The following is a 57,083-nucleotide window of genomic DNA, read 5'->3' as shown; positions in this document are numbered from 1 at the left end:
TTCCTCGGGCAGAACCTGGTCAGTCAGGTCTATTATCGCGATGAATCCCTGACCTTTTATCCTTTCCCGACGCTCAGCAAAGGCCAGGTCAGCAGCTTCTCGTCTTCAAAGCAGGATACCGATCAGTACGGCGCGAAAATCACCCTGAATAGCCAGCCGCTGGACGGCTGGGACCTGACCTGGGGAGTCGACGCCGACCATGAAACCTTCAACGCCAATCAGATGTTCTTCGATTTGGGCCAGTCGATGTCTTCCGGCGGCCTGAACAATCAGGCCATCTTCACCACCGGCCGTTACCCGGGCTACAGCATCACCAACCTGGCGCCGTTCCTGCAGTCCAGCTATGACCTGAACGATATCTTCACTATCAGCGGCGGCGTGCGTTATCAGTGGACGGAAAACCGGGTCGATGATTTTGTCGGCTATGCCCAGCAGCAGGATGTCGCCAGCGGCAAGGTTAGCTCGGCGGATGCCATTCCGGGCGGAAAAACCGATTACGATAACTTCCTGTTTAATGCCGGGATTGTGGCGCATCTCACCGACCGTCAGCAGACCTGGTTTAACTTCTCCCAGGGCGTTGAGCTGCCGGATCCGGGCAAATACTACGGCATCGGTAAATACGGCGCGGCGGTCAATGGCCATCTTCCGCTGCTCTCAAGCGTCAACGTTGGCGATTCGCCGCTGCAGGGGATTAAAGTTAACTCCTACGAACTGGGCTGGCGCTACACCGGCGATAATTTGCGTACCCAGCTGGCGGCTTACTACTCGACCTCCGATAAAACCATCGTCGTTAACCGTACCGATATGACCATCGATGTGCAGTCCGATAAGCGCCGTATTTATGGCGTAGAGGGCGCGGTGGATTACTACTTCCCGAACAGCGACTGGAGCGCCGGGGCTAACTTTAACGTTTTGAAATCACAGGTGAAGAGCGATGGCAGCTGGCAGAAGTGGGACGTCACTCTCGCCTCGCCGTCAAAGGCCACCGCCTGGGTTGGCTGGGCGCCGGAACCGTGGTCGCTGCGGGTGCAGAGCCAGCAGGTGTTTGATATAAGCGATGCCAGCGGCAATAAGCTCGATGGCTACAATACCGTCGACTTTATCGGCAGCTACGCGCTCCCTGTCGGCAAGCTGACCTTCAGCATCGAGAACCTGCTCAATGAAGATTACGTCACCGTATGGGGCCAGCGCGCGCCGCTGCTTTACAGCCCGACCTACGGCAGCAGTTCTCTATACGAGTACAAAGGTCGCGGCCGTACCTTCGGCCTGAACTACGCTCTGAGCTTCTGATAAAAAAAGCCCCTCGGCCAGAGAGCCTGAGGGGCTAATAAAGATATACATCTTTTTTACGCTTTGTTAGTCAGAATCAGCTGGCCATTGCTGTCCAGCGGGATTTGCGTACCGGGGTCGCGATCCATACGGATTTTGCCCTGCTGATCGCCGATTTTGTAAGTGACGTCATAGCCGAGCATTTTCTCTGATTTGTCGTACACCGTTTTACAGCGCTGCTGCGTCGTGGTGTAGGTATCCCCTTCCTGCATAGAGCCCTGAATCTGGTTACCGGCATAGCCGCCGCCCAGCGCGCCCACGACGGTGGCAACGTCGCGGCCGCGTCCGCCGCCGAACTGATGACCAATAACCCCACCGGCCACCGCGCCTAAGACGGAACCGGCGATGCGGTTTTCATCCTGCACCGGTCGACGATGGGTTACGGTGACGTTACGACACTCCTGACGCGGGGTTTTGACGCTCTCTTTTATCGGCGTACTGGACACTACCTGGGCATACTGCGGGCCGCGGTCTAACACGTTAAGACCGGCAACGGCTGCGACGCCCAGCGCGGCAGCCACGCCAATTCCTATACCCGCCAACATTGATTTATTCACGGGACTTCCTCCTTCGTTGCTATTGCCTGTAATTTTGCAACCCAGCCATCAGGCTTGCAAATAAGAAAGCGGATGAAAAGTGCGTGAACGTACGGCAAATCAATGGGATTCGGAGGAATCCGAGAGGGTTTTCCGGGAAGGACAGGAGGATATTCTGTCGATTGTTCTCATCATTCGACAGGAAAACGGGCGGTCAAAACCTTCTGGCTTTACCGCCCATAGACATTAATGCAGCTTCAGGCGCGGACGAATAATGCGGTTGATACGTCCAACCAGCATCATCAGGCCGGTTTTAAAGTAACCGTGCAGCGCAATCTGGTGCATGCGATACAGAGAGATATAGACGAAACGCGCAATACGCCCTTCGATCATCATTGAACCGCGCATCAGGTTGCCCATCAGACTGCCAACGGTGGAATAGTTAGAGAGCGACACCAGCGAGCCGTGATCTTTATAGGTATAAGCTTTCAGCGGTTTACCTTTCATCTGCGCCACAATATTGTACAGAGCGCAGGTCGCCATCTGGTGCGCGGCCTGAGCGCGCGGCGGGACAAAACCGCCTTCCGGGCGGGCGCAGGACGCGCAGTCGCCGATAGCGTAGATATCCGTGTCGCGAGTCGTTTGCAGGGTCGGCTCAACTACCAGCTGGTTGATACGGTTGGTTTCCAGACCGCCAATCTCTTTCATAAAGTCCGGCGCTTTAATCCCCGCCGCCCAGACCATCAGGTCAGCGTGGATAAATTCGCCTTCTTTCGTATGCAGGCCGTTAGCATCGGCGCTGGTGACCATGGTTTTGGTCAGTACGCGAACGCCAAGCTTGGTCAGCTCGCTGTGCGCGGCGCCGGAAATGCGCGGCGGCAGCGCGGGCAGAATGCGCTCGCCGGCTTCAACCAGCGTGACGTTCAGGGCTTCATTGGTCAGCCCTTTATAGCCGTAGCTGTGCAGCTGCTTCACCGCGTTATGCAGTTCGGCCGACAGCTCGACACCGGTCGCGCCACCGCCAACGATAGCGATATTCACCTTGCCGTTCGCCCCGAGATTCGCCGAATACTTGAGGAACAGGTCCAGCATTTCCTGGTGGAAACGACGCGCCTGATGCGGATTGTCGAGGAAAATGCAGTTCTCTTTCACGCCTGGCGTGTTGAAGTCGTTCGAGGTACTTCCCAGCGCCATCACCAGCGTGTCGTAAGGCAGCTTACGCTCGGGCACCAGCAGCTCGCCCTTCTCGTTATGCAGCTCGGCAAGGGTGATCGTTTTGGTTTCGCGGTTAATATCCACCACCGACCCCAGCTGGAACTGGAAGTCGTGGTTACGGGCGTGAGCAAGGTAGCTCAGCGCGTCTACACCTTCATCAAGTGAACCGGTCGCCACTTCATGCAGCAGCGGTTTCCACAGGTGGCTGTGGTTACGATCGACCAGCGTAATTTTGGCCTTTTTATTACGGCCCAGCTTTTTCCCCAACTGGGTAGCCAGCTCCAGCCCACCGGCACCACCACCCACAATCACTATTTTTTTCAATGGTGTAGTCACGCGACCCCCTAAAATTATTAACCAATTGTTAATTAAAAGTTATACATATAACCTTTAGTTAACAACAGGTTACGGCAGTGAAACCATTCAGCGGGATCGAGAATAACATGAACGGTGCATTGGTCATACCAAAATTGATATGCATCAAGTTTTACTGCATATTTTTTGAGCGTGAAATCGCAAAATCGATAAAAAAAGCCCGCGATGTTGGCACATCGCGGGCCGGGAGGAGATCAGCCGAGGGTTTTAAAGGCCTTTATTCGCTGCAGATGCGGGGAGATGTTTTTAAATTTGTGGGTCTGCTCTTCATCCCAGATTATCTCATAGTAATGGTGCAGCAGCTCCGCCGAACGCTGGCTATTCAGCGCTTCGTCCTGGCGTGACAGCACCACCAGGCAACGGTCGCGGTTTTTTTCGCGGAAATTGTTAACGCACTTGGTAGCGATATCCGCATACTCTTCCGGCCGATCAATCTTCCCTTCCATGTTTTCATTGGGAAACAGGTTTGGATTAAAAATGGCCTGGCGGATATCGCAAAGAAAGCCAATTCGCTCCGCCCAGAAACCGCCGAGACCCACGCCGCAAATCAGCGGCCGATCGTCGGCGCTCAGCTGCAGCATCTTATCGACCTCTTTTAATAAGTGCTGCATATCATGTTTGGGATGCCGCGTGCTGTAGCTAATCAACCGAACATCGGGGTCAATAAACTGAAGCTGAAGCACCTTCTCATGGTTACCGGGGCTGTTTGAGTCAAAACCATGTAAATAGATAATCATCGCATCCTCACCAGACAACAACGCCTTTCAGGTTTATTACGCGGATTTCGCCTCTTGCCAGCGCGCGTGAAGCTGCTCAAGCTGCGCGCTGATCGTCTTCCAGCGGGCGGAATCCCTTAACGCCTGACGGCTAAAGGAACCTTTATGATACAATTTCGTAACACGCTCTGCTTTGATCGGCGACAGGTTATCCAGCACGCTGACCGCACCCTTACGATTATTGCAGACGAGGATCATATCGCAACCCGCATCCAGCGATGCCTGGCCGCGCTCGGCGTAGCTGCCCATAATCGCCGCCCCTTCCATCGAGAGATCGTCAGAGAAGATGACCCCATCGAAGCCCAGCTCGCCGCGCAGGACCGTTTTTAACCAATACGCGGAGCCGCTGGCCGGGCGCGGGTCGACGTCGCTGTAGATAACGTGGGCGGGCATAATGGCGTCCAGCCGCTGCTCGCCGATCAGCGTACGGAAGATGGACATATCTCTGGCGCGAATTTCCGCTTCCGCGCGCGGATCGCGCGGCGTCTCTTTATGGGAATCGGCCGTCACCGCTCCGTGTCCCGGAAAGTGCTTACCGGTGGTTTTCATGCCCGCAGCGTGCATGCCGTCAATAAAATGACGAGCTATCGCCAGGGCTTTGTCAGGATCGTCGTGATAAGAACGCTCGCCAATAGCGGCGCTGATATGCCCAACGTCCAGCACCGGCGCAAAGCTGATATCAATATCCATGGCGATCATTTCGCTGGCCATCAGCCAGCCGGCCTCTGCGGCCAGCTTACCGCCCTCCTCCATGCCGAGCAGCGCAGCGAAGGACTGCGCTGCGGGAAGACGGGTAAAACCCTCACGGAAACGCTGCACGCGCCCGCCTTCCTGGTCTACCGCCACCACCAGATGGTTGCGCGAAGCCTCGCGGATCTGGCGAACCAACTCGCGCAGCTGCGCCGGATCGTGATAGTTGCGGGTAAACAAGATCAGCCCGCCAACCAAAGGATGCGCCAGAATCTCACGCTCTTCCGCATCCAGTTCAAAACCTTCGACATCCAACATTACCGGACCCACACCCACCTCTCTTATCCTTTTACTTTTTGTCTAACTGGCGCCATATCTCATCCGCCAGCGCAATAAACTGCCGGTCGCCGGTTTGCTGCCAGCGCCGCTCGTACCAGCCCGCCATCAGCAGCCGCACCCACGGACGCCAGCGCTGAATTTGCCGCCAGAGCTGATGCTCATCGATGCTCGCCTGTCTCGCGTATTCTGCGGCTAGCCGACGATGCGCGGCGGGATCGATCCACACCGCCGCCAGCTCCAGCGCGATATCGCCATCGCCCGCATATTCCCAGTCAATCAGCCGCAGCCCCGCCTCGCCGTGAACGATGTTGCCCGCATGGACATCCATATGTAACGGGGCGAGGCGCAGCGGCCGAGGCTCGCCGCGACGCAGCAGGCGTTTATGCCAGCGCAGCCACCTTGGCGTACGCCGCGCGGGGCTGCACTGTTGCCAGTACAGCTCAAGCAGCGGCCGCAGCGCGATACGCCAGCCAAAGCGCGGCTGCCGGTGCAGATGATACAGTAACCCTGCGAGCGCCGGACACTCCGGTAACGCGTTGACCACGTCGCCAGTGCAGTATTCCACCACCATCCAGGCGGGAGAATAAAAAACCGGCGCGGGCGCTAAGGAATCGGGAAGGCGTGACAGGACATGATACTGACGGCGAAAATCGCAGGCTGGCGCATGCGGATCGTGCGGCTGGCGCAGCACCCGCCTTTGCCGACCATCGCTGAGAATGCAGCTGCCGCCACTCAGCCCGTTTTGGGACAGCGCGGCGACAGGCCTATAGCGCGGGAAAAAGCGCGACAGAACCTCGTCGCGCGTAAGCTTATTGTTGCTGAACTGCACCTTTACCTGACCAGATAATTTCGCCGGTCTGTACCAGCATCAGCTGCATTTTCAGCTCAGGTGAATTGACGTTGCCGGTCGCGTTGGAATAGAGCACATATTGTGCGCCAACGGTACGCGCAATGCCCATCGCTTTGCTGCGGCTGCCAAGGCTATCCTGCGGCGACAGGCCGAGCTGCTGTTTGGCTACGCCCAGCTGCTGCTGCGAGACCAGGGTGAATTTTCCGTTGCCTTCCAGCGCGTTGCGCAGCGCCGTGGTGGCCTCACCGGCATTCAGGGTGCCGTTGGTGCGGTTATTGACGCTGTCGACCAGCAAAATACTCCCCGCATTCACGCCGCTGGCCTGCAGCATCTGCCCGATCATCGGCTGCACCGCGGAACTCCAGTCAAAGTGACGTACGCGCGGCGCGGGCTGAGCTGGCTGCTCGCCGTGTTCAATCGGCCCCGGCTGCGTAGGGATCGCGGGAATAGTCGGCACAGTCGGCTGCGGCTGAACCGGCTGCTGCGGCTTCGGCTGCGCTTCCTCAACGGGAGCGGGTTCCTGACGTTGCCCCACGCATCCGGCAAGGAATATCGCCAGTGCGGTAACTAATGCATAGCGACATAGTTTAATCATTACGATTACCTCTTACAGATAAAGATAAAGTCGGGCTTTGTGCGCCCCCAGAATATTGGCGCTGCCATACAGCGTAACGGAAGAGTGCGCCGGAACCGTTATACTGCGCGCCGGATCCAGCGGATGCATTTCCAGCCCCCTGGCGTCATACCAGAAAAAGCGATAATGCACGGTCACCGGCACCTGGCGTTCATTAAACAATCTGGTGGTCGCCGTCGCTTGAATCTCGGATGCGGTCACCGTCGGTACTTCAGCGCTAATTCCCGCCGCCAGTACGTTTGATTCCATCACCAGACTTTGCCGATCGCTGACCGGAATTTCCGGATGCGAACCGCACCCGGCCAGTAACGTCACGGCCAGAAGTGCGCCGAAATGGGCTGCGCGCATGGATGTTAACCTTTATGAGCCAGCATCGGGCCTAATGGACGACCGCCCAGCAGGTGCATATGGATATGGTAGACCTCCTGGCCCCCGTGGCGATTGCAGTTGACGATCAGGCGATAGCCATCGTCGGCAAGCCCCTCGTCGCGGGCGATTTTCGCCGCAACGGTCATCATGCGTCCCAGGGCAAGCTCATGCTCTGCGGTCACATCGTTGACGGTGGGAATCAGGATATTGGGAACGATTAGAATATGGGTTGGCGCCTGCGGAGAGATGTCGCGAAAAGCGGTAACGAGCTCATCCTGATAAACCACATCCGACGGGATCTCCCGGCGAATGATTTTGCTGAAAATCGTTTCTTCTGCCATGACTGATTCCTTAATAATTTTTATACCGTGCTCTGGCCTGCCTCTGCAGGTAAACGCGGATGCACAGGATTCCCCTAAGAGTATGAGCGAGTTACTCCCCCTCTTTCAACCTGAATGCGTTTTTTCTTACGCGACTAAGCGCTTAGCTGCTGACGGATTAAGCGTTTCTCAGCGGCATGCGGTGCCGCGCTCGCGAAAGCGGCCTGCGGACCGCTATTTTTACCCTTGTTTACACATTAAATATTAATGCGTATATTTCTCATTTGTATTCACAATAAAAGCAGTGCGCTGACAATCGACCGGGGCCATAGCGCCGCAGCGAATAACAACTATTGAATGATCAAGGGTTTATGATGTCTCTCTCCACCAATTCCCGGGATGGGCGAACCGCGCCGTCCCTGCTTGCTGTAGGCATAGCGCTGGCGCTGTTTCCAAACCTTAGCCAGGCAGCCGGCGCCGCCGAAGACACTATCATTGTAGAAGGTTCCTCAGATAGCGCGTCGGATACACAAGAACAGGACTACAGTGTCAGAACCACCTCAGCCGGGACCAAAATGGAGATGGCCCAGCGCGATATTCCGCAGTCGGTCAGCATCATCACCGGGCAGCGGATGCAGGATCAACAGCTACAAACCCTGGGCGATGTGATGGAGCATACCATGGGGATCAGCGGCAGCCAGGCGGATTCCGACCGCACCAGTTACTACTCCCGCGGTTTTGAGATAGACAACTATATGGTCGATGGCATTCCGACCTGGTTTGAATCCCGCTGGAATCTGGGCGACGCGCTTTCCGATATGGCTCTCTTCGAACGGGTTGAGGTCGTGCGCGGCGCTAACGGCCTGCTGACCGGTACCGGCAATCCTGCTGCGTCGATCAATATGATCCGCAAGCACGCGACTAGCCGGGAGTTCAAGGGAGAGGTCTCGGCGGAGTATGGCAGCTGGGATAAGCAGCGCTACGTTGCGGATATGCAAAGCCCGCTGACTGACGATGGCAGCGTAAGGGCGCGCATTATCGCGGGTTATCAAAACAATGACTCGTGGCTGGATCGCTACAACAGCGAAAAAACGTTCTTCTCCGGCATTCTTGATGCCGATCTCGGTACATCGACCGCTTTATCCGCCGGCTACGAGTATCAGCGTATCGACGTGAATAGCCCGACATGGGGCGGTCTGCCGCGCTGGAATACCGATGGCAGCAGCAACCGCTATGACCGCGCCCGCAGCACCGCCCCGGATTGGGCCTATAACGATAAAGAGATCAACAAAGTCTTCGTCACGCTGAAACAGCGCTTTGCCGAGACCTGGCAGGCGACGATGAATGCCACCCATTCCGAGGTCAAATTCGACAGCAAAATGATGTACGTGGACGCGTACGTCAATAAAGCGACCGGAATGCTGGTGGGTCCTTATAGCAGCTACGGTCCGGGCTATGATTACGTCGGCGGTACCGGCTGGAACAGCGGCAAGCGTAAGGTCGACGCCGTTGACCTGTTCGCCGACGGCGGCTACGACCTGTTTGGTCGCCAGCACAACCTGATGATCGGCGCCAGCTACAGCAAGCAAAATAACCGCTATTTCAGCGCCTGGGCCAACGTGTTCCCCGATGAGATTGGCAGCTTCAATAACTTTAATAGCAGTAGTTTCCCGGAGACCAGTTGGGGCCCGCAGAGCCTGGCACAGGACGATACCACGCGAATGAAATCGGTATATGCCGCGACGCGTTTTTCCCTGCTTGACACGCTGCATCTGATCGTTGGCGTCCGCTATAACAACTGGAGTATCGAGACGCTGACCTACAACATGGAGAAAAACCATACCACCCCCTACGCCGGGCTGGTTTACGACATCAACGACAACTGGTCGGCCTACACCAGCTATACCTCCGTGTTCCAGCCGCAGAACAAGCGCGATAGTTCCGGTAAATACCTGACCCCGATTACCGGAAACAACTATGAAGTGGGCCTGAAGTCCGACTGGATGGACAGCCGTTTAACGACGACTCTCGCCCTCTTCCGTATTGAGCAGGATAATCTTGGCCAGGCGACCGGCGGGCAAATCCCGGGCAGCAACGGCGAAGCCGCCTATAAAACCGTCGACGGTACCGTGAGCAAAGGGGTGGAGTTTGAAATCAACGGCGCGCTCACCGATAACTGGCAGATGACCTTCGGGGCGACGCGTTTTGTCGCTGAAGACAATGAAGGCAATGCGGTGAACCCTAACCTGCCGCGTACCAGCGTCAAGCTGTTTACCCGCTACCGTCTGCCGGTAATGCCTGAGCTGACCATCGGTGGCGGCGTAAACTGGCAGAACCGGGTATATAAAGATACCGCTACGCCGTACGGCACCTTCCGTGCGGAACAGGGCAGCTATGCGCTGGTGGATATGTTCACTCGCTACCAGGTCACTAAAAATTTTGCTGTGCAGGGTAACGTCAATAACCTGTTCGACAAAACCTACGACACCAACATCGATGGTTCAATTGTCTACGGCGAACCGCGCAACTTCAGCATAACGGCCAGCTATCAATTCTGATAAGCAGTCAACGTCACGGGAGCCGCCGGGCTCCCTTTTTGATGCCGGATGCCCATTAAAAAAGGCAGCCAGTTGGCTGCCTTAGTCTCCCCATATCACAACTTAGTTGCTGCGGATGTATTCATCCATTTCAGTTTTCAGGTTATCGGATTTGGTACCGAAAATAGCCTGAACGCCTGAACCTGCAACAACCACGCCTGCGGCACCCAGTTTTTTCAGGCCAGCCTGATCAACTTTCGCCACATCCGCCACGCTGACGCGCAGACGGGTGATACATGCGTCAAGGTTAGTAATGTTCTCTTTACCGCCGAAAGCGGCAATCAGTGCCGGAGCCATTTCGCTGGTGGCGCCAGCTTTGCTGTCTTCGGTTGCATCTTCACGACCCGGGGTTTTCAGATCCAGCGCTTTGATCAGCACGCGGAACACCACGTAGTAAACGATCGCATAGCAGATGCCGACTATCGGGAACAGCCACAGTTTGCTGCTGTTGCCGGACAGAACGATAAAGTCGATCAGACCGTGAGAGAACGAAGTACCGTCACGCATACCCAGCAGGATACAGATCGGGAAGGCCAGGCCTGCCAGAATCGCATGGATAATGTACAGGATCGGCGCAACGAACATGAAGGAGAACTCGATCGGCTCGGTGATACCGGTCAGGAACGAGGTCAGCGCTGCGGAGATCATGATACCGCCCACTTTCGCGCGGTTTTCTGGTTTTGCAGAGTGCCAGATAGCGATAGCAGCAGCCGGCAGACCGTACATTTTGAACAGGAAGCCGCCGGACAGTTTGCCCGCAGTCGGGTCACCTGCCATATAGCGCGGGATATCGCCGTGGAATACCTGACCTGCCGCGTTGGTGTATTCACCAATCTGCATCTGGAAAGGAACGTTCCAGATGTGGTGCAGACCAAACGGCACCAGGCAGCGCTCAATGAAGCCATAGATACCGAACGCGACAACCGGGTTCTGGTAGGCGGCCCACTGGGAGAAAGTCTGGATTGCGGTACCGATCGGCGGCCAGATAAAGGACAGGATCACGCCAGTGAAGATCGCTGCCAGGCCGGAGATGATTGGCACAAAACGCTTGCCCGCAAAGAAGCCCAGATACTCAGGCAGCTTGATGCGGTAGAAGCGGTTGAACATGTACGCTGCGATGGCACCGGAGATAATACCGCCGAGTACGCCGGTATCCGCCAGGTGTTTAGCCGCAATCTCTTCAGCAGGTAAATGCAGGACCAGAGGTGCAACCACGGACATGGTTTTTACCATGATGCCGTAAGCGACGACCGATGCCAGAGCGGATACGCCGTCGTTGTTGGTGAAGCCAAGTGCGACACCGATAGCAAAGATCAGCGGCATGTTAGCGAAGACCGAACCGCCCGCTTCCGCCATGACGTGGGAAACTACGGCTGGCAGCCAGCTGAAGTTTGCGGAACCGACGCCCAGCAGGATACCTGCGATAGGCAGTACGGATACCGGCAGCATCAGCGATTTACCGACCTTCTGCAGGTTAGCAAATGCATTCTTAAACATAATTGAGAGTGCTCCTGAGTATTTGGTGCTTTTTTACGTTTTCACGCATTGGCTCGGGGGGAGAACCGCGCCGTGGACAGGACATCTAAGCGCCCTTTATTTATTACACAGAGTAAAATAATTACCGGGATGATTGTTTGACGGCTATCACGTTTCAATCAGACATCCATTAAAAACTTACATTGGTTTACATAACTCGTGTCTGAATGTTGCCAAAAAACCTTCACCGCCCCATTTGTGGCGGTGAACTTTACTCGCTTTGGCTATTAATTACGAGCCTTAAAATAATAAGCAATATCAGAGAGGTTGCAGCCGGGAGGGGTCGATATGAAAAAGCGTAGCGAAATTTTCCGTGGTCTGTTGCGCCAGCTGCTCCAGCGATACGCCCTTAAGCACCGCCATATACTCGGCGACGTCCCTGACCATGGCCGGCTGGTTCTCTTTACCGCGATGCGGTACCGGCGCCAGATACGGCGAATCGGTCTCTACCAGCAGGCGATCGAGAGGGACATAGCGCGCAGCATCGCGAAGCTGCTCCGCATTTCGGAACGTCACAATGCCGGAAAACGAGATGTAGAACCCCATATCCAGCAGCTTACCCGCGGTCTCCCTATCCTCAGTGAAACAGTGTAGTACGCCACCGCAATCCGTCACTTTTTCTTCGCGTAAAATTTCCAGCGTATCGGCGCGGGCATCGCGGGTATGCACGATAACCGGTTTATTCAGCTCCCGACCTATACGGATATGGTCGCGAAAGGACGCCTGCTGACGCGCTTTCGTTTCCGGCGTGTAGAAATAATCGAGCCCGGTTTCGCCCATCGCGACCACGCCGTCGTCTGCGGCGAGCTGGCGCAGCTCTTCAACGTCATACTCTTCATCCTGGTTTAACGGATGCACGCCGCAGGAGAAAACGACGTCGCGACGCTGGCCCACCAGTTCGCGCATACCGCGGTATCCCGGCAGCGTCGTGGCAACCGCCAGGCAAAATTTCACATCGCGCGCGGCGGCCTTTGCCAGCACATCGTCCACATCTTTATGCAGCGCTTGATAATCCAGGCCATCGAGATGGCAATGGGAGTCGACTAAAAACATGATGTCTCTCTCAGAGATGGGATACGGGAAGGACCGCCCCGGGTTGCAGGTAATGTTCCCAGCGCAGAAGGCGCTCGGTTAGCAGCAGTTCGCGATTAATGCCGACCACGCTCAGCAGCTGCTCGCGGCAGGCGCTGACGTCGCGCGCGATCGCCTGCAGGCGCGCCGCCGGCAGCGCAGCGGCCAGCTGATTGACCAGAGGCCAGACATCAGGATTGCTGATAAGGGTAATCCCCTGCTGCCTTTTTTGCGCGTCGACCAGCAGCGATGCCAGCCAGTGCAGGCGAATCGCGGCCTGTTCATGGTTTAACATCGGCAACAGCGTCAGCCAGTCGCCGTGGGTTAAAATATTTCCGAGAATCTGGCAAAGCTGCTGCCGCGGTGCCCAGTGAGCTTCCTGAAGCAGATCCAGCGCCGCCGCTGGCGCGTTGGCGCTCAGCCGCAGCGCCGCGAGCAGCGCGTCTTGTGACATTGTCACTTCACGCTCTAACCACGCCAGCGCGTAGCGTTCTGAAGGCGGAGCGAGGTGAAATAACCGACAGCGGCTGCGCAGCGTCGCCAGCAGGCGCGCGGGTTCCTGACAGGCCAGGAAGAACCAGGTATTCTCCGGCGGCTCCTCCAGCGTTTTTAGCAGCGCGTTTGCCGCCGCGTCGGTCAGCATGGCGGCATCGCCGATCCACACCACCTTCGCGCCGCCCAGCCGGGCGTGTTCATAGAGCTTTTCGCTCACTTCGCGCACGGCATCGATGCCGAGCGAGCTCTTCCCCTTTTCCGGGGTCAACGCATAATAATCTGGATGGGTGCCGGCCTGCATCAGCTGGCAGCTATGGCAATGACCGCAGCTTTTATGCCCTTCCGGCTGGCGGCACATCAGAAAGCGACAAAGCGCATAAATCAGCGCATCGCTACCCATGCCCGGCAGGGCCTGAACCATTAGCGCATGGTGGCCGCGCCCCGCCTGATAGCTGGCAACCAGCTGTTCAAAGGGCGGGCGTAACCACGGATACCATTTCATGCGCCTTGCTCCGCGACCCACTGATTCACTACCGCCCGAATGTCGCGCTTCACGGCCTCCAGCGGCTGGGTAGCGTCAACGGTGCGTATAGTGGGATCCTGCGCCGCCAGTTCAAGGTAGCGCGCGCGGGTACGATTAAAGAAATCCAGCGACTCCTGCTCGATTCGGTCAAGTTCACCGCGGGCGCGGGCGCGCTTCAGGCCGACTTCCGGAGTCACGTCAAGGTAAAGCGTCAGATGGGGACGAAAGTCTCCCAGTACCGCGTCACGCAGGGTCGCCAGCATCGTCTGATCAATTCCGCGACCGCCGCCCTGATAAGCCTGGGTTGAGAGATCGTGACGATCGCCGATGACCCACTGACCGCGCGCCAGAGCGGGTTTGATAACCGTCTCCACCAGCTGTACGCGCGCCGCGTAAAACATCAGCACTTCCGCTTTATCATTAATCACTTCATCGCCGGTGGACTGAATATCCAGCACCAGGCTGCGCAGCTTCTCGGCCAGAATGGTGCCGCCCGGTTCGCGGGTAAACACCATATCGCTAACGCCCAGCTGTTTTAGCGTCTCTACCACACAATCACGCGCGGTGGTTTTCCCTGCGCCTTCCAGGCCCTCGATGACGATATAGTTACTGCGCATTTTTTTCCTTAAGTACTTTCAAATAGTCCTGGACCGAGCGGTTATGGCTGGCCAGGTTAGTGTTAAACGTATGTCCGCCCTTCCCATCCGCGACAAAATAAAGGTACGGCGTTTTCGCCGGATGCGCGGCGGCGTTTAGCGAGGCCTCGCCCGGTGCGGCGATCGGTCCCGGCGGCATGCCGTTTATGACGTAGGTATTGTAAGCGGTTGGGGTTTCCAGGTCTTTACGCGTCAACTTGCCATTATAACTCTCACCCATCCCGTAAATCACGGTCGGATCGGTTTGCAGGCGCATACCGATCCGTAAACGGTTGATAAATACCGATGCGACGCGGTCGCGCTCGTCCGATACCGCCGTCTCTTTTTCGATAATCGAGGCCATTGTCAGCAGCTGGTTCTTATCGTGATACGGCAGATTCTCCATCCGCCCTTCCCAGGCTTTATCGACCGCGGCAACCATCTTCTGATGCGCCCGCTTAAGGATCGCCACATCGCTGGTATTGGCGGTATACATCCAGGTATCCGGCCAGAACCAGCCTTCGATCCAGTCAGGATGCTCGAGATCAAGGGCCTTCGCGACGGTTTCATAGCTATCATCCGCCAGCGTATGCTTGACGTAAGGCGCATCGCGCAGCTGGCGCAGGTAATCGCTCACCCGCATCCCTTCAACGAAGCGCAGCGGAAACTGCGCCTCTTTGCCGCTGGCCAGCAGCTGCAGCATCTGGCGGACCGTCATATCAGGCGTGAAGCGATAGGTTCCGGCTTTAAAATGGGAGAGCTCAGGCTCGATGCGCAGCAGCCACTGGAAAACCCGCGGTCGGTTAATGACTTTATCGCTATACAGCTGTTGCCCAAGCGCCAGGCGCCCCGTTCCGGTGGCAAGAGTAAAGATAGTCTCTTCTTTAATCAGCAACTTGCTGTCCGCCAGCTGGCGAACTTTCCACATACCGATGCCCGCGGCAATGCCCAGCACCACCACCAACAGCAGGATGAAACGTAACATTTTCTTCATGACTAATCAGGCAGCTCACACAAAGGGGCTAAAAAATGGTAAAGCTCGCGGGCGGACCAACATTTATCGTTCCAGCGGCGAACAGGCACCAGCGGCATTAAGGCGTTACAGACCACGACCTCATCGGCTTCGCGTAACGCCTCGGGACGCATGGTGGCTTCGACAACGCGAAACGGCGATGGTGCCAGCTTAGCGAGAATGTACTGGCGCATAATACCGTTGACCCCCGTCTGATCGAGGCGCGGGGTAAAGACGTCGGATCCTTTACGCCAGAATACGTTCGCGGCACAGCATTCCGTAAGCCACCCGTCGCTGTCAAGGACCAGCGCCTCATCGGCGTCCGTCTGCTCAAGATGAGAACGAATCAGCACCTGCTCCAGCCGGTTAAGGTGCTTGAGTCCGGCGAGTGAAGGGTTGCGTCCCAGCCTGACAGGGCTCAGCGACAGGGAAATCCCCTCCTCGCGCCAGCGCAGATAGTGGGCCGGCCTGGGCGACACGCTGAGAATTCTCGTGGGATTGACGCAGCCCGCGGCGCTATAGCCGCGGCCGCCCGCTCCGCGAGTGATGATGACCTTCAGCACGCCATCCTGATGAGGCTGCGCCAGACGCGCCATCTCCTGCGCTAATAGCACCCAGTCGTCATAGGGGATAAAGAGCTTTTCACAAGTCGTCTGCAGGCGGGCCAGATGGGCTGACAGCAGTTGAACCTGGCCTCTGAGGATGCGCGCAGTGGTAAAGCAGCCATCGCCGAACTGCACGCCGCGATCGTTCACCGCGAGCGTTTCACTTTCAGCGCCATTGATTAAAAACATAAAAGACTCCTTATCGCTGGCCGGTTAGTTTCGCAGGAGGAGAGACATTGAACAAGCGGAGAAAACCGAATAAAAAAGGCCCGACAAGCGGGCCAATTTTCGATGGGCATTGACGTCAACCGAGATGTTACGTCAGGCGCGCATCACACCTTTTTAAAGATTAACGAGCCGTTAGTGCCGCCGAAGCCGAAGGAGTTACACAGGGTATACTCCAGACCGCTTACCTGGCGCGCTTCGTGCGGGACGAAGTCTAGATCGCAACCTTCATCCGGGTTATCCAGGTTGATGGTTGGCGGAACGGCGCTATCGCGCAGCGCGAGGATGGAGTAGATAGACTCTACTGCGCCCGCTGCACCGAGCAGGTGGCCGGTCATTGACTTAGTCGAGCTCACCATTACGCGGCTGGCAGCGTCGCCGAAGACAGATTTCACCGCCTGCGCTTCTGCTTTATCGCCCGCCGGCGTAGAGGTACCGTGGGCGTTGACGTAGCCAATCTGGCTTGCGTCAATACCCGCGTCGCGAATGGCGTTCACCATCGCCAGCGCTGCTCCAGCACCATCTTCCGGCGGTGAAGTCATATGGTAGGCATCGCTGCTCATACCAAAACCGACGATTTCAGCATAGATTTTCGCACCGCGTTTCTTCGCGTGCTCGTACTCTTCCAGCACGACCATGCCGGCGCCGTCGCCCAGCACGAAACCATCACGCTCTTTATCCCACGGACGGCTTGCCGCCTGCGGGTTGTCATTGCGAGTGGACAGCGCGCGCGCTGCACCAAAGCCGCCTACGCCCAGCGGGGTACTGGCTTTTTCCGCACCACCGGCGACCATTGCGTCAGCATCGCCATAGGCGATAACGCGCGCGGCGTGACCAATGTTGTGTACGCCAGAAGTACATGCGGTTGCGATGGAAATGCTTGGTCCACGCAGACCAAACATGATGGTCAGATGCCCGGCCACCATGTTAACGATTGTGGAAGGAACAAAGAATGGGCTGATCTTACGCGGTCCGCCTTTTACCAGCGAACTGTGGTTTTCTTCGATCAGGCCAAGCCCGCCAATACCGGAACCAATAGCGGCGCCGATGCGGGTAGCATTCTCTTCCGTCACTTCAAGGCCAGAATCCTGCATGGCCTGAATGCCAGCGACAATTCCATATTGAATGAAGGCATCCATCTTGCGCTGCTCTTTGCGCGAGATGAAGTCATCACAGTTAAAATCCTTTACTAAGCCAGCAAATTTCGTTGCATAGGCGCTAGTATCGAAATGGTCGATCAGGCTGATGCCACTCTGACCGGCAAGGAGAGCTTTCCAGGTAGACTCTACGGTATTGCCGACAGGAGACAACATGCCCAGTCCGGTCACAACTACACGACGCTTAGACACGGTTGTCCTCCAGGGAGGGAAAATAGATTCTTGTGGGACAAAATGTAGATAAAACTCAGGCGGTCGAATGACCGCCTGGAGATGTTCACTTACGCCTGGTGGCCGTTGATGTAATCAATGGCAGCCTGAACAGTAGTGATTTTCTCAGCTTCTTCGTCCGGAATCTCAGTATCAAACTCTTCTTCCAGAGCCATTACCAGCTCAACGGTGTCAAGAGAATCAGCGCCCAGGTCTTCAACGAAGGAAGCATTGTTGGTAACTTCTTCCTGCTTAACGCCCAGCTGTTCGCCGATAATTTTCTTAACGCGTTCTTCGATAGTGCTCATACTCTTAAATTTCCTATCAAAACTCGCTTTCGCGATGGTTTTCGTAGTGTATAAAATGTTGAAAAATTTGCAACTAAATCCCGGCAGGTCTTACCACGATTTTACGCTATTTTGCGGCTGTTTGCCCTCATAACGCAAATCATTTTGTACAAAACATTACAGTGAACCGCACAGACTGCGCGGTTCCTGAGCGTTTTGCGCAAATCTCGGTCAGACCATATACATTCCGCCGTTGACGTGCAGAGTTTCACCGGTGATGTAACTCGCTTCGTCAGAGGCTAAAAATGCCACCGCACTGGCGATTTCATTTGGAGAGCCGAGGCGCCCCGCAGGAACTGCCGCCAGCGTACCCGCACGCTGCTCATCGGTCAGCGCACGCGTCATGTCCGTTTCAATAAAGCCCGGAGCAACAACGTTTACAGTAATACCGCGGGACGCAACTTCGCGAGCCAGTGATTTACTGAAGCCAATCAGACCCGCTTTCGCCGCAGCGTAGTTGGCCTGACCCGCATTTCCCATGGTACCAACCACAGAACCGATAGTGATAATACGTCCATGACGCTTTTTCATCATAGCGCGCATTACCGCTTTTGACAGACGGAAAACAGATGACAGGTTGGTTTCGATAATATCGTTCCACTCATCATCTTTCATGCGCATTAACAGGTTATCACGAGTGATCCCGGCATTGTTCACCAGGATATCAACTTCACCAAATTCTGCGCGAATATTTCCCAGAACAGATTCAATAGATGCAGGATCGGTCACATTCAGCAGCAGACCTTTACCGTTAGCACCTAAATAATCGCTGATCGCCTGCGCGCCGCTTTCGCTGGTCGCAGTCCCGATAACTTTCGCGCCACGGGCAACGAGCGTTTCAGCGATTGCGCGGCCAATCCCGCGACTTGCACCGGTAACCAGCGCGATTTTTCCTTCAAAACTCATGGTTTTCCTCTTTTATTGCTCAAGCGCCGCAGACATCGCCGCCGGCTCGTTAAGCGCGGAAGCGGTCAGGGTGTCAACAATACGTTTAGTCAGGCCGGTGAGGACTTTACCCGGGCCAACTTCATACAGATGCTCTACGCCCTGTGAAGCCATAAACTCAACGGTTTTGGTCCACTGAACTGGGCTATACAGCTGGCGGATCAGGGCATCACGAATAGCATCAGGCGCCGTTTCACTTTGCACGTCGACGTTATTCACTACCGGAATCGTCGGCGCGTTAAAGGTGATTTTCTGCAGCTCAACGGCCAGTTTTTCCGCCGCAGGCTTCATCAGCGCGCAGTGGGACGGTACGCTGACCGGCAGCGGCAGCGCACGTTTAGCGCCCGCAGCCTTACAGGCTGCGCCAGCGCGCTCTACGGCTTCTTTGTTACCGGCAATAACAACCTGCCCTGGCGAGTTAAAGTTCACCGGAGAGACGACCTGCCCTTCGGCAGACTCTTCGCAGGCTTTCGCAATCGCCGCGTCGTCAAGCCCGATGATCGCGGACATCGCGCCGGTACCTTCCGGTACCGCTTCCTGCATAAACTTGCCGCGCATCTCAACCAGGCGTACGGCATCGGCAAAATCGATAACGCCTGCGCATACCAGCGCAGAATATTCGCCGAGGCTGTGGCCCGCCAGCAGAACAGGCGTTTTACCGCCCTGCTGCTGCCAGACGCGATACAGCGCAACGGAAGCGGTCAGCAGCGCCGGCTGAGTCTGCCAGGTTTTGTTCAATTCTTCCGCCGGGCCTTGCTGCGCAAGCGCCCACAGATCGTAACCCAACGCCGCAGAGGCTTCACGGAACGTCTCTTCAATTACCGGGTAAGCGGCCGCCATATCTGACAGCATCCCGACACTCTGAGAGCCCTGTCCCGGGAACACAAAAGCAAATTGCGTCATGTTTAAATCCTTATCCTAAAAACGAACCAGCGCGGAACCCCAGGTGAACCCGCCACCAAAGGCTTCCAGCAGAATAAGCTGACCACGTTGAATGCGGCCATCGCGAACGGCTTCATCCAGCGCACAAGGAACGGAAGCCGCCGAGGTATTGCCGTGTCGGTCGAGCGTGACGACGACATTATCCATCGACATTCCCAGCTTCTTCGCCGTGGCGCTGATAATGCGCAGGTTGGCCTGATGCGGCACCAGCCAGTCCAGCGCCGAACGCTCGAGATTATTCGCGGCTAAAGTCTCGTCCACGATATGCGCCAGTTCGGTCACCGCAACCTTAAAGACTTCATTACCCGCCATCGTCAGATAGATCGGGTTTTCCGGTTCGACGCGATCGGCGTTCGGCAGCGTCAGCAGTTCGCCGTAGCTCCCATCCGCATGCAGATGCGTAGAGATAATGCCCGGCTCTTCAGAAGCGCCCAGCACAACGGCGCCAGCGCCATCGCCAAAAATAATGATGGTTCCGCGATCGGCAGGATCACAGGTGCGCGCCAGCACGTCAGCGCCAATCACCAAAGCGTAATCAACCGCGCCGTTTTTCACGTATTGATCGGCAACGCTGAGCGCGTAGGTGAAACCCGCGCAGGCCGCAGCAACGTCAAACGCCGGGCAGCCTTTGATACCCAGCATTGATTGAATCTGGCAAGCCGAGCTAGGAAACGCATGGGTACCGGAGGTAGTCGCAACAATAATCAGACCAATTTGCTCCGGCTTGACGCCCGCCATATCCAGCGCATTCTTAGCGGCTTCAAGGCCCATCGTAGCAACTGTTTCATTCGGTGCGGCAATACGACGCTCGCGGATACCGGTACGAGTAACAATCCACTCGTCAGACGTATCAACCATATTTTCCAGTTCAGCGTTCGTACGCACGTGCTCAGGCAGATAGCTGCCGGTACCAATAATCTTCGTATACATGTACGCTCAGTCACTCTTGGGTAATATACCGGGTTAACTCAAACTGCGAGGCGTCAGTCGTTTCCGGTCATCCGGGTTTGAGGCCTGGAACTTCCGCTTCTGCCGCCTTCAGGCAATTCGAAACCTGCAGGGTATAAAGATTCCAGGCGAGCGGCAATTCGCTGAGGAACCTGCCGCTGCACAGCCTGCACTGCCTGCTCTATCGCGACGCAAAAAGCGCGCTGATTGGCAGCCCCATGACTTTTAATCACGGAACCGCGTAATCCTAACAGACAGGCACCATTATACTGGTCGGGGTTGAGGTGACTGAATCGCCTCGACAGGCTTTTTTGTAACCAACGCTTTAATAAAAGCAGCCACCACGACCTTTTTTTCCCCTCTCCCTGTGATTTCAACAGTGAAAGGAACATTCTGACAACACCTTCCATCGTTTTTAATGTGACGTTGCCCGTGAATCCATCACAAACTAAAACATCCGTTTTGCCCGTCAACAATTCGTTGGCTTCCAGATACCCAATATAGTTGAGGGTTGGCAGGGTTTTCAAAACTGCCGCCGCGTCACGAATGCTGCTGAGACCTTTCATCTCTTCTTCGCCGATATTCAGAAGCGCAACCCGGGGATCCTTAATACCGATAACTTCTTCGGCAAGAACCGCCCCCATAACGGCAAACTGCACCAGCATCGTGCTATCGCAATCGACGTTAGCGCCTAAATCCAGCACCACCGTTTTGCCCTTCAACTGATGCGGTAGCATGGTGACCAGCGCGGGGCGCTCAATTCCCTCAATGGGCTTAAGCAGCAGCTTCGCCAACCCCATCAGCGCGCCGGTGTTACCCGCGCTGACGCAGGCCTGCGCCCGCCCTTCTTTTACTAACTCCAGCGCGATGCGCATTGAGCTGCCGCGACTGGCGCGAATGGCCTGCGCGGGTCGAGCATCACTGGCAATAACCGACTGCGCAGGGATAACCTGCAGACGTGAACGTTGTTCAAAATCAGCTTTGGCAAGTAATGGCGCGATAGCGTCGGGATCGCCGACTAAAAGAAGTGTGAGTTGTGAATTAGAGTTCAGTGCCTGCAATGCTGCAGGCACTGTCACGGAAGGGCCAAAATCCCCGCCCATGACATCTAACGCCAGGGTTAGACGTGTCAAGGTATCGTCGCTGCCCGGTTCGGTTATTCCCCAGTTACCCGGGGAAATCCTCACTAAGCTTCATCACGCTTTCGCGTGATTACTTAGCGATAACCTTGCGACCGCGGTAGAAACCGTCGGCAGTGATGTGGTGACGCAGGTGTTTTTCACCAGAAGCTTTGTCTACAGACAGGCTGGTGACTGCGGTCAGCGCGTCATGGGAACGACGCATGCCACGTTTGGAACGGGTTGGTTTATTCTGTTGTACGGCCATGGACCTTACTCCTCAATTACTTATGCTTTAAGCTGGCTAATACGGCAAATGGATTTGGTTTTTGTGCCTCTTCAGGCAGTTCACCAAAGACCATGTCCGCGTCGGACACTTCACAGTGTTCAGAATCATGCACCGGAACTACGGGCAAGGCGAGGATGATTTCATCTTCAACCAGCGCCAGCAGATCGATTTCACCGAATTCGTTAACCTCAATCGGCTCATACGCTTCCGGCAGTGCCTCGGCCTGTTCGTCATTTCTGACGGGGCTGAAACAATACGTTGTGTGGACATGATGGGGGAACGGTTTCCCGCAACGCTGACATTCGAGGGTTACCGACACCGTCGCATCGCCGTTTAACACGGCAAGACGTTGGTTATCGATAGCGAACGACATGCTGCATTCCACATCGCTGTCCACGCTGACAACAGAATCAGCGACACGCACAGCCTGATCACGGGTATAGATACCTTGGTAATCTAAGCGTTTTTGAGCCGTGCGAACCGGATCGAGAGTCAGGGGTAATTTTACCTTTTGCATAGGGCGCGCATATTAACTTTGTAACGTCATAGAGTCAAAGAAAAAGGCAGCCTCAGGTTGCCTTTTGCCATTTATTCGCACACATTGCGGCGCATAGTTTAAAATGATGCTCTGCGAAGCGCTATATGTGGATGAAAAAATATGTCTGAACTAATCCTCGCGTCAACCTCGCCCTGGCGGCGAATGCTGCTGGAAAAACTGTCGGTGCCTTTTGAATGCGCGGCGCCGGAAGTTGATGAGACCCCGCTGCCCGGCGAACCCGCCCGCCAGCTGGTGCTGCGTCTGGCGCAGGCAAAGGCGCAGGCCCTTGCCGCGCGCTACCCTCAGCACCTCATTATAGGCTCCGATCAGGTTTGCGTCCTGGACGGTGAAATTACCGGCAAACCGCACACGGAAGAAAACGCCCATCGCCAGTTGAGAAAGGCCAGCGGCACCATCGTCACGTTCTATACCGGCCTGGCGCTGTACAATTCCGCCAACGGTCACCTGCAAACCGAATGCGAACCTTTCGACGTTCATTTCCGCCGTTTAAGCGACCAGGAAATTGAGAGCTATATCCGCAAGGAAAACCCGCTGCAGTGCGCCGGAAGCTTTAAAAGCGAAGGGTTAGGCATCACGCTGTTCGACCGCCTCGAGGGACGCGATCCCAACGCGCTGGTCGGTTTGCCGCTCATTGCCCTCTGCCAGATGCTGCGCCGGGAGGAGTGTAACCCTCTGCTCACTTGACCGCGATTTCATGTGGCCTCTTTATGAGGCCGTCAGCCGCCTTTAAGCAACGTTTTAGCCGCTGACCGGCGGCGCGGAGCCTGTTTTACTCCAACTTAATTAATGCATCGCCTGTCACAGTTTATTTTTCCAGCGCCACTACAATCCAATTAAATAATGAAACGATGTTTTATTTTTAAATGGAGCTATTATGCCTACCCGCGCTACGGTTTTGTCCCTCGCCCTGCTGGCCGCCGCCAGCGCCAACGCCAATGACTGGCAACGCCAGGGCATCGTAGAGGGCAATCTACCCGCCTCGTGGCAGCAGTTGAAAGCGCAGATGACCTACCCGGACTCGTGGCTCTCTGGCCACTCTCATAATTTTAATCAATGGCGACAGCAGGCTCGTATGCTGCTTCGGCAGTCTCTGCTGACCCCGGCGTCGACAATCCCCTTCGAGCCGCAAACGCTCATGAGAGAAGACCGGGGAACCTATATCGCCGAGAAGCTGGCCTTCAACGTAACCGACGATAACAGGATTGCCGCGCTGATGTTGACGCCAAAATCACCCGGCCCTCACCCGGCTATTGTCCTGTTACACGATCATGGCTCAAAGTTTGACATTGGTAAGGAGAAGCTGATCCGCCCCTGGAGTGACGCCGCGCGGCTAGCCAGCGCCCAGGCGTGGGCGGATAAATTTTTCAGCGGCCGGTTCATCGGCGATGAACTGGCGCAGCGTGGTTACGTCGTGATAGCCATCGATAGCCCAGGCTGGGGAGATCGAGGGCCTATGGTCTACGAGCAGCAGCAGGCCCTGGCCAGTAACTACTTTAACCTTGGACGTTCGCTGGCAGGTGAAGTCGCCTATGAAGATCTGCGTACCGTTGATTTCGTCAGTACTTTAACAGCGGTGGATAATACACGCATCGGGGTATTGGGTTTCTCAATGGGGGGCTTTCGCGCCTGGCAACTGGCCGCCCTGTCTGACAAAGTGGCCGCGACTGCCGTTATCTCCTGGTTTGGTACCTGGCGCGGCCTGATGCAGCCGGGCAACAACGTCCTGCGCGGGCAATCGGCCTTTTATATGCTTCATCCAGGCTTATCCGGCCGTCTCGACATTCCCGATATCGCCAGCATCGCCGCGCCAAAACCGATGCTCATTTATAACGGCGGCAAGGATAAGCTGTTCCCGGCAGAAGCCGTTAACGATGCCTTCGCAAAATTGCATACAGTGTGGGGGTCGCAAAACGCGCAGGATAAGCTGGAAACGAAGACGTGGCCGGAACTGGGCCACGTCTTTTATAAAGAACAGCAGGATGAGGTTTTCCCCTGGCTTGCCAGGTGGCTCAAGCCCTGAGCCTGATGGCGGTTATTTGGCGCTACGCAAAACCTGCAGGCAGCGCTTAAGCTGATTATCCAGAGGCGCTTCAACGCGCATTATCTCGCCGCTCCCCGGATGGGTAAACTTCAGCGCCGCCGCATGGAGAAACAGTCGGTTAAGGCCGGTGCCTGCCAGCTGCTTATCAAATTCACGGTCGCCGTAACGGTCGTCGAAAGCGATGGGATGGCCGGCATATTGCGTATGCACGCGGATTTGATGCGTACGACCGGTTACCGGGCTGCAGCGCACCAGCGTCGCATGGGTAAAACGCTCTTCGACTTTAAAACGCGTCTCAGAAGGTTTCCCCTCCTGGTTAACCCGCACAATACGCTCACCGCTCTGCAGAATATTTTTCAGCAGCGGGGCCTGCACCACTTTAGTATGCGATTGCCACTGCCCGCGCACCAGCGCCAGGTAATCCTTCTGCATGCCTTTGTCGCGCAGCTGCTCATGCAGGGAACGCAGCGCTGAGCGCTTTTTGGCGACCAGCAGAACGCCAGAGGTGTCGCGGTCAAGGCGATGCACCAGTTCCAGGAAACGCGCTTCCGGGCGCAGCGCGCGCAAACCTTCGATCACGCCAAAGCTCAGCCCGCTGCCGCCGTGGACCGCAGTGCCTGAAGGCTTGTTAAGCACCAGAATATGATCGTCTTCATATAAAATCACATCGGCCAGCGCGGCCACTTTTTGCAGGTGCGGAGAGACCGCCTCTTCTTCTTTCTCAGATACGCGGACCGGCGGGATGCGCACTTCGTCGCCGGCTTCCAGCTTATATTCCGGCTTCACGCGCTTTTTGTTAACCCGCACCTCGCCTTTACGCAAGATGCGATAAATCATGCTCTTCGGTACGCCCTTCAGCTGCGTACGCAAAAAGTTGTCGATACGTTGCCCGGCTTCATCATCAGCAATGGCAACCATTTTTACGCTTGGGATCTCAGTTTTCATGGTGCGCGATTTTAAATAGCCCGACGCATTAGCGCCACTCATTTTTATATGCTTATATTTATCATCATCCGGATTTCACCGTATGCTTCATCATCGTTTTGTTTGTTATTAGAACAATCTGTATACGCGGGTGAAAAAACTGTGAGTAACCGGGTGATAAAAGGTGAAAGTCAACTTGCTATAACAAGCTTAGCAATGGAATAATGATGCAGTATTCCGTACTGAAACTTGTTAGAACAAGAAATTAGCGGAATGACCAATTTTGTCTGACCGATCATCAACGCAGCAATGGCGTAAGACGTATTGATCTTTCAGACAGTTAGCGGGCTGCGGGTTGCAGTCCTTACCGGTACAGGCTCTATGGATTTCACGGCGCAGGAAGGCGTTCACACTGGGATATCCCGGCGCTCATCTGGATCAAATGATTAAGATGAGCAGGTTAAGCCGCCACGCCGGCTACGTGAAAAACGATGGGTATAAATGGAATCTTCTCTGGTGATACATCCCAGGCAGTTCCCCTGATAATTGCGCTGTGTTTCCGTTTGAAATACAGGCGACCGACACTCTGCGCCTCTTAAGCGCGCGACAACCGTGAGGTTGGCGACGTGAAACAGACACGAGGCCATCGGTTTCCCCCGGTAAGGCGTTACTCTGCCCGTAGCTTAGTCGTCAATGTAAGAATAATGAGTAAGTTACGATGAAAAGAATGTTAATCAACGCAACTCAGCAGGAAGAGTTGCGCGTCGCCCTTGTTGATGGGCAGCGCCTGTACGACCTGGATATCGAAAGCCCCGGGCACGAACAGAAAAAAGCGAACATCTACAAAGGCAAAATCACTCGTATAGAACCTAGCCTCGAAGCCGCGTTTGTTGATTATGGTGCCGAGCGTCATGGTTTCCTCCCTCTTAAAGAAATCGCCCGCGAATACTTCCCTGCCAATTACAATTCTCATGGTCGTCCGAACATCAAGGACGTGCTGCGTGAAGGTCAGGAAGTTATTGTCCAGATTGATAAAGAAGAGCGTGGCAATAAAGGCGCCGCGCTGACGACCTTTATTAGCCTGGCGGGCAGCTATCTGGTGCTGATGCCGAATAACCCACGCGCTGGCGGTATTTCACGCCGCATCGAGGGTGACGATCGCACCGAACTTAAAGAAGCGCTGGCCAGCCTTGAGCTGCCGGACGGCATGGGACTTATCGTTCGCACCGCCGGCGTCGGCAAGTCCGCCGAAGCGCTGCAGTGGGACTTAAGCTTCCGCCTGAAGCATTGGGAAGCCATCCAGAAAGCCGCAGAAAATCGCCCTGCTCCGTTCCTGATCCATCAGGAAAGCAACGTGATTGTGCGCGCGTTCCGCGACTATCTGCGCCAGGATATCGGCGAAATTCTGATTGATAACCCGAAAGTGCTTGAGCTGGCTCGCCAGCACATCGCGGCGCTGGGTCGTCCGGATTTTAGCAGCAAAATTAAGCTGTACACCGGGGAAATCCCGCTGTTCAGCCACTATCAAATCGAATCGCAGATTGAATCCGCTTTCCAGCGTGAAGTGCGTCTGCCTTCCGGCGGTTCTATTGTTATCGACAGCACCGAAGCGCTGACCGCTATCGATATCAACTCCGCACGCGCCACCCGCGGCGGCGACATCGAAGAAACGGCGTTTAACACCAACCTGGAAGCGGCAGATGAAATCGCTCGTCAGCTGCGTCTGCGCGACCTTGGCGGCCTGATCGTTATCGACTTCATCGATATGACCCCGGTTCGCCATCAGCGTGCGGTGGAAAACCGCCTGCGCGAAGCCGTCCGTCAGGACCGAGCGCGGATCCAGATCAGCCATATTTCACGCTTTGGACTGCTGGAGATGTCGCGCCAGCGCCTGAGCCCGTCGCTCGGCGAGTCCAGCCATCATGTCTGCCCGCGCTGTAGCGGAACGGGTACCGTGCGCGATAACGAATCGCTGTCGCTTTCCATTCTGCGTTTGATTGAAGAAGAAGCGCTGAAAGAGAACACCAAAGAAGTTCACGCTATCGTGCCGGTGCCGATTGCCTCTTACCTGCTGAACGAAAAACGTGCTGCGGTAAGCGCGATTGAAACCCGTCAGACCGATGTGCGCGTCATTATCGTACCAAACGACCAGATGGAAACGCCGCACTACTCCGTTCTGCGCGTGCGTAAAGGCGAAGAAACCTCCACGCTGAGCTATCTGCTGCCGAAACTGCACGAAGAAGAGATGGCCATGCCTTCTGATGAAGAGCCGGCCGAGCGTAAGCTTCCGGAACAACCGGCGCTGGCCGCTTTTGTCATGCCTGAAGCCCCTCCGGCTCCGGCACAGGAAGAGCCGACGAGGGCAACAGCTACCGTTACGCCTGCCGCATCCGCACCGAAGGCCGCAGCGCCGGCCCAGCCTGGTCTGATTGCCCGCTTCTTCAGCGCCCTGAAAAATATGTTCTCCGGCGCGGAAGAGACTAAACCGGCAGAAGTTCAGGTTGAGAAAAAAGCGGAAGAGAAATCCGAACGTCAGCAGGAGCGTCGTAAACCGCGTTCTAACAACCGCCGCGATCGCAATGACCGTCGTGACAACCGGGATAATCGCGATAGTCGTGATAACCGTGATAGTCGTGCCGAGAATAGCGAAGGCCGGGAGTCTCGCGAAGAAAACCGCCGTAACCGTCGTGAGAAGCAGCAGAACGCCGAGCCACGCGAAATTCGCCAGACCACGGTAGAAGATAGCGAAAAAGGCAAAGCTCGCGACGAGCAGCAGCCGCGCCGCGAACGTAATCGTCGTCGTAACGATGATAAACGTCAGGTTCCGCAGGAAGCCAAAACGCAAACCCGTGAAGAGCCAATCGTACAGGATAGCGAGCAGGAAGAACGCGTCCAGACTATGCCGCGTCGTAAACCGCGTCAGCTGGCGCAGAAGGTTCGTTTCGAATCGGCTGCCGCTGAGCAGGTTGTCGAGCCGGTAGCCGCAGCGCAGGTAACCGAAGCGCCTGTCGTCCAGCCGGAAACCGTTGCTCCACGTACTGAACTGGCAAAAGTCGATCTGCCGGCGGTCGTTGAGACAGCTGCGGAACATGACGACAACGGTGAAGCCCGCGAATCTAACGGCATGCCGCGCCGTTCGCGTCGCTCGCCTCGTCACCTGCGCGTAAGCGGCCAGCGCCGTCGTCGCTACCGTGATGAGCGTTACCCGACGCAATCCCCGATGCCGCTGACCGTTGCCTGCGCATCGCCGGAAATGGCGTCTGGTAAAGTGTGGATCCGCTATCCGGTGGTTCGTCCGCAGGACCAGCAGCAGGAAGACGCTCCGGTTCAGGAGTTCTCCGTCGCTGCGGCTGAGCCGATCATTACGCCAGCGGCTGCCGCCGAGCCGGTTGTTTCTGAAGTCATTGCGCCGGCAGCAGCAGAAGATAGCGCAGCCATCTCCGAACCTGTGGCGGTGATTAACGAACCGGAAGTCCCGGTCGTTGAAACTACCCATCCGGAAGCTATCGCCACCCCGGTTGATGAACAGCCGCAGCTGATTGCAAAAGCCGATGAAGCCGTAGTCGAAGACGTTGTCGCAGAAGCCGTCGAAGTTGATGCGAAAGACGCCGTCGAGCCGGAAGCAACGGCCCCTGTGTCTGAACCCGTTGTAGCCGAACCTGCTGCAGCCGAAGAAGCGCCTGAGGTTGTTGAAGAAGCACCTGTCGTTTCCGCGCCAGCGCCAGTAGCGGAGCCGGTGGTGGAGGCTAAGCCAGCTGTCGAAGCCGCGCCGGTAGTTAAGGTCGCCAATCGTCACGCGACGGCGCCGATGACGCGTGCGCCTGCACCAGACTACGTGCCTGAAGCGCCGCGTCAAAGCGATTGGGTTCGCCCGAACTTTGATTTTGACGGTAAAGGCTCTGCTGGCGGCCATAGCGCCACGCATAAAGCCACTGCCGGACCTACCCGTCCGCAGTCCGTAGAGTAACCTCTACAAGACCGGCCCTGGCGGCCGGTCTTTTTTTATTCCCCTTCCGGCCGCTGCATCCCCGCTACCTGAGGCATGACCTCGCGCATCAGATCGAGAAACTTACGCAACCGCGTCGGATAGTAGCGCGCCCAGGGATAGACGAGGTGGACCGGCAGCGGCGAGGCTCGCCACTGCGGGAACAGCTCCACCAAACGCCCGGCGGCGATATCCTCCACGACCGCCCAGCTCGATACGATCGCCGCGCCCAGCCCCGCCAGCGCGGTATTACGCGCGACATGCACGCTATCGGTACTCAGGCACGGCGCGATACCGAAGGTGGCGATCTGTTCATCCGTCTGAGACCGCAGCGTCACCTCGTGCTGATAAAACGTGCTGATGGCTATCCACGGCAGCATCGACATCTCCTGCGGCGCGCTTAACGGCGGCGAGTTCGCCAGCAGCGTCGGAGACGCGACTACGCTGCGTGGAACCTCGGCCAGCAATACCGATACCGTAGCCGGATCCACCTCCGCTCCCACGCGAATCGCGCAGTCGATACCCTCGCTCAGGAAATCAACCGTCTTATCGTTCAGCATCCATTCCACCGACAGCTGGGGATAGCGCTGCAAAAAATCCACCAGCGGCCCCAGCAGCTGCTGCTGACCGAACGCATGCGGCGCCCGCACTCGTAATATTCCCACGGGCCGATCATCGGTGATCCGCAGGTCGTCCTCGAGCGCCAGCCAGGCATCGACGACCTGGCGGGCGTGCTGATAGCAGCGCTCACCATCATCGGTCAGCTTCATCGCGTGGGTGGTACGCAGAATCAGCTTTGCGCCAAGCAACGCCTCCAGTGACTGAAGCCGTCGGCTTACCGTCGCCTGGGTTGTATTCATCTGCGCCGCTGCGGCGGAGAGAGAACCGGCCTCGACAATACGAATAAAGGTACGCATCAGTTCGATACGATCTATACGCTCTTGCCTCTTCATTTTTATTTTGCCTATACGTTTAACGTATAACCGTTTTACCACCGGGCTATCTACCGCGCCAGCGCGATTAGGGGAAAAATAGCGCCATCGCTTCTAAGAGGAATCCATCATGACACCAGTTCCACTCACCACCCGCGCCGCCGGGTGGGTTATTTTCATCCTTGCGCTGGGCGCGGGCTTCAGCGTCGCCTCAATCTATTACGCGCAACCGCTGTTACCCCTGATGGGGGCTAACCTGCATTTGAGCGTTGAGGGCATGGGTCTGGTTCCGACTCTGACCCAGGCCGGCTACGCGCTGGGCATACTGTTTCTTCTCCCGCTTGGCGACCGTCACGACCGCAGGAAACTGATCCTGATGAAAAGCGCCGCGCTGGCCGTCCTTCTGCTACTTTGCAGCCTCACCGGTCAGCTGACCTCCCTGCTGATTGTCAGCCTGCTTATCGGTATGGCCGCGACCATGGCGCAGGATATCGTACCGGCAGCCGCGATTCTGGCTCCTGCGGGCAAGCAAGGGAAAATGGTGGGGACGGTGATGACCGGCCTGCTGCTGGGGATCCTGCTGTCGCGTACCGTCAGCGGACTGGTGGGCGCCCTATTCGGCTGGAGGGTGATGTATCAGGCGGCGGCGGTCAGCATCGCGCTGATTGGGCTGGTGATGTGGCGCGTCCTGCCGCGCTTTGAGATTCACTCAACCCTGAGCTATCCGCAGCTGATGAAATCGATGGCCCATCTGTGGAAACGCTATCCGGCCCTGCGTCGCGCCGCATTCGCTCAGGGATTCCTCTCTATCGCCTTCAGCGCTTTCTGGTCAACGCTTGCGGTCATGTTGCTGGCGCACTATCAGATGGGCAGCGCGGTAGCCGGCGGTTTTGGTATAGCGGGTGCCGCCGGGGCGCTCGCCGCGCCGCTGGCCGGTGGCCTGGCCGACAAGTTCGGCGCGGAAAAAGTCACGCAAATGGGGGCCGCGCTGGTTACCGTTTCGTTTGCCCTGATGTTTCTGCTGCCTGCACTGCCGCCGCATGGGCAACTGATCCTGATTGCCATTTCGGCCGTCGGTTTTGATCTTGGACTGCAATCCAGCCTCGTGGCTCACCAGAATCTGGTGTATGGCCTGGAACCTCAGGCGCGCGGTCGTCTCAATGCGCTGCTGTTCACCGGCGTCTTTATTGGCATGTCGCTGGGTTCAGTGCTGGGAAGCAAACTGTATGTTGTGGCCGGCTGGAGCGGTGTGGTGACGCTGGCCGTCATCACCGGCGCGATTGCCCTCGGGATCCGCCTGCTGGAAAGCGCCAGGGTCGTATCCGCGCAGCGAACCGTCAGATAAAAAAAGCCGCTCTGCAGCAACTGCAGAGCGGCTTTTACTGCGTTCAGTCAGCTCAGGCCGTACGGCGAGCAAACTCTTTCACGCGAAATCCCAGCAGCAGCAGCGTGGCGAAATAGGCGACAACACCCGCGACTACGACCACCATTAAACGCAGCAGGCGGAACGGCATCGTCCCCTGCGACCACTCCGGCATCAGGTACATCACGCCCAACAGCGCCGCTGACATGATAATCACCGCAATCACCAGGCGCAGCAGGAACAGGAACCAGCCCGGCTGAGGCGTAAAAATTTTCTGTTTCCGCAGCTGCCAGTAGAGCAGCGCGGCGTTCAGGCAGGCCGCCAGACCAATGGACAACGACAGACCAGCGTGCTTCAGTGGGCCAATAAAGGCGAGGTTCATCACCTGCGTCATAATCAGCGTGACGATAGCAATTTTCACCGGCGTTTTAATGTCCTGGCGCGAATAGAATCCGGGTGCCAGCACTTTCACCACAATAAGCCCCATCAGCCCGACAGAATACGCCACCAGCGCACGCTGGGTCATCGCGGCATCAAAAGCGGTAAATTTCCCGTACTGGAATAGCGCAACCGTCAGCGGTTTGGCCAGGATCCCTAACGCCACCGCGCTCGGTAGCGCAAGCAGGAAGCACAGGCGCAATCCCCAGTCCATCAAACGGCAGTATTCATCGTGATTGCCGCTGGCGAAGCTTTTTGATAGCGACGGCAGCAGAATGGTCCCCAGCGCCACGCCCAGCACGCCGGACGGAAACTCCATCAGACGATCGGCGTAGTACATCCACGACACGGAGCCGGAAACGAGGAATGAGGCAAAGATAGTGTTAATGATCAGTGATATCTGGCTGACTGAGACGCCGAGAATCGCCGGCCCCATCTGTTTCACCACCCGCACCGCGCCAGCATCTTTAAGGTTGACCCGCGGCAGCACCAGCATGCCGATTTTTTTCAGATGCGGCAGTTGCCAGGCAAGCTGCAAAATACCACCAACCGTTACCGCCCACGCCATTGCCAGCATCGGCGGATTAAAATAGGGGGCCGCAAACAGCGCAAAGCCAATCATGCTGACGTTAAGGAAGGTCGGGGCAAAAGCGGGAACCGAAAAGCGGTTCCAGGTATTCAGGATAGCGCCAACTAACGACGCCAGGGAGATCAGCAGAATATAGGGAAAAGTGATGCGCAAGAGCTGAGTGGTCAGGGCGAACTTTTCCGGCGTATCGGCAAACCCCGGCGCGGTGACGGTAATCACCCACGGCGCCGCCAGCATACCGGCAACGGTGACCAGCGCCAGAACCAGCGTCAGCAATCCGGATACATAAGCGACGAAAACGCGGGTCGCATCCTCGCCCTGCTTGCTTTTATATTCAGCAAGAATCGGCACAAAAGCCTGAGAAAATGCGCCTTCAGCAAAAATACGTCGTAAAAGGTTCGGGAGTTTGAAAGCAACGAAGAAGGCGTCGGTGGCCATCCCCGCGCCAAAAATACGTGCGACAATCGCATCGCGCGCAAAGCCCAGCACGCGCGAAAACATGGTCATCGAACTGACGGCCGCCAGTGATTTTAATAGATTCATTAACGTGTTATTCCACAACCCTGAAGTAGAACGCCCGCAAATGCGGGCGCGGGAAAGTGGCGATAGTCTACCGGGTTCATACTGAATTACTACTGCCAGTTGTTACAACGGATTATTCGCTCATCGCTTCGCGCCAGAGTTTATCCACCACCCGCTGAGCCAGCAGCGCCTGCTCCCCGGACGTTTCAGGAACCGTCTGATTTTGCACGCATTCGATAAAATGCCGCGCGCAGCCGGTGAAGCCTCGCTGCTCAAGGGTGGTCTGCCAGCCGGGAATTGGGCGCTGTATCACTCCGCGTCCCCGCTCCTCCTGCCACTCTCGCATATCGCGGACTTCATATAAGCCGCCGTCGGTCACCGCCTGAACCCACTCCCGCTGGCTTCCGGCGCGGCGGTGCATACTGGTTGTGATCTGTATCATCCCGGACGTGAAATGATGTTCGGCATACAGCATCTCGCCTTGAGCCGTGGTGTGCAGCGCTCCGCCGCTTAAACGCGCCATATCGCCCGCCAGCCATAAGGCCGTATCCACCACGTGCAGATAGTCATCCAGCAGCGTGAAGCGCAGATCGTGGCCGACGCTGTCGCTGCGGTGTTTGTCCATCCGCAGCGAGGCTGCGTTTCCGAGCTGCGCCTTCAACTCGCGATAGAGCGGAGCAAAACGGCGATTAAACCCGACCATGAGCGTGAGATGACGGCGGGCGGCCAGCTCAACCAGCGTCTCCGCATCGCTGAGCTTATCCGCCAGCGGTTTATCAACGCAGACATGAACGCCGGCATTCAGCAACCGACAAACCACTTCATAATGTGAAGCCGTGGAAGTATGCACGAACACGGCGTCACACTGCGCCGCCAGTTGCTCCAGAGAATCCGCATAGGGAATCCGCCAGGTTTCGCAGATACGCAGCGCTTTCTCTTTGCCCGGCGACCACGCCGCCTGTAGCGTCCAGCCATCGGCGGCCCCCAGCACCGGTAGCCACGCCTTTTGTGCAATACCGCCCAGGCCAACCACTCCTATACGTAGTTTTGCCGACATGCTTAATCTCCCAGGTGAGCCAGCAGTGAATCCAGGCGCGCTTTCAGCTCGGCGACTTCCGCTTCCAGCGCCTCTACGCGCATCTGCAGATCGTCGCCAGCGGGCGACACGGCCTCAACGACGGTTATCAGTGAATCCATATCATCGCAGAACAGATGCATATAGCGGCTTTCACGCTTGCCAGGCTCCCGCGGCAGACGCGCGACATAGGGGCCATCTTCCCGCGTCGCCAGGTTTTCTAGGACGCTTTCAACCTCCGCCATATCGCTGAATTCATGCATCCGCTGCGCGCGACCGCGCAGTTCACCGGGCGTCTGCGCCCCGCGCAGCAGCAAGGTGGTAATAATAGCGACTTCCGCCGGGGATAATTTCAGATCGCCAAATTCAGAGTTGCAGAAGCGCTGTTCATATTTGGTCACCCGATTGCCGAAACCGCTGACCGTTCGCAAATAATGGCGCTTCACTAAGGTATCGAGCAGATCCTGGACATCGCTTTCGCTGAGCGACATCACCGGTTCACGGTTCGTTTTCTGGTTACAGGCGGTGACCACCGCGTTAACCGATAGAGGGTACTGCTCCGGCGTGGTGACCTGCTTTTCCAGCAGGCAGCCAATGACCCGCGCTTCATGCGCGGTTAACTGATATTTCATGATGTCTCCTTAGCGACCCGGAGTCCAGTCCGGTGTCGTCAACGCCGTCAGTACGTGATCGCGCCACTGCCCATCAATAAGCAGGTAATCTTTGGCGTAACCCTCTTTTTCAAAGCCCAGACGCGCCAGCAAATCGCCGCTGCGCTGATTATGCGGCATATAGTTTGCCATTATGCGATGGATATGCTGCGTGCGCTGCATATAGCGAATCGCCGAGGTCAGCGCTTCATACATTAGCCCCTGCCCCTGCCATTTCTCACCGATGGAGTAGCCGAGATAGCAGGCATGAAACGAACCGCGCACCACGTTCGAAAAATTCGCCACGCCGATGATCTCTTTTTCCTCCGGGTCAAGCAGGGCAAAATAGAACGCCGAGCCCTGCTTATGGAACTCAGAAATCATCGATAAACGCGCCTGCCAGCCGGAAGGATAACAGTGGCTGTCGTCGCGCACCGGCTCCCAGGGTTTTAAGAACCCTTTATTTTCCGCGTAATAATCGGCCAGACGCCAGGCGTCACGATCGTGCACCAGCCGTACCACCAGCCGGTCCGTCGTCAAACGCACCTTCGGTACGTTACTGCGATAGCCAAACATTCCCCTCTCCTGTTCCCCAGACGCAATACTTGCTGACTTTACTATACCTGTCCTGCGCGGTTGAGTGAAAACAGCAACATACCATTTTCTGCACCACCTCTGCTTTTCGATGAATAGGCTCTATCGTTCTTGCATTTTGATAAAAAAATATTGTCGCAAGTTAGCTGGGAAAATAGCCATTATCCCCGCAGAATATCAGCGCTTATCCTTATTTTTCCCGGGAGGGGAAATGTCCCGCGTATCGCAGGCAAGGAGCCTGGGTAAATATTTCCTGTTAGTCGATAACATGTTGGTCGTACTTGGCTTTTTCGTCGTATTCCCGCTTATCTCGATTCGCTTTGTCGACCAGATGGGCTGGGCTGCGCTGATGGTCGGGATTGCGCTCGGACTGCGTCAGCTGGTGCAGCAAGGTTTAGGGATATTTGGCGGCGCCATTGCCGACCGTTTTGGCGCCAAACCGATGATCGTCACCGGTATGCTGATGCGTGCGGCCGGTTTCGCGGCGATGGCCGTCGCCCATGAGCCATGGGTGCTGTGGCTCTCCTGCATTCTCTCAGGTCTTGGCGGCACGCTGTTCGATCCGCCGCGGGCGGCGCTGGTGGTCAAGCTGGTACGCCCGCACCAGCGCGGACGTTTCTTTTCTATCCTGATGATGCAGGACAGCGCAGGGGCGGTGATCGGCGCGCTGCTGGGTAGCTGGCTGCTGCAATATGATTTTCGTCTGGTGTGCAGCGCCGGGGCGGCCCTGTTTATCGCCTGCGCGGCATTCAACGCCTGGTATCTCCCGGCCTGGAAGCTGTCGACGGTCAAAACGCCGGTTCGTGAAGGGCTGGGACGCGTGCTGCGCGACAAACGCTTTGTCACCTACGTATTGACGCTAACCGGATATTACATGCTGGCGGTGCAGGTGATGCTAATGCTGCCGATCATGGTTAACGATATTGCGGGTTCTCCGGCGGCGGTAAAATGGATGTACGCCATTGAAGCGACCATTTCGCTGACGCTGCTGTACCCGATTGCCCGCTGGAGCGAAAAGCGCTTCCGCCTTGAGCATCGCCTGATGGCCGGCCTGCTGATCATGACCTTCGCGATGATGCCGATTGGCCTGAGCAGCAATCTGCAGCAGCTGTTTACGCTGATCTGCGTGTTTTATATAGGTTCAATTATCGCTGAACCCGCACGCGAGACGCTGGGCGCTTCGCTGGCGGATGCCAGAGCGCGCGGCAGCTATATGGGCTTTAGCCGTTTAGGATTAGCCTTCGGCGGCGCTTTCGGCTACGCAGGCGGCGGCTGGCTGTTCGACGCCGGTAAGGCCGCAGGTCAGCCGGAGCTGCCATGGCTGATGCTGGGCGTTATCGGCCTCGCGACATTTATCGCGCTGTGGTGGCAGTTCAGTCCAAAACGTTCGGCCTCCGGAATGCTGGAGCCGCGTACCTGATTTGCCGGGCCTTCGTTTCTCCTCCATACTGAATTGAGGATGTTCAGTAACAATGGAGGAGAAACGTGAAGTTATATATCTACGATCACTGCCCGTTCTGCCTTAAAGCCCGCATGATTTTCGGCCTGAAAAATATCCCCGTCGAACTGATCGCGCTCCTGAACGATGATGAAGTAACCCCAACCCGAATGATCGGCCAGAAGATGGCGCCAATCCTGCAAAAAGACGATAGCCGCTATATGCCGGAAAGCATGGATATCGTGCACTACGTCGATAAGCTGGACGGCAAACCGCTGCTTACCGGCGCGCGTAATCCGGCGATTGAAACCTGGCTCAGGAAGGTCAACGGCTACGCTAACCGCTTGCTCATCCCTCGCTTTGCCAAATCCGCGTTTGATGAATTCGCAACGCCAGAGGCGCGCGCCTATTTCGTAAAAAAGAAAGAGGCGGCTATCGGCAGCTTTGCCGACCATCTCGCCCATTCCCCCGGTCTGGTTAAGAACATCAGCGACGATCTGCGGGCGCTGGATAAATCGATCGTCCAGCCTAACGCCGTTAACGGAGAGCTCTCTGAAGATGATATTCATCTCTTCCCTCTGCTGAGGAATCTGACGCTGGTTGCCGGAGTGAACTGGCCGAGCCGGGTGGCCGCCTATCGTGACAACATGGCCAAACAGACGCAGATCAACCTGCTTTCCTCAATGGCTATTTAACCTGAAGGCAGCGGAAGGGTTGGCCCTTCGCTGCCATACCCCTCTTTTTCAGTCTTTTCCGCTAGCACCTCCTGCGCTGGCGAGCCATGCTGCTTTGTGTCAGGATGAACCCATGGCATGACATTAAGGAATCCAATGAAAAAGATGTTTATCGCGGCCGTGCTTATTGTTAGCGGCCTGCTCAGCGCCTGTAACCAGCTCACGCAATATTCCGTGAGCGAGCAGGAAATTAATCAGGCGCTGCAGAAACGTAATCACTTCGCTAAGGATATTGGCCTGCCAGGCGTAGCGGATGCCCATATTGAGCTGCAAAATCTTACCAGCGCTATTGGCCGTGAAGAACCGAACAAAGTGACGTTAAGCGGCGTGGCTAATTTAGATCTGAATTCACTCTTCGGGAACCAGAAAGCGACCATCGATCTGAAGCTCAAAGCGCTGCCGGCGTTTAATAAAGAAAAGGGAGCCATTTTCCTGCAGGAGATGGAGGTCGTCGATGCCAAAGTTCAGCCGGAAAAACTCCAGTCTGTGGTACAGACGCTGATCCCTTATCTGAATCAATCCCTGCGTAGCTACTTCAATCAGCAGCCTGCCTACGTGCTGCGCGAAGATGCCAGCACCGGTGAAGCGCTGGCGAAAAAGTATGCTAAAGGTATTGAGGTGAAGCCCGGAGAGATTATTATCCCGTTCACAAACTAATATCTCGGGCGCTGAAGCGCCCGTTTTTTTACGGAAGTTGATGCAAAGGAAAACGTTTACGCTTATCCTTAGTGCCCGGCAAAAACAGCCCTGATGACTGAACCTATTAGCCGGAGCCTTCCATGACAGCACAATCCCAGGTATTGAAAATCCGCCGCCCTGACGACTGGCATATCCATCTACGCGATGATGATATGTTAAAAACCGTCGTGCCTTATACCAGTGAATTTTATGGCCGGGCGATCGTGATGCCAAACCTGGTCCCCCCTGTCACCACCGTCGACGCCGCCCTCGCCTATCGCCAGCGTATCGTTGACGCGATCCCTGCGGGCCATGATTTTACGCCGCTGATGACCTGCTATCTGACGGATACGCTCGACCCGGCGGAGCTGGAGCGCGGATTTAACGAAGGCGTATTCACCGCCGCTAAACTCTACCCGGCCAATGCCACAACCAACTCGAGCCACGGCGTCACCAGCACGGATGCCATCATGCCGGTGCTTGCGCGCATGGAAAAGCTGGGTATGCCCCTGCTGGTTCACGGTGAAGTCACCCATCCTGATATCGATATTTTTGACCGGGAAGCGCGATTTATCGAAACGGTCATGGAGCCGCTGCGCCAGCGCCTGCCTGGCCTGAAGGTGGTCTTCGAACACATCACGACTAAAGATGCCGCTGAATACGTGCGCGACGGTAACGATCTGCTGGCGGCCACCATCACCCCGCAGCACCTGATGTTTAACCGCAATCATATGCTGGTTGGCGGCGTGCGCCCCCACCTTTACTGTCTGCCGATTCTGAAACGCAATATTCACCAGCAGGCGCTGCGCGAACTGGTGGCCAGCGGTTTTGAGCGCGCTTTCCTCGGCACGGATTCCGCTCCCCATGCCCGCCATCGTAAGGAAGCCAGCTGCGGATGCGCAGGGTGTTTTAACGCGCCGACCGCGCTGGGCAGCTACGCAACGGTGTTTGAGGAGATGAATGCCCTACAGCACTTTGAAGCCTTCTGCTCGCTGAACGGCCCGCGCTTCTATGGCCTGCCGGTCAATGAGGGCTACGTTGAGCTGGTGCGCGAAGAGAGCCAGGTGGTCGAGAGTATCGCCCTGCCCGGCGACGCGCTGGTGCCGTTCCTTGCCGGGGAAACCGTGCGCTGGACGATGAAAAAATAAATCGCACGCCCCCTGTTGAAAACGATCGCCAAAGACTGTATAAATAAACAGTACATTATCCAGGGGGCAATTATGCGTATTGAAGTCTCTATCGCCAAATCAACAGCCTTACCCAACGGCGCCTTAGATGCGCTGAACAATGAACTCTCTCGTCGTATTGAACAGCAGTTTCCCTCTACATCAAGCCAGGTAACGGTTCGATACGCGGCTAATAACAATCTGTCGGTTATCGGCGGCCTGAAAGAAGACAAAGACCGGATTAGCGAAATCCTGCAAGAAACCTGGGAAAGCGCTGACGACTGGTTTGTCCGCGACTAGTCAATTAAATTTGCTCCCTCATTGTGCTTTTTTTGCCGGGTCGCCCCGGCTTTTTTATTTTTTTCACACTCAGACTGTCCCCTATTGCTTTTACTTAGCACCTTCATAAATAACAAATAACCCACCCTCTCCTGCCTAAAAAACCAGCAACCGCGCGCGTATGTATCTCTATTTCATTTAATTTCTCGAGTTTATTCTTGACTACTGATATAATTAACTTGCTTCAAAAAACATGCATTAAACCTCGAGAACTGTTGTCTTTTAACATATGAATAAGGGGTTATGATGGAAAAGAATAATGAAGTCATCCAGACCCATCCCCTCGTCGGATGGGACATCAGCACCGTTGATAGTTACGATGCGCTGATGTTGCGCCTGCACTACCAAAACCCCGCTCAAGAAAGCAGTAAAGACGCAGAAATTGGCCAGACGCTATGGCTAACGACGGACGTCGCACGTCAGTTTATTTCTATTCTGGAAGCAGGTATTGCGAAGATTGAATCTGGCGAATACCAGGCAAATGAGTATCGAAGGCATTAATATTTAGCGCTAATGTCTGAATATTCACCTAACAGGCACCTCCGGGTGCCTGAATTATTTTCGGGCTTGTATAACAGCAGGTTGTTATTTACCCTGCTAACAAAGCAATAACCTGGAACCCACCATGCAATACGATCTTATCATTATCGGTAGCGGCTCGGTCGGCGCTGCCGCAGGCTATTATGCGCGGCAGGCAGGGCTTAACGTGCTGATGATTGATGCCCATCAGCCGCCGCATCAGGAAGGCAGCCATCACGGCAGCACTCGCCTGATTCGTCACGCCTACGGCGAAGGCGAAAGATATGTTCCCCTGGTACTGCGCGCGCAACAGCTGTGGGATGAGTTTGCCGCCGCCAGCGGTGAAGCCGTCTTTGAACGTACCGGGGTAATTAACCTCGGGCCTGCCGATTCCGACTTTCTGCGCAATGTTGCCAGCAGCGCGCGCGAGTTCCGGCTGAATATTGAAGAGATGGACGCGCAGACGGTAATGACTCGCTGGCCGGAAATTCGTGTACCTGATGATTATCGGGCGATATTTGAACCCGCATCCGGCATACTGCGCAGCGAGCTGGCCGTTGAAACCTGGATCCGTCTGGCGCGCGAAGCGGGCGCCGCCCAGCTGTTCAACTGTCCGGTGTCAGCCATTCACCACCAGCCGGACGGCGTCACCGTCGAGACCCTGGATGGCGAGTACAGCGGTAAAAAACTCCTGATCAGCGCCGGAACCTGGGTCACACGCCTGTTGCCAGAACTTCCGGTCCAGCCGATACGGAAGATTTTTGCCTGGTTTCAGGCTGATGGTCGCTACAGCAGCAAAAATAACTTCCCGGCGTTTACCGGCGAGTTACCGAATGGCGATCAGTTTTACGGTTTTCCCGCAGAAGATAATGAATTGAAAATCGGTAAGCACAACGGCGGGCAGCTCATTTCCACCCCGGAGGAGCGCAAACCGTTCGGTGCGGTGGCAACGGACGGCGCCGAGTCTTTCAGCTTCCTGCGTAACGTGTTGCCCGGTATTGGCGGCTGTCTGCATGGCGCTTCCTGCACCTATGACAACACCGCGGACGAGGACTTTATCATTGATACGCTACCCGGCCACCCTGATACGCTGTTGATTACCGGCCTGAGTGGGCACGGCTTTAAGTTTGCTCCGGTATTAGGCGAACTGGCCACACGATTCGCGCTTGCAAAGCCGTTTGAGTTTGATCTGTCGCCTTTTTCGCTGGCGCGGTTTAAACCATAATAGCCCGCCGTACGGTTTACAGCCGAGCTAAAAAAACGGCCTCGCTTGAGGCCGTTATTGATTGAGAGAGATTATGCGTCGCCTGTTCGAATTACTGGTCAACAACGTCCGCGAACATTTTATGATTTATCTGGCGCTGTGGCTTCTGCTGGCGTTCATCGATCTTATCTGGTTATGGTTTTTCTGAAGGTTCAGGATCCGGGATCCCCAGCTTCGTATTCAGACGACCGCGAGATTTATTAAAGATCTTATTGCCATTTTCGCGTCCTGCGCGCAGTTTTCTCTGCTCCTCTTCCGGCAGCTTATGCTCTTCCATGCAGGCTTCGCTACAGCAGCCGGCGAATTTCTCCGCGCAGGAAGGGCACTGAATAAACAGCAGGTGGCAACCATCGTTCAGGCAATTGGTATGGCTGTCACAGGGTGCGCCGCACTGATGGCAATGGGCGATAACATCATCAGAGATACGCTCTCCCATACGCTCATCGAAAACAAAGTTCTTTCCGACAAAGCGAACCGGCAGTCCCTGTTCGCGCGCGCGCCGCGCGTACTCGATAATCCCACCCTCAATATGCGAGACTTTAGTGAAACCATTATGCTTCATCCAGGCGCTGGCTTTTTCACAGCGGATACCGCCGGTGCAGTACATGACGATATTTTTATCTTTATGTTCCTGCATCATCTCAACGGCCTTCGGCAACTGATCGCGAAAAGTATCTGCCGGGATCTCCAGCGCGTTCTCGAAATGGCCGACCTCATACTCGTAATGGTTGCGCATATCAATAAAGACCGCGTCCGGGTCGTCCAGCATCGCGTTAACTTCAGCGGCCTTCAGATAATCCCCCACGTCTGACGCATCGAACGTCGGATCGTCAATCCCATCCGCGACGATACGATCGCGCACCTTGAGACGCAGAACCCAGAAGGATTTCCCGTCATCATCCAGGGCGATATTCAGGCGCAGCCCGTTCAGAGCGGGGTCAAAACCGTATAAGAATTCGCGCAGCGCATCGACCCGGCTTTGCGGGACGCTAATTTGCGCGTTAATTCCTTCGTGAGCCAGATAAATTCGGCCAAAGACGTTCAGCTTAGTCAACGCAATCCACAGCGCATCGCGCGTGGCTTTTGGGTCGATAATAGTGAAATATTTGTAAAACGAGATCGTCGTGCGCGGCTCGGTCTCAGCCAACATTTGCGCCTTTAACGTCTCATTTGAAATGCGGTTATGTAACACTGGCATGGTGTACCTGCTCGGCATAGTCAATGAGTAAAATAAACGGCGGGCATCATATAGCAAACAGGCTTAATTTACATCCCCACATTTTACGCTACATTTTTCTCACCCAAATTTGCTCGCATTAACATTAAATGCCATCGACAGCCGGTATTTTGGCTGAAGCATAAAAAAATGCGATAATAGAACACGTTGCTTAATTGAACAGGTATGAGATGACCCATTTACCTAAATTTTCCGCAGCGTTGCTGCACCCGCGTTATTGGTTGCTTTGGTTCGGAATCGGTCTGCTCTGGTTAGTTGTACAGCTTCCTTATCCGGTGATTTACCGGCTCGGAACCGGTCTTGGCCACCTTGCAAGACGGCTGATGAAGCGGCGGGCAAAAATAGCTTATCGTAATCTGGAACTCTGTTTTCCTGATAAGAGCGAGCAAGAGCGTCACCGGATGGTGGTGGCAAACTTTGAATCCGTCGGCATGGGGTTGTTGGAAACCGGTATGGCCTGGTTCTGGCCAACAAAGCGTATTGCACGCTGGACTGACTCTATTGGCGTCGAGCATATCCGGGACGTACAGGCGCAAAAGCGCGGTATTTTACTGATTGGCATTCATTTCCTGACGCTGGAGATGGGCGCGCGCATGTTCGGTATCAATGAACCGGGCATTGGCGTCTATCGCCCAAACGATAACCCGGTTATCGACTGGCTGCAGACCTGGGGACGCCTGCGCTCCAACAAAGACATGATCGATCGTAAGGATCTCAAAGGCATGATCCGCGCGCTGAAAAAGGGCGAAGTGATCTGGTACGCGCCGGACCATGACTATGGCCCCTCCGCCAGCGTATTTGTGCCGTTTTTCGCCGTTGACCAGGCCGCGACAACTTCGGGCACCTGGATGCTGGCAAAGATGTCTAAAGCCTGCGTTGTGCCGTTCGTGCCCCGCCGTAAACCCGACGGAAAAGGCTATGAGCTGATTATCCTGCCGCCGGAGTGCGATCCGCCGCTGGACGATGCGGAGACGACCGCCGTCTGGATGAATAAAGTGGTCGAGAAGTGCATATTAATGGCGCCGGAACAGTATATGTGGATGCATCGCCGCTTTAAAACGCGTCCTGAAGGCATTCCTTCTCGTTACTAGCGCTCTCTCCGCGCTCAGTCGCGCGGCGATCCCGCATTCGAATACGGATGCGGGGTCAATTCCCTTCCTTTAGCTTTAAAAGCTCCCCTGCATTGCGGCAATCATTTCTCAGGCGCATAATTAGTGTGCTCATATTTTCAATTATTTGACCTGCGCTGCAGGCCAGTGGAATCCTATGCCGTCTGCTGATACCCCCATTAACTGGAAACGCAATCTTACCGTCACCTGGCTCGGCTGTTTTTTAACCGGCGCCGCCTTTAGCCTGGTGATGCCGTTTCTCCCGCTTTACGTCGAACAACTCGGCGTAACCGGCCATAGCGCCCTCAATATGTGGTCAGGTCTGGTTTTCAGCGTCACTTTTTTATTTTCAGCCGTCGCCTCCCCCTTCTGGGGCGGCCTTGCCGATCGTAAAGGGCGTAAAATTATGCTATTGCGCTCGGCCCTTGGTATGGCAATCGTCATGCTGCTAATGGGCCTGGCGCAGAATATCTGGCAATTTCTGATCCTGCGCGCGCTGTTAGGCCTGCTCGGCGGATTTATTCCCAACGCCAATGCCCTGATAGCGACGCAAATCCCCCGCCATAAGAGCGGCTGGGCGCTGGGGACGCTGTCTACGGGGGCCGTCAGCGGCGCGCTGCTGGGGCCGCTGGCCGGCGGCTTCCTGGCCGATCACTGGGGATTGCGTACCGTCTTCTTTATGACCGCAAGCGTCCTGTTTATTTGTTTCTTATTTACCCTTTTTCTCATCCGCGAGAATTTTGTCGCGGTCAGTAAAAAAGAGATGCTCAGCGCGAAAGACGTTTTCTCGTCGCTTAAAAATCCGAAGCTGGTGCTGAGCCTGTTTGTCACTTCATTGATTATCCAGGTTGCGACCGGCTCGATTGCTCCAATTCTGACGCTATACGTGCGCGATCTGGCAGGCAACGTGAGTGATATTGCGTTCATCAGCGGCATGATCGCTTCAGTCCCTGGTATTGCCGCTCTGCTTAGCGCGCCTCGTCTCGGGAAACTCGGCGACCGCATCGGCCCGGAAAAAATCCTCATCGTCGCGCTGGTGATTTCCGTCTTGCTTCTGATACCGATGTCGTTCGTCCAGACGCCGCTGCAGCTGGGGATCCTGCGCTTCCTGTTAGGCGCCGCCGACGGCGCGCTGCTGCCCGCCGTACAAACCCTGCTGGTGTATAACTCCACCAGCCAAATCTCGGGCAGAATCTTCAGCTATAACCAGTCGTTCCGCGATATCGGCAACGTTACGGGACCGCTTATCGGCGCGTCGGTTTCCGCCAATTACGGCTTCCGGGCGGTCTTTCTAGTCACCGCCGGTGTGGTCCTGTTCAACGCGGTCTACTCGACCCTGACCCTTGGCCGTTCTCGCCGCCCTCAAGCAACCGACAATACGGGTTCCGGCACGCATTCGGTAAATTAATGCCCCATCCTTGACGCATCGCCAACCGCCTTCTATAGATTGAATCGTATTCATTTCTATTCATCTTAGGAGGTTAGCCATGCCAAAGGATTCGATGTTCTATGCCACGCTTGAAGAAGCAATCGATGCCGCCCGCGAGGAGTTTCTGGCTAATAATCCCGATAGCGACGAAGAGAGCGCCAGCATCGAGCAATTAAATATTCAGAAGTATGTACTCCAGGACGGCGATATTGCCTGGCAGGCAGAATTTTTTGCCGACGAGGATGAACAGGGCGAATGCCTGCCTGTCCTCAGCGGTCAGGCAGCGCAAAGCGTGTTTGATGGCGATTATGATGAGATTGAGCTTCGCCAGGAGTGGCTGGAAGAAAATACGCTGCACGAATGGGATGAAGGCGAATTTCAGCTTGAACCCTCGCTTGATACCGAAGAGGGCCAGGCCGCAGCCGATGAATGGGATGAACGCTAATTAGTTATAAGGGCCATGACTGGCGTCAAGCGGCAGCAGTAGCGTATCAAACACCAGTGAAAAGGGCTGGTCGAGAATGGTGATATAGCGCCATGAGGAATCGCGGACATCCCACTGAACGCCGGGATAGTACTGGTTTCCATGCCCCTGCCCAGGCACCGTGCGACTGATAATACTACCACAGCCGCTGATAAGCAGCGTCATTGCGATAACCAGTAAAACTCTCATCAACAACCTCGATTCTCAGATAAAAAAATACCGGCGCCATTGCCGGTATTTTCCTTTACCTACGGCTTACTTCGTTTTTAACGCCAGCGGATTCAGCGTCAACTGCTGATAGGCGCCTACCCACGAAGAGTATTTCTCCGGCGCGGCCCACACGCGATAGTGCAACCGTGACATGGTGACCGGGTCGCTCAGCAATACCAGACGACGGTCGCGGTTGAGCTTATCCGGCGTCTCGTTCAGCGCCTGTTCAACGTGGCGCTCGCGTGCGATATCCAGAATATGCCCATGGCGGTGACGCGCGGTAGCCATCGCCGTTGCCAGCGCGTTAAACGACGGATTAAATACCGCATGCATAAAACCGTCTTCCAGAGAACGCTGACGGTTGAGCGTCAGGTAAGCATCGGTATCTTTAAGCACCTGCGGCGGCGAATACTCTTCCGGGATCAGGAACAGCTTCCAGCGCTTGGTGCGCAGGCCAATGGTCGCGCGGCTGGAAATGGCCGACACGAACGGAGACAGAATCAGCGAGACCACGATCGGCGCCAGCCAGAACAGGAAACGCAGATCCAGCCACGCCATGCCCACCGCCCAAACCAGCCCCAACAGCATCTGCGAGCCGTGACGCATGAACGCTTCGCCCCACGGCGTAGAGTCGTCATCACGCTGCGGCGAGTTCCACACCACTTCCCAGCCGAGGAACGCGCTGACCACAAATACGGTGTGGAACAGCATGCGTACCGGCGCCAGCAGCACCGAAAAGAGCACCTCCAGCAGCAGAGAAAGGGTCACACGGATAAAGCCGCCGTACTCTTTTGGCCCTTTACACCACACCAGAATAATACTCAGCAGCTTCGGCAGGAACAGCAGCACCATGGTTGAAGCGAACAGGGCGATAGCCAGCTCCGGGCGCCACTGTGGCCAGACCGGGAACAGCTGACGCGGCTGCAAAAAGTACTGCGGCTCGGTCAACGCATGCACCACCTGCAGGGCAGTTGAGAGCGCCAGGAACATGAACCACAGCGGCGCCGACAGGTATGACATCACGCCGGTCAGGAATACCGCGCGGTGAACTGGGTGCATCCCTTTGACCAGGAACAGGCGGAAGTTCATCAGGTTCCCCTGACACCAGCGACGATCGCGCTTCAGCTCGTCAAGCAGGTTCGGCGGCAGCTCTTCATAAGAACCAGGGAGATCGTAAGCAATCCACACCCCCCATCCGGCGCGGCGCATCAATGCCGCTTCCACGAAGTCATGCGACAGGATGGAACCTGCGAAGTTACCCTCACCCGGCAGCGGCGCGAGAGCACAGTGCTCAATAAACGGTTTGACCCGGATAATGGCGTTGTGTCCCCAGTAGTGCGACTCGCCCAGCTGCCAGAAATGCAGACCGGCGGTAAACAGCGGACCATAGACGCGGGTGGCAAACTGCTGACAGCGCGCATAAAGCGTATCCATGCCCGATGCGCGCGGCGATGACTGGATGATGCCGGCATTCGGGTTCGCTTCCATCAGGCGCACCAGGCCGCTCAGGCACTCACCGCTCATCACGGAGTCGGCATCCAGCACCACCATATAGCTATACTGGCTACCCCAACGACGGCAGAAGTCATCAATGTTGCCGCTTTTGCGCTTCACGCGGCGGCGGCGCCGGCGATAGAAGATCTGCCCTTCGCCCTGAACTTCGGCAATCAGCTCCATCCACGCTTTTTGCTCCGCCACGCAGATGTCCGGGTTGTAGCTATCGCTCAGGATATAGACATCAAAGTGCTCGGCGTTGCCGCTGGCCTTTACCGATTCCCAGGTCGCACGCAGACCCGCGAATACGCGGTCAACGTCTTCGTTGCAGATCGGCATAATCAGCGCCGTGCGATGCTCCGGATTCAACGGCTCATCACCGACGGTCGAGGCTGAGATACTGTACTTGTCGCGCCCGATCAGCAGCTGCAGGAAGCCCATCAGCGCGGTCCAGAATCCCGCGGAAACCCAGCAAAAAAGTACGGCGAACAGAATCAGGATCCCCGACTGCAGCACATACGGCAGCAGCTGCATAAAGGATACCCATAGATTCTGCCCCACCATATCGGCAGGGTTAATCAGCGCCCAGCCCTGGTAGGGCAAAATGGTTTTCATGTACCAGGTCGCCACAACGGTCTGCGCCAGCGTCAGCAGCAGCAGAATATAGCGGCGGATAGAGCCGACGGTACGCCATTTTTGCTCACTCTCCTGCTCTTCTTTGCTCAGGCGAGAAAGATAGCGCGGAGTCACATCGCGTCCGCGCAGCCGATCCCAGAAACGACCGACAGGGTTGGTACGCCAGGGGTCAGGAAACATAGAGGAGCGTTTTGCTTTCGGCATGGCGTTCAGCTGAGTGCGCCCTTCGTCATCCTTAACCAGCTGGTTACCGGCCAGTGAATCAGGCCAGCTATGCTCCAGCCGCGATTTCACCGACCCCAGCGGGGCGTCGTCTTCGCGTTTAAAAACGTGATGTTCAGCGTCCAGTGCTTCATGTACGGCCTGCAGGCTTACGTCAGGTAACGCGCTTTTTTCTGCATCCGACAGCGGCAATGCGTCGATGTACTTCGTTATCTTATTCATTGGCAGGCAGCTGATAGCTCCAGGTTTCGCTCAGCGTCTGGTCGGTGTTGACCAGCGCAGCGCGCATATCCGTGGTTTTCTTAGGATCTTTCACTTTGACGCGCAGGATCATACGCCAGCCCTTAGTTACCGGGTTGTAGCGCACGGTATTTTCGACGATTTCAGCGTTATCACCGATGCTTGCCTGCGCGGTTACCGGAGTATCTGCGGGCAGCTTTTTCATCTCAGCGCCGGTGAAATCAACAATAAAGGCAATGGTGCCATCAGGCTGGCGAATCAGGTTCGATTGTTTGACATCGCCGGTAGAGCGGCGGGTCTGCATCACGTAGGCGTTATCCGGCGCATGCAGCTTGTCTTCGTCACGGCTGAAAGTGATGGTGTATTTGAAGTTCATCTCTTTGCCGGGTTCCGGCAGCTGATCCGGCGTCCAGTAGGTCACGATGTTATCGTTGGTTTCATCGTTGGTCGGGATTTCAACCAGTTCGATTTTCCCTTTACCCCAATCCCCTTTCGGCGTAATCCACGCGCTTGGGCGCAGATCGTAGCGGTCGTCGAGATCTTCAAAACGCGAGAACTGGCGGCCGCGCTGCAGCAGGCCAAACCCCTGCGGGTTTTCCATTGCGTAGCTGCTGACGGCGAGGTGTTTCGGGTTATTCAGCGGACGCCAGATCCACTCGCCGTTACCGGCAAGGATCGAAAGCCCGTTGGAATCGTGCAGCGCTGGACGATAGTTGGTGGTCGGAGACGGCTGATGCGGCCCAAACAGGAACATACTGGTCAACGGAGCCACGCCCAGCTTACCGACTTTGTCACGCAGATAGACCTTAGACTGCACGTCCACCACGGTATCGCGGCCGGGCATGATCACAAAACGATAGGCGCCGGTTGCGCGCGGGGAATCAAGCAGCGCATAAATCGTCAGACGTTTATCGGTAGCTTTAGGACGCTCAATCCAGAATTCACGAAAACGCGGGAACTCTTCTCCGGACGGCAGTGCGGTATCAATCGCCAGCCCACGGGCAGAAAGCCCGTATACCTGACCCTGGCCGAGCACGCGGAAGTAGCTGGCTCCGAGCATGCTGACAATCTCATCGTTCTTATCTTTGCTGTTGATCGGATACAGGACCTTGAAGCCCGCAAAGCCGAGGTCTTTAACCGAGTCTTTATCGTGCTGCACGTTGCCAAAATTAAAATAGTCCGGGTTGTATTTAATTTTACGTACGCTGGTTGCCGTCACTTCATTAATGGTGACCGGCGTATCGAAATACATCCCCTGGTGATAAAACTCGAGCTTGAACGGGCTTTTCAGATTATTCCAATAAGCTTTGTCGTGATTAAACTGAATTTGCTGATAGTCCGCATACTTCATGTCGCGGAAGGCAGAGGGCAGGTTACTTTTAGGCGCTTCAAAGCTTTTGCCGGCTAACGTTTGTGCCTCTTTTGCGACGTCATCAATGCTGAATGCCCATGCAGATGAAGTACACAGGGACAACATTACGGCTGCGCTTAACCAACGCATTTTCATCATCTGTGGTTTATGTTTCATATAAGTAAGCACTTCCCCCTTTGTGTGCTTAAATCGATCCGATCTATTTTAATGGAAACTCAGGCATTCCGACAACATAATCCCTGCATTGTTCGGCATTGCGGCACAGGGAATACACAGTTCACTGGCCCGATTGCACTTTGCGTGCTTATCCTGGAGACAGTTAACCAGAGTTCATGTAGGGTTGCAGAGAATTTAAACGTTATCACGTTGAGTGATAAGACGAATTGTCTGAGAATGTAGTGATATTGTATGAATAATACTCCGGTACAGCGTGAATATTTTTTCGATAGCATCCGCGCCTGGCTGATGCTATTGGGTATCCCTTTTCACATTTCGCTCATTTACTCCAGCCATAGCTGGCATGTGAACAGCGCCGAGCCCTCCTGGTGGCTGACGTTGTTTAACGACTTCATCCATGCCTTTCGCATGCAGGTCTTCTTTGTGATTTCCGGCTATTTTTCCTACATGCTTTTTCTGCGCTATCCGCTGAAGAAGTGGTGGAAAGTCCGCGTTGAGCGTGTCGGTATTCCCATGTTAACCGCGATCCCCCTCCTGACCCTACCGCAGTTTATTATGCTGCAGTACGTCAACGGTAAGGCGGATAACTGGCACACCCTTTCCGGCTATGACAAATTCAACACCCTCGCCTGGGAGCTGATTTCCCATCTGTGGTTTTTATTAGTGCTGGTGGTTCTGACGTCGCTGGGCGTAGTAATGTTTAAATGGCTGACGCGCCCGCGTTCTGCCGCTGCGCCAACCTTTGGTGACACCGTCACATTAGGCCAGCTGTCGATGATTTTTCTCGCGCTGGGCGTGCTGTATGCGGTTATTCGCCGCACCATTTTTATCCTCTACCCACCCATTCTGAGCAATGGCCTGTTCAACTTTATCGTGATGCAGACGCTGTTCTATCTGCCTTTCTTTATCCTCGGTGCCCAGACGTTTATTAACGCGCGGCTGAAAACGATGTTTACGACCCCATCGCCATGGTGCTTTGCGGCGGCTTTACTCGGATTTATCGCCTACCGGTTGAATCAGCAGTACGGCTCTGGCGACGGCTGGATGTATGAGACGGAGTATGTGATTACCATGGTGTTGGGGCTATGGATGGTCAACGTGGTCTTTTCGCTTGGCCACCGTTTGTTGAATTTCCAGTCAGCGCGGGTGACCTATTTCGTCAACGCATCGCTATTTATCTACCTGGTGCACCACCCGCTGACCCTGCTCTACGGAGCGTGGATAGCACCGGTCATTAAATCGAATACCCTTGGGTTTATAACCGGGCTGGTTTTTGTGGTCGGGATTGCTCTGGTGCTGTATGAAATCCATCTGCGGATACCGCTGTTGCGCTTTCTTTTCTCCGGAAAATTCCAGCAAAAGACGGCTAAGCCGCAAATATCCGCTAGTTAAAACAGCAAGCTGCTGTGTGGAACGCACATAGCAGCGCTATTTTTGTGTAAACAGCAGCTGAAAAACATCGCGGTACAGGTTTTCCATCGCCGCTTTATCTACCGTCGGAGTCGTCGCAAAGTCGCAACGATAGGCCGATCCTTCGGTTAATATCGCGATAAATTCGCAGGCGAGGCTAATTTTCTCTGCGGACATCTCAGGGTGATAGTGCCGGGTTAGTCGCCCGCCCTCCTCTTTCAGGCGGCGATCGGCCTGGTTCATAATTTCACGCAGGCGCGGATTTCGGGACGCCTCGGCGTTAATTTCCATCAGCAGATAATTATCGCTTTTTGTAGAGCCGGTCACTGGGATCGCGCCGGCTAATACGGACGCCATACGGGCTAAATCATGATTCCCGGCAACGATTTCTCCCACTCTGGCATTCACGATCTCACTGACGATGACTTCAACGATCTCTTCTTTGCTGGCGAAGATGCGATATAGCTGGCCTACGCTAAGACCAGCCTGACGCGCAATATCCGCTACGGAGGCGCCGTGCAGGCCCTTTTCCGCAAAACATTTCTGCGCCGCGGCAACGATTTCCATCCGCCGAAGCCGTTGTTTTTGTAGAACCTTCCCTTCAGCCACCGATAACTCTCCCGTTATGATAATTTCCAGCGTTCCCAGGAAACTATCATATCTTATTCTGATGCCCGAGTTGCGCGCGACTTGCCTCAAGTAATCGCGTATAGATGCCGGCGGTTTCGGCATCAAAGCAAACGAAACACACGCGTTCCAGCGGGTTATAGCGCGTGAGGAAGGCATTTACCGTCCGTACGGCTATCTCCGCAGCGGCCTCTTTAGGGTAGCCATAAACGCCGGTGCTGATAGCAGGAAATGCAATAGAACGATAATTGTTTGCCGAAGCCAGCAGCAGGCTATTTTTATAGGCGTCAGCCAGCAACTCCGCCTCTTGTCTGTCACCGCCGTGCCAGATGGGTCCAACGGCGTGAATAACCGCGCTGGCGGGCAAATTTCCTGCCGCCGTAATCACTGCATGACCGGGCGGACACTCACCCTGCTGTTGCCGCACCACTTTACAGGCAGCCAGCAGTTCTGGCCCTGCCGCGCGGTGAATCGCGCCGTCCACGCCGCCACCGCCAAGCAGCGACGGGTTTGCCGCATTGACGATAACCTCGACCGCAAGCGTTGTAATATCGCCGAGAACAACCTCAGGTTGAACAGCCATTTCTCCTCCTGTCGGCATACGTCTTCAAATGAATACATGAGGATAATATGGCACGATAGCCCCCGGGACGAAAGTCTGGGGGCAGAGGGTTACCGATACTCAACATCCAGAATAGCGAGGGTCCGTTGCGGGTTAATATATCTTAATTGCGCAGAACGGATATTTTCGTTGTGTATATTCCCTTTCTCAAGCTGTTGAGCAGAAATTTTAATCGCTTCCGCCCTCGGGCAATCCATAATAATCTGGTTATTTATAGTACTAAGCTGACAGGGCGCTTCCACCACCCGCCCGTAAAAATGAATGACGCCGGCCACGGTCTTTTCCGCGAGCACGGGGCTAACAAAACAGGGTAAAATAAACAGAGCGGCAAGTGGCGCATATTTGATTTTTTTCATTATAAAACTCCTCTGCATATCGGTATAGCGACTGAAAAGCACCAGCCATCCATGAGTGCATCGGGTTATATTTTTTTACTTCAAGTTAATTATATTAACAATTTAAAAACAAAATACATCATCCGTTAGAATCTGATAACAAAATCGATTCACTGACTTTCGGTGCAGTTAAAACATTTGATATATAAGGAAAAATAGAATACAGGGGGGAGATTAACGACGGGGTAAACCTGGCGCCAAAAACGGCAAAAGAGCCCGCAGGGCCCTTTTGTGATGTCAACGGGGATACATTAAAAAACGATCAGCTGCTTTGGTTAGCAAGAGGTTTATTTTTCTCAGCCCGGGTCGCCAGCCACAGACCGCTATTTTTCATAGCGTAGCCAAATACCAGACCCAGCGCGAGTGAAGGCACAACCAAACGCCAGTCGCCGCTGCCGGCAAACGTCGCACACGCGCCAATAAAAGTTCCCGGCACAAAAGAGAGCATCAGCTGACGCGCCTGAATGCACATCAAAAACGCCACGATGCCGGTCATGATATAGCTGACAATTTCCAGCTGCGGCGCCAGCGCGCTGCCGTGAATAATCACCAGCGCCCACACAACGCCGCTCATGACCGTACAGGTTGAAATGAACAGCCCTTTTAACCCACCTTGCGGACAGGCAAAGTAAGCCGTACAGCCGAGGAACCCCGCCCAGCTCAGCAGACCCAATGCGACCGCCACCCATCCCCAGATACCGGAGAGAATGCCCGTCGTTAATGCGATTGCGAAGAGTATGTTCATGGCGCGTATCATAACAGAAACGCGCCCGTCAAATGCGACACAGAGCACACTAAATGAAATTAAAAATATTGCGTTGCATTTAAATTGTGATGTAAATCACAAATTATTGTTCATTTTCTTCCTGCAGTTCATCCCACATAGCGGAGACCGCTTCGCGAGTCAGCGGGGCCATCGTACGCCAGAACGGCGTGGTGGCATGCGCTTCAACTTTGCCCAGGAACTCACCGCACCACGGCAGGATATATTCCGCGAATAGGGTTTCCAGAACTTCGCTTTCCTCTTCCGCCGCGTGATCTTCCAGCCAGGAAGCGGCCAGCAGCAAGGAGCCGAAATGATCCGCCGCCCCCTCCCCCGTAGGTACGCCATGTGCGGTGAGGAAACCACGGACTTCAGCTTCCGTAGCGCCGTCAACCCATGCGCTACGGTAAGGCGCGACGCGGCACTCTTCACCGACAAACAGCACGTTGTATTCGGCGGCCAGCGACTGCATATCACAGCTTTTTTGCAGGCGCTCCAACAGTTCATCCTGCTCCAGCGGCCAGCTCGCCGCCAGCTTCCCTTCGCGGATAAGGGTAAAGAGCGGAACCAGCAGCGGGTCCTGCGGCTGACGATAATAGAGAGAGCCCAGCACGCGGCAGAGGATTGAAAACTCGTTCATTCATTTATTCCAGTTATTCACATTAAAGTTCAGCCAGCTCAGGAATCGCAGGCATGCCGCGCGATTCAAGAAAATTAAGCAGACGCCGGGGCGTTACGTTAAGAATTCGCTCTTCCGGAAAACCGACGGCATCAAGAATTTTTCGGCATTCGCTAAATTCACCGAGCGTAAATGCCGTATGGGAATCCGAGCCCAGCGCCACCCAGCCACCGGCATCGCGTACGGCCGCCGCAACGGCGCGGCAGTTATCTTCGCTGCCGATACGCGACGAGACAAAAGAGGAGTTATTGATTTCCAACGCCACATGGTGCTTCGCCGCGGCGGCGGCAATGGCCGGGATGTCAACGGGAAATTTAGGGTTACCCGGATGGCTAATGATATGCACCGCGCCGCTCGCTATCGTGGCGATCATCGCTTCTGTATGCGTCGCTTTGTCCTGCGGAGGGAATACCGGCTCGTGAAAACCGGCGATAATCAGGTCCAGCGAGTTGAGCATCGGGCCGGTACAGTCGATTTCGCCCTGGGTATTTTTGATATTGGCTTCGATACCGCGCAGAATGCCAACGCCATCCACCAGCCGCGGCCAGATACGCATATTAATAAAATGCCAGTAATGCGGCGCATCGGCCATATCGGGCCCGTGGTCGGTAATAGCAAAGAGTTTGATCCCCTTGCGCTTTGCTTGCGCAATATAGTCGTGCAGGGTGCTGTAAGCGTGGGTACTGGCGACGGTATGCATGTGCAGGTCAACAGGATACATCACAATCTCCTTCTCTGTTTGTGGCAAGAATAGCAGGAATCTGCGCCCATGATCAGCAAAACCCCGCTCAGGCGGGGCTATCGCTTAGTATCCCAGCTGGCGATTGACCTGCCCGCTGACCGTTTCGCCCCGTTCTAACTGAGCAATGGTTTTAGCGATATAAGCGATGGCTTCCAGAGGCCGGGTGACGGCAGCAATATGCGGCGTCATCGCCACTCGCGGGTGCCGCCAAAGCGGGCTCTCTTCCGGCAGCGGTTCGCGGCTGAACACATCCAGCATCGCCCCTTTTAACTTGCCGCTATCCAGCGCGACCAGCAGATCGTCTTCCACCACATGAACCCCGCGAGCGAGATTCAGCACATAGCTATTATCCGGCAGCTGCGCCAGGCGCGCGCTATTAATAATGCCAACGGTTTCCGCCGTGTTGGGTAGCAGGTTAATCAGCACTCGCGTACCGTTCAGGAAATCCCCCAGCTCGGCTTCCCCCGCAAAGCTCGTTACCTGAGGCCAGGATTTGCGGCTACGGCTCCAGACGCGTAGCGGAAACCCCCAGCTTTGCAGGCTTTCTGCCACTTTCGCGCCCAGTACTCCCGCCCCCATAATGCCGATGGTGAAGTCCTCGCGCTGATACTCCTCCAGCGGCTGCCACCGCGCCTCCTGTTTTAAGGCCTGATAGTCATCAAAACGACGGAACCAGTGCAGCACCTGGCTCACCGCATACTCTTGCATCTGCAGACCCATGCCGGTGTCTTCCAGACGGAACAGCGGCGTAGACAGCGGCAGCATTTCCGGGTTTTCCCGCAGTTTACTTAGAATTGAATCAACGCCGGCGCCAAGGGCAAAGACGGCTTTAAGTTCGCGGCCTTGCAGCATTTCAACCGGCGGATGCCAGACCAGCGCATAGTCCGCGGGTTGATTATCACCGGATTTCCATTCGCGGACTCGCGAGCCGGGGAGCTGTTTTTCCAGCTCCGCAATCCAGAAAGGGGTGTCGAACGTCGGGTGGTAAAAGATGATATCCATAAGGGCTCCTGACAGCTGACGCTATCGGCAGGTTAGGCTAGCGTCGCGTTTTACTCGTTGTTTTCTATTGGTTTGCCAGCATAGCAAATTTCGTCAGGCGAGCGTGTGAAAAAGGGAATGGCGACAAAAAAATCGATTCTCGCGCATTTAGAGAGCAAGTTGCTTGAAGTTTGGCTAAACGGGCGATTTTTTTAAAAAGTTGATTGACGGGAGATACGTATTTCCCTAAATTAGCGCCCGTTCCCGGCAGCAACGGGAAAAACAATATGGTGAGGTGTCCGAGTGGCTGAAGGAGCACGCCTGGAAAGTGTGTATACGGCAACGTATCGGGGGTT

General features: G+C 55.5%; 58 protein-coding genes (1 of these 58 running past the window's edge). 18 read left to right on the top strand and 40 right to left on the bottom strand.

Annotated features, from left to right (window positions below):
• On the top strand, window positions 1-1,290 hold the 3' portion of the coding sequence (locus CMQ96_RS11000; protein ID WP_049089979.1) for a TonB-dependent siderophore receptor. 888 nt of this gene lie to the left of the window's left edge; the window shows 1,290 of its 2,178 coding nt (coding positions 889-2,178); its start codon lies beyond the left edge, outside the window; its stop codon occupies window positions 1,288-1,290.
• Between the two features lie 56 nt (window positions 1,291-1,346).
• Here CMQ96_RS11000 and CMQ96_RS10995 read toward each other — a convergent pair whose 3' ends face one another.
• The 8 genes from CMQ96_RS10995 to hinT form a co-directional block, all read right to left on the bottom strand.
• Window positions 1,347-1,886 carry a glycine zipper 2TM domain-containing protein gene (locus tag CMQ96_RS10995; RefSeq protein ID WP_004131424.1) on the bottom strand — a complete coding sequence of 180 codons (540 nt, stop codon included), beginning with the start codon at window positions 1,884-1,886 and terminating at the stop codon, window positions 1,347-1,349.
• A 225-nt stretch (window positions 1,887-2,111) separates the two neighbouring features.
• Window positions 2,112-3,416: an NAD(P)/FAD-dependent oxidoreductase gene (locus CMQ96_RS10990; RefSeq protein ID WP_064411145.1), complete on the bottom strand. Its 1,305-nt coding sequence runs from the start codon at window positions 3,414-3,416 to the stop codon at window positions 2,112-2,114.
• 233 nt (window positions 3,417-3,649) lie between these two features.
• On the bottom strand, window positions 3,650-4,192 hold the full coding sequence (gene ycfP / locus CMQ96_RS10985) for an alpha/beta hydrolase YcfP (protein WP_024359540.1): 543 nt from the start codon (window positions 4,190-4,192) through the stop codon (window positions 3,650-3,652).
• Window positions 4,193-4,228: 36 nt separating this feature from the next.
• The gene (nagZ, locus tag CMQ96_RS10980; RefSeq protein ID WP_029669841.1) at window positions 4,229-5,239 is read right to left on the bottom strand and encodes a beta-N-acetylhexosaminidase; all 1,011 of its coding nucleotides are present in this window, start codon (window positions 5,237-5,239) and stop codon (window positions 4,229-4,231) included.
• Window positions 5,240-5,270: 31 nt separating this feature from the next.
• Window positions 5,271-6,089: a thiamine kinase gene (thiK, locus tag CMQ96_RS10975; RefSeq protein WP_049130240.1), complete on the bottom strand. Its 819-nt coding sequence runs from the start codon at window positions 6,087-6,089 to the stop codon at window positions 5,271-5,273.
• Window positions 6,070-6,705, bottom strand: coding sequence for a penicillin-binding protein activator LpoB (lpoB, locus tag CMQ96_RS10970; protein ID WP_004131417.1), 636 nt, complete (start codon window positions 6,703-6,705; stop codon window positions 6,070-6,072). The genes thiK and lpoB overlap by 20 nt, the downstream gene beginning before the upstream one ends.
• A gap of 12 nt (window positions 6,706-6,717) precedes the next feature.
• Window positions 6,718-7,092: a YcfL family protein gene (locus CMQ96_RS10965; protein ID WP_004131416.1), complete on the bottom strand. Its 375-nt coding sequence runs from the start codon at window positions 7,090-7,092 to the stop codon at window positions 6,718-6,720.
• 5 nt (window positions 7,093-7,097) lie between these two features.
• Window positions 7,098-7,454: a purine nucleoside phosphoramidase gene (gene hinT, locus CMQ96_RS10960; RefSeq protein ID WP_004112181.1), complete on the bottom strand. Its 357-nt coding sequence runs from the start codon at window positions 7,452-7,454 to the stop codon at window positions 7,098-7,100.
• 350 nt (window positions 7,455-7,804) lie between these two features.
• Here hinT and fhuE point away from each other — a divergent pair, with 350 nt between their 5' ends.
• The gene (fhuE, locus tag CMQ96_RS10950; RefSeq protein WP_064342465.1) at window positions 7,805-9,991 is read left to right on the top strand and encodes a ferric-rhodotorulic acid/ferric-coprogen receptor FhuE; all 2,187 of its coding nucleotides are present in this window, start codon (window positions 7,805-7,807) and stop codon (window positions 9,989-9,991) included.
• A gap of 102 nt (window positions 9,992-10,093) precedes the next feature.
• On the opposite strand, the gene ptsG is transcribed toward fhuE, so the two are convergent.
• The 14 genes from ptsG to yceD form a co-directional block, all read right to left on the bottom strand.
• Window positions 10,094-11,527, bottom strand: coding sequence for a PTS glucose transporter subunit IIBC (gene ptsG / locus CMQ96_RS10945; RefSeq protein WP_004132359.1), 1,434 nt, complete (start codon window positions 11,525-11,527; stop codon window positions 10,094-10,096).
• A 297-nt stretch (window positions 11,528-11,824) separates the two neighbouring features.
• The gene (locus CMQ96_RS10940; RefSeq protein ID WP_024359544.1) at window positions 11,825-12,619 is read right to left on the bottom strand and encodes a metal-dependent hydrolase; all 795 of its coding nucleotides are present in this window, start codon (window positions 12,617-12,619) and stop codon (window positions 11,825-11,827) included.
• Window positions 12,620-12,629: 10 nt separating this feature from the next.
• A complete protein-coding gene (gene holB / locus CMQ96_RS10935) occupies window positions 12,630-13,634 on the bottom strand; it encodes a DNA polymerase III subunit delta' (protein ID WP_064342464.1) in 1,005 nt (334 codons plus the stop codon).
• Entirely contained in the window at window positions 13,631-14,272 is a 642-nt protein-coding gene (gene tmk / locus CMQ96_RS10930) for a dTMP kinase (protein WP_004132353.1), read from the bottom strand. Before tmk ends, holB begins: the two co-directional genes overlap by 4 nt.
• Window positions 14,262-15,284 (bottom strand): cell division protein YceG, encoded by a 1,023-nt coding sequence (yceG, locus tag CMQ96_RS10925; RefSeq protein WP_098066799.1) that lies wholly within the window; start codon window positions 15,282-15,284, stop codon window positions 14,262-14,264. The genes tmk and yceG overlap by 11 nt, the downstream gene beginning before the upstream one ends.
• A 2-nt stretch (window positions 15,285-15,286) precedes the next feature.
• On the bottom strand, window positions 15,287-16,096 hold the full coding sequence (gene pabC, locus CMQ96_RS10920) for an aminodeoxychorismate lyase (RefSeq protein ID WP_098066798.1): 810 nt from the start codon (window positions 16,094-16,096) through the stop codon (window positions 15,287-15,289).
• 143 nt (window positions 16,097-16,239) lie between these two features.
• Window positions 16,240-17,481: a beta-ketoacyl-ACP synthase II gene (gene fabF / locus CMQ96_RS10915; protein WP_004132347.1), complete on the bottom strand. Its 1,242-nt coding sequence runs from the start codon at window positions 17,479-17,481 to the stop codon at window positions 16,240-16,242.
• 89 nt (window positions 17,482-17,570) lie between these two features.
• Window positions 17,571-17,807: an acyl carrier protein gene (gene acpP, locus CMQ96_RS10910; protein ID WP_000103754.1), complete on the bottom strand. Its 237-nt coding sequence runs from the start codon at window positions 17,805-17,807 to the stop codon at window positions 17,571-17,573.
• Between the two features lie 210 nt (window positions 17,808-18,017).
• Window positions 18,018-18,752 carry a 3-oxoacyl-ACP reductase FabG gene (gene fabG / locus CMQ96_RS10905; RefSeq protein ID WP_004131399.1) on the bottom strand — a complete coding sequence of 245 codons (735 nt, stop codon included), beginning with the start codon at window positions 18,750-18,752 and terminating at the stop codon, window positions 18,018-18,020.
• A gap of 12 nt (window positions 18,753-18,764) precedes the next feature.
• On the bottom strand, window positions 18,765-19,694 hold the full coding sequence (fabD, locus tag CMQ96_RS10900) for an ACP S-malonyltransferase (protein WP_004132345.1): 930 nt from the start codon (window positions 19,692-19,694) through the stop codon (window positions 18,765-18,767).
• Between the two features lie 15 nt (window positions 19,695-19,709).
• Window positions 19,710-20,663 carry a beta-ketoacyl-ACP synthase III gene (locus CMQ96_RS10895; RefSeq protein ID WP_004131395.1) on the bottom strand — a complete coding sequence of 318 codons (954 nt, stop codon included), beginning with the start codon at window positions 20,661-20,663 and terminating at the stop codon, window positions 19,710-19,712.
• Between the two features lie 53 nt (window positions 20,664-20,716).
• A complete protein-coding gene (gene plsX / locus CMQ96_RS10890; RefSeq protein WP_071830712.1) occupies window positions 20,717-21,814 on the bottom strand; it encodes a phosphate acyltransferase PlsX in 1,098 nt (365 codons plus the stop codon).
• Window positions 21,815-21,893: 79 nt separating this feature from the next.
• The gene (gene rpmF / locus CMQ96_RS10885) at window positions 21,894-22,067 is read right to left on the bottom strand and encodes a 50S ribosomal protein L32 (protein ID WP_004101077.1); all 174 of its coding nucleotides are present in this window, start codon (window positions 22,065-22,067) and stop codon (window positions 21,894-21,896) included.
• Window positions 22,068-22,083: 16 nt separating this feature from the next.
• The gene (gene yceD, locus CMQ96_RS10880; RefSeq protein WP_004131393.1) at window positions 22,084-22,605 is read right to left on the bottom strand and encodes a 23S rRNA accumulation protein YceD; all 522 of its coding nucleotides are present in this window, start codon (window positions 22,603-22,605) and stop codon (window positions 22,084-22,086) included.
• A 141-nt stretch (window positions 22,606-22,746) separates the two neighbouring features.
• Between yceD and CMQ96_RS10875 the strand changes: the two genes are divergently transcribed.
• Entirely contained in the window at window positions 22,747-23,331 is a 585-nt protein-coding gene (locus tag CMQ96_RS10875; protein WP_004132337.1) for a nucleoside triphosphate pyrophosphatase, read from the top strand.
• Window positions 23,332-23,521: 190 nt separating this feature from the next.
• The gene (locus tag CMQ96_RS10870) at window positions 23,522-24,667 is read left to right on the top strand and encodes a dienelactone hydrolase family protein (RefSeq protein WP_098066797.1); all 1,146 of its coding nucleotides are present in this window, start codon (window positions 23,522-23,524) and stop codon (window positions 24,665-24,667) included.
• Between the two features lie 12 nt (window positions 24,668-24,679).
• Here the strand turns inward: CMQ96_RS10870 and rluC are convergent, their stop codons facing one another.
• A complete protein-coding gene (gene rluC / locus CMQ96_RS10865) occupies window positions 24,680-25,633 on the bottom strand; it encodes a 23S rRNA pseudouridine(955/2504/2580) synthase RluC (protein WP_004132333.1) in 954 nt (317 codons plus the stop codon).
• Between the two features lie 697 nt (window positions 25,634-26,330).
• Here rluC and rne point away from each other — a divergent pair.
• The gene (gene rne / locus CMQ96_RS10855) at window positions 26,331-29,579 is read left to right on the top strand and encodes a ribonuclease E (protein WP_082237292.1); all 3,249 of its coding nucleotides are present in this window, start codon (window positions 26,331-26,333) and stop codon (window positions 29,577-29,579) included.
• A 35-nt stretch (window positions 29,580-29,614) separates the two neighbouring features.
• On the opposite strand, the gene CMQ96_RS10850 is transcribed toward rne, so the two are convergent.
• Window positions 29,615-30,550: a LysR family transcriptional regulator gene (locus CMQ96_RS10850; RefSeq protein ID WP_024359550.1), complete on the bottom strand. Its 936-nt coding sequence runs from the start codon at window positions 30,548-30,550 to the stop codon at window positions 29,615-29,617.
• 109 nt (window positions 30,551-30,659) lie between these two features.
• Between CMQ96_RS10850 and CMQ96_RS10845 the strand changes: the two genes are divergently transcribed.
• Complete coding sequence (locus CMQ96_RS10845) at window positions 30,660-31,874, top strand: MFS transporter (protein ID WP_024359551.1); 1,215 nt, start codon at window positions 30,660-30,662, stop codon at window positions 31,872-31,874.
• Window positions 31,875-31,926: 52 nt separating this feature from the next.
• On the opposite strand, the gene murJ is transcribed toward CMQ96_RS10845, so the two are convergent.
• From murJ to rimJ, 4 genes are all read right to left on the bottom strand, one after another.
• On the bottom strand, window positions 31,927-33,462 hold the full coding sequence (gene murJ, locus CMQ96_RS10840; RefSeq protein ID WP_004137225.1) for a murein biosynthesis integral membrane protein MurJ: 1,536 nt from the start codon (window positions 33,460-33,462) through the stop codon (window positions 31,927-31,929).
• Window positions 33,463-33,574: 112 nt separating this feature from the next.
• Window positions 33,575-34,498 carry a Gfo/Idh/MocA family protein gene (locus CMQ96_RS10835; RefSeq protein ID WP_049130249.1) on the bottom strand — a complete coding sequence of 308 codons (924 nt, stop codon included), beginning with the start codon at window positions 34,496-34,498 and terminating at the stop codon, window positions 33,575-33,577.
• 2 nt (window positions 34,499-34,500) lie between these two features.
• Entirely contained in the window at window positions 34,501-35,148 is a 648-nt protein-coding gene (locus CMQ96_RS10830) for a YceH family protein (RefSeq protein ID WP_049089972.1), read from the bottom strand.
• 9 nt (window positions 35,149-35,157) lie between these two features.
• Window positions 35,158-35,742 (bottom strand): ribosomal protein S5-alanine N-acetyltransferase, encoded by a 585-nt coding sequence (gene rimJ / locus CMQ96_RS10825; RefSeq protein ID WP_004131378.1) that lies wholly within the window; start codon window positions 35,740-35,742, stop codon window positions 35,158-35,160.
• Between the two features lie 229 nt (window positions 35,743-35,971).
• On the opposite strand from rimJ, the gene mdtH reads away from it, so the two are divergent.
• From mdtH to CMQ96_RS10785, 8 genes are all read left to right on the top strand, one after another.
• A complete protein-coding gene (gene mdtH / locus CMQ96_RS10820; protein WP_024359554.1) occupies window positions 35,972-37,180 on the top strand; it encodes a multidrug efflux MFS transporter MdtH in 1,209 nt (402 codons plus the stop codon).
• 65 nt (window positions 37,181-37,245) lie between these two features.
• On the top strand, window positions 37,246-37,893 hold the full coding sequence (gene grxB, locus CMQ96_RS10815; protein ID WP_004131367.1) for a glutaredoxin 2: 648 nt from the start codon (window positions 37,246-37,248) through the stop codon (window positions 37,891-37,893).
• A gap of 135 nt (window positions 37,894-38,028) precedes the next feature.
• A complete protein-coding gene (locus tag CMQ96_RS10810; RefSeq protein WP_004131365.1) occupies window positions 38,029-38,589 on the top strand; it encodes a lipoprotein in 561 nt (186 codons plus the stop codon).
• 122 nt (window positions 38,590-38,711) lie between these two features.
• Window positions 38,712-39,758 (top strand): dihydroorotase, encoded by a 1,047-nt coding sequence (pyrC, locus tag CMQ96_RS10805; protein ID WP_024359556.1) that lies wholly within the window; start codon window positions 38,712-38,714, stop codon window positions 39,756-39,758.
• 72 nt (window positions 39,759-39,830) lie between these two features.
• Window positions 39,831-40,076 carry a DNA damage-inducible protein I gene (gene dinI / locus CMQ96_RS10800; protein WP_004101040.1) on the top strand — a complete coding sequence of 82 codons (246 nt, stop codon included), beginning with the start codon at window positions 39,831-39,833 and terminating at the stop codon, window positions 40,074-40,076.
• Window positions 40,077-40,361: 285 nt separating this feature from the next.
• Window positions 40,362-40,616: a biofilm formation regulator BssS gene (bssS, locus tag CMQ96_RS10795; protein ID WP_004137231.1), complete on the top strand. Its 255-nt coding sequence runs from the start codon at window positions 40,362-40,364 to the stop codon at window positions 40,614-40,616.
• A 124-nt stretch (window positions 40,617-40,740) separates the two neighbouring features.
• A complete protein-coding gene (solA, locus tag CMQ96_RS10790) occupies window positions 40,741-41,859 on the top strand; it encodes an N-methyl-L-tryptophan oxidase (RefSeq protein WP_004137232.1) in 1,119 nt (372 codons plus the stop codon).
• A gap of 73 nt (window positions 41,860-41,932) precedes the next feature.
• Complete coding sequence (locus tag CMQ96_RS10785; RefSeq protein WP_004101037.1) at window positions 41,933-42,046, top strand: YceO family protein; 114 nt, start codon at window positions 41,933-41,935, stop codon at window positions 42,044-42,046.
• On the opposite strand, the gene CMQ96_RS10780 is transcribed toward CMQ96_RS10785, so the two are convergent.
• The gene (locus CMQ96_RS10780) at window positions 42,032-43,096 is read right to left on the bottom strand and encodes a rhodanese-related sulfurtransferase (protein WP_004137233.1); all 1,065 of its coding nucleotides are present in this window, start codon (window positions 43,094-43,096) and stop codon (window positions 42,032-42,034) included. The genes CMQ96_RS10785 and CMQ96_RS10780 overlap by 15 nt on opposite strands.
• Window positions 43,097-43,305: 209 nt before the next feature.
• On the opposite strand from CMQ96_RS10780, the gene CMQ96_RS10775 reads away from it, so the two are divergent.
• From CMQ96_RS10775 to CMQ96_RS10760, 3 genes are all read left to right on the top strand, one after another.
• On the top strand, window positions 43,306-44,226 hold the full coding sequence (locus CMQ96_RS10775) for a Kdo(2)-lipid IV(A) acyltransferase (RefSeq protein WP_004137234.1): 921 nt from the start codon (window positions 43,306-43,308) through the stop codon (window positions 44,224-44,226).
• A gap of 175 nt (window positions 44,227-44,401) precedes the next feature.
• A complete protein-coding gene (mdtG, locus tag CMQ96_RS10765) occupies window positions 44,402-45,652 on the top strand; it encodes a multidrug efflux MFS transporter MdtG (protein WP_004137235.1) in 1,251 nt (416 codons plus the stop codon).
• 79 nt (window positions 45,653-45,731) lie between these two features.
• The gene (locus CMQ96_RS10760; RefSeq protein ID WP_004137236.1) at window positions 45,732-46,118 is read left to right on the top strand and encodes a MysB family protein; all 387 of its coding nucleotides are present in this window, start codon (window positions 45,732-45,734) and stop codon (window positions 46,116-46,118) included.
• Here the strand turns inward: CMQ96_RS10760 and CMQ96_RS10755 are convergent, their stop codons facing one another.
• The 3 genes from CMQ96_RS10755 to mdoG form a co-directional block, all read right to left on the bottom strand.
• Entirely contained in the window at window positions 46,119-46,346 is a 228-nt protein-coding gene (locus CMQ96_RS10755) for a YceK/YidQ family lipoprotein (RefSeq protein ID WP_098066796.1), read from the bottom strand. It lies immediately after the preceding gene.
• Window positions 46,347-46,412: 66 nt separating this feature from the next.
• On the bottom strand, window positions 46,413-48,941 hold the full coding sequence (mdoH, locus tag CMQ96_RS10750; protein ID WP_098066795.1) for a glucans biosynthesis glucosyltransferase MdoH: 2,529 nt from the start codon (window positions 48,939-48,941) through the stop codon (window positions 46,413-46,415).
• Window positions 48,934-50,487, bottom strand: coding sequence for a glucans biosynthesis protein MdoG (mdoG, locus tag CMQ96_RS10745; protein WP_098066794.1), 1,554 nt, complete (start codon window positions 50,485-50,487; stop codon window positions 48,934-48,936). The genes mdoH and mdoG overlap by 8 nt, the downstream gene beginning before the upstream one ends.
• 252 nt (window positions 50,488-50,739) lie before the next feature.
• Between mdoG and mdoC the strand changes: the two genes are divergently transcribed.
• Window positions 50,740-51,900 (top strand): glucans biosynthesis protein MdoC, encoded by a 1,161-nt coding sequence (gene mdoC, locus CMQ96_RS10740; protein WP_004137241.1) that lies wholly within the window; start codon window positions 50,740-50,742, stop codon window positions 51,898-51,900.
• A 36-nt stretch (window positions 51,901-51,936) separates the two neighbouring features.
• Here the strand turns inward: mdoC and CMQ96_RS10735 are convergent, their stop codons facing one another.
• The 8 genes from CMQ96_RS10735 to CMQ96_RS28775 all read right to left on the bottom strand — a co-directional run.
• Window positions 51,937-52,527 carry a TetR/AcrR family transcriptional regulator gene (locus tag CMQ96_RS10735; protein ID WP_024359559.1) on the bottom strand — a complete coding sequence of 197 codons (591 nt, stop codon included), beginning with the start codon at window positions 52,525-52,527 and terminating at the stop codon, window positions 51,937-51,939.
• A 46-nt stretch (window positions 52,528-52,573) separates the two neighbouring features.
• Window positions 52,574-53,128 (bottom strand): O-acetyl-ADP-ribose deacetylase, encoded by a 555-nt coding sequence (gene ymdB / locus CMQ96_RS10730; RefSeq protein WP_049085355.1) that lies wholly within the window; start codon window positions 53,126-53,128, stop codon window positions 52,574-52,576.
• Between the two features lie 89 nt (window positions 53,129-53,217).
• Window positions 53,218-53,523, bottom strand: a complete 306-nt coding sequence (locus CMQ96_RS10725) for a type 1 fimbrial protein (protein ID WP_004871239.1) — start codon at window positions 53,521-53,523, stop codon at window positions 53,218-53,220.
• A gap of 301 nt (window positions 53,524-53,824) precedes the next feature.
• On the bottom strand, window positions 53,825-54,307 hold the full coding sequence (locus CMQ96_RS10720; protein WP_004871242.1) for a DUF1097 domain-containing protein: 483 nt from the start codon (window positions 54,305-54,307) through the stop codon (window positions 53,825-53,827).
• Between the two features lie 103 nt (window positions 54,308-54,410).
• The gene (locus CMQ96_RS10715) at window positions 54,411-54,965 is read right to left on the bottom strand and encodes a molecular chaperone (RefSeq protein WP_004871244.1); all 555 of its coding nucleotides are present in this window, start codon (window positions 54,963-54,965) and stop codon (window positions 54,411-54,413) included.
• Window positions 54,966-54,987: 22 nt separating this feature from the next.
• On the bottom strand, window positions 54,988-55,725 hold the full coding sequence (locus CMQ96_RS10710) for a phosphatase (protein ID WP_049085353.1): 738 nt from the start codon (window positions 55,723-55,725) through the stop codon (window positions 54,988-54,990).
• Between the two features lie 84 nt (window positions 55,726-55,809).
• Window positions 55,810-56,748 carry a glyoxylate/hydroxypyruvate reductase GhrA gene (gene ghrA / locus CMQ96_RS10705; RefSeq protein ID WP_049103227.1) on the bottom strand — a complete coding sequence of 313 codons (939 nt, stop codon included), beginning with the start codon at window positions 56,746-56,748 and terminating at the stop codon, window positions 55,810-55,812.
• A gap of 64 nt (window positions 56,749-56,812) precedes the next feature.
• Window positions 56,813-57,083: hypothetical protein (locus CMQ96_RS28775; RefSeq protein ID WP_217993228.1), on the bottom strand; the 271-nt coding region annotated here is incomplete at its 5' end.

Source organism: Klebsiella sp. MBT K-1, from assembly GCF_002556465.1.
Taxonomy (GTDB): Bacteria; Pseudomonadota; Gammaproteobacteria; order Enterobacterales; family Enterobacteriaceae; genus Klebsiella; species Klebsiella grimontii.
Note: the sequence above shows the minus strand (reverse complement) of the source record. Positions and strands in the feature narration are given on the sequence as shown.

Coding starts and splice junctions, on each gene's coding strand:
- CMQ96_RS10715 (WP_004871244.1), bottom strand. CDS start 54,965: ATGAACGAGTTTTCAATCCTCTGCCGCGTGCTGGGCTCTCTCTATTAT.
- CMQ96_RS10780 (WP_004137233.1), bottom strand. CDS start 43,096: ATGCCAGTGTTACATAACCGCATTTCAAATGAGACGTTAAAGGCGCAA.
- yceG (WP_098066799.1), bottom strand. CDS start 15,284: ATGAAGAAAATGTTACGTTTCATCCTGCTGTTGGTGGTGGTGCTGGGC.
- hinT (WP_004112181.1), bottom strand. CDS start 7,454: ATGGCAGAAGAAACGATTTTCAGCAAAATCATTCGCCGGGAGATCCCG.
- dinI (WP_004101040.1), top strand. CDS start 39,831: ATGCGTATTGAAGTCTCTATCGCCAAATCAACAGCCTTACCCAACGGC.
- CMQ96_RS10870 (WP_098066797.1), top strand. CDS start 23,522: ATGCCTACCCGCGCTACGGTTTTGTCCCTCGCCCTGCTGGCCGCCGCC.
- mdtH (WP_024359554.1), top strand. CDS start 35,972: ATGTCCCGCGTATCGCAGGCAAGGAGCCTGGGTAAATATTTCCTGTTA.
- ghrA (WP_049103227.1), bottom strand. CDS start 56,748: ATGGATATCATCTTTTACCACCCGACGTTCGACACCCCTTTCTGGATT.
- holB (WP_064342464.1), bottom strand. CDS start 13,634: ATGAAATGGTATCCGTGGTTACGCCCGCCCTTTGAACAGCTGGTTGCC.
- CMQ96_RS10835 (WP_049130249.1), bottom strand. CDS start 34,498: ATGTCGGCAAAACTACGTATAGGAGTGGTTGGCCTGGGCGGTATTGCA.
- mdtG (WP_004137235.1), top strand. CDS start 44,402: ATGCCGTCTGCTGATACCCCCATTAACTGGAAACGCAATCTTACCGTC.
- yceD (WP_004131393.1), bottom strand. CDS start 22,605: ATGCAAAAGGTAAAATTACCCCTGACTCTCGATCCGGTTCGCACGGCT.
- CMQ96_RS10965 (WP_004131416.1), bottom strand. CDS start 7,092: ATGCGCGCAGCCCATTTCGGCGCACTTCTGGCCGTGACGTTACTGGCC.
- CMQ96_RS10940 (WP_024359544.1), bottom strand. CDS start 12,619: ATGTTTTTAGTCGACTCCCATTGCCATCTCGATGGCCTGGATTATCAA.
- murJ (WP_004137225.1), bottom strand. CDS start 33,462: ATGAATCTATTAAAATCACTGGCGGCCGTCAGTTCGATGACCATGTTT.
- rluC (WP_004132333.1), bottom strand. CDS start 25,633: ATGAAAACTGAGATCCCAAGCGTAAAAATGGTTGCCATTGCTGATGAT.
- CMQ96_RS10755 (WP_098066796.1), bottom strand. CDS start 46,346: ATGAGAGTTTTACTGGTTATCGCAATGACGCTGCTTATCAGCGGCTGT.
- ymdB (WP_049085355.1), bottom strand. CDS start 53,128: ATGGCTGTTCAACCTGAGGTTGTTCTCGGCGATATTACAACGCTTGCG.
- acpP (WP_000103754.1), bottom strand. CDS start 17,807: ATGAGCACTATCGAAGAACGCGTTAAGAAAATTATCGGCGAACAGCTG.
- CMQ96_RS10725 (WP_004871239.1), bottom strand. CDS start 53,523: ATGAAAAAAATCAAATATGCGCCACTTGCCGCTCTGTTTATTTTACCC.
- mdoH (WP_098066795.1), bottom strand. CDS start 48,941: ATGAATAAGATAACGAAGTACATCGACGCATTGCCGCTGTCGGATGCA.
- CMQ96_RS10760 (WP_004137236.1), top strand. CDS start 45,732: ATGCCAAAGGATTCGATGTTCTATGCCACGCTTGAAGAAGCAATCGAT.
- CMQ96_RS10810 (WP_004131365.1), top strand. CDS start 38,029: ATGAAAAAGATGTTTATCGCGGCCGTGCTTATTGTTAGCGGCCTGCTC.
- solA (WP_004137232.1), top strand. CDS start 40,741: ATGCAATACGATCTTATCATTATCGGTAGCGGCTCGGTCGGCGCTGCC.
- CMQ96_RS10895 (WP_004131395.1), bottom strand. CDS start 20,663: ATGTATACGAAGATTATTGGTACCGGCAGCTATCTGCCTGAGCACGTG.
- CMQ96_RS10850 (WP_024359550.1), bottom strand. CDS start 30,550: ATGAAGAGGCAAGAGCGTATAGATCGTATCGAACTGATGCGTACCTTT.
- nagZ (WP_029669841.1), bottom strand. CDS start 5,239: ATGTTGGATGTCGAAGGTTTTGAACTGGATGCGGAAGAGCGTGAGATT.
- bssS (WP_004137231.1), top strand. CDS start 40,362: ATGGAAAAGAATAATGAAGTCATCCAGACCCATCCCCTCGTCGGATGG.
- lpoB (WP_004131417.1), bottom strand. CDS start 6,705: ATGATTAAACTATGTCGCTATGCATTAGTTACCGCACTGGCGATATTC.
- fabG (WP_004131399.1), bottom strand. CDS start 18,752: ATGAGTTTTGAAGGAAAAATCGCGCTGGTTACCGGTGCAAGTCGCGGG.
- rpmF (WP_004101077.1), bottom strand. CDS start 22,067: ATGGCCGTACAACAGAATAAACCAACCCGTTCCAAACGTGGCATGCGT.
- CMQ96_RS10785 (WP_004101037.1), top strand. CDS start 41,933: ATGCGTCGCCTGTTCGAATTACTGGTCAACAACGTCCGCGAACATTTT.
- ycfP (WP_024359540.1), bottom strand. CDS start 4,192: ATGATTATCTATTTACATGGTTTTGACTCAAACAGCCCCGGTAACCAT.
- mdoG (WP_098066794.1), bottom strand. CDS start 50,487: ATGAAACATAAACCACAGATGATGAAAATGCGTTGGTTAAGCGCAGCC.
- CMQ96_RS10720 (WP_004871242.1), bottom strand. CDS start 54,307: ATGAACATACTCTTCGCAATCGCATTAACGACGGGCATTCTCTCCGGT.
- pyrC (WP_024359556.1), top strand. CDS start 38,712: ATGACAGCACAATCCCAGGTATTGAAAATCCGCCGCCCTGACGACTGG.
- fhuE (WP_064342465.1), top strand. CDS start 7,805: ATGATGTCTCTCTCCACCAATTCCCGGGATGGGCGAACCGCGCCGTCC.
- rimJ (WP_004131378.1), bottom strand. CDS start 35,742: ATGTTTGGCTATCGCAGTAACGTACCGAAGGTGCGTTTGACGACGGAC.
- CMQ96_RS10845 (WP_024359551.1), top strand. CDS start 30,660: ATGACACCAGTTCCACTCACCACCCGCGCCGCCGGGTGGGTTATTTTC.
- mdoC (WP_004137241.1), top strand. CDS start 50,740: ATGAATAATACTCCGGTACAGCGTGAATATTTTTTCGATAGCATCCGC.
- CMQ96_RS10710 (WP_049085353.1), bottom strand. CDS start 55,725: ATGTATCCTGTTGACCTGCACATGCATACCGTCGCCAGTACCCACGCT.
- tmk (WP_004132353.1), bottom strand. CDS start 14,272: ATGCGCAGTAACTATATCGTCATCGAGGGCCTGGAAGGCGCAGGGAAA.
- CMQ96_RS10875 (WP_004132337.1), top strand. CDS start 22,747: ATGTCTGAACTAATCCTCGCGTCAACCTCGCCCTGGCGGCGAATGCTG.
- fabD (WP_004132345.1), bottom strand. CDS start 19,694: ATGACGCAATTTGCTTTTGTGTTCCCGGGACAGGGCTCTCAGAGTGTC.
- pabC (WP_098066798.1), bottom strand. CDS start 16,096: ATGTTTTTAATCAATGGCGCTGAAAGTGAAACGCTCGCGGTGAACGAT.
- CMQ96_RS10830 (WP_049089972.1), bottom strand. CDS start 35,148: ATGAAATATCAGTTAACCGCGCATGAAGCGCGGGTCATTGGCTGCCTG.
- ptsG (WP_004132359.1), bottom strand. CDS start 11,527: ATGTTTAAGAATGCATTTGCTAACCTGCAGAAGGTCGGTAAATCGCTG.
- rne (WP_082237292.1), top strand. CDS start 26,331: ATGAAAAGAATGTTAATCAACGCAACTCAGCAGGAAGAGTTGCGCGTC.
- CMQ96_RS10775 (WP_004137234.1), top strand. CDS start 43,306: ATGACCCATTTACCTAAATTTTCCGCAGCGTTGCTGCACCCGCGTTAT.